The organism is Paraburkholderia sp. BR14320 (assembly GCF_040948665.1).
GTDB classification, from domain to species: domain Bacteria; phylum Pseudomonadota; class Gammaproteobacteria; order Burkholderiales; family Burkholderiaceae; genus Paraburkholderia; species Paraburkholderia youngii.
On record NZ_JBFPKG010000016.1, the window covers coordinates 1 to 55,640 of the forward strand.

A 55,640-nucleotide genomic window follows, 5' to 3' on the forward strand; every position below is an offset into this window, starting at 1 on the left:
AAGAATCCGCCGCCGCATTCCGCATCAAGCGCCCACACTTATCGGCTGTTAGTTTTTAAAGATCGATCCGCCCAACCCGCTGCGCCTGAACCACCACTACCCGGCACCGCTTCGTTTGCGTCGCTGCGTCTGCAGCAGAGAAACGAGATTATGGAGAACTTCCGCCAGATCGTCAACAGGTTTTTATCACTCGCTTAACCTGCCCACGCCGCTAAAGCCCTCGCCATAAAGGCTTCCCGCTTCCCCGCGCTCCGGTGTCCGGAGCACGAAAGAGCGGAATTCTAGTCGCCGCCATTGCGACTTGCAAGCGATATTTTGACAAGCGTATTAACGGTGCTTGAAAACCGGTTTGCGCTTCTCTACGAACGCGGCCATGCCCTCCTTCTGGTCTTCGGTAGCGAAGAGCGAATGGAACAGGCGGCGCTCGAAATGCACGCCCTCCGCGAGCGTCGTTTCATAGGCTCGATTGACCGACTCCTTGATCATCAGCACCGCTGGCAGCGGGAATTCCGCGATAGTGGCAGCCGCACCAACCGCTTCGTCAAGCAACGATGCCGCCGGGATCACGCGCGAAACCAGTCCGGCGCGCTCCGCTTCGGCGGCATCCATGAAACGGGCGGTCAAACAAAGGTCCATCGCCTTCGCTTTTGACACCGCCCGCGGCAAGCGTTGCGTGCCGCCCGCGCCCGGCATGATCCCGAGCTTGATTTCCGGCTGACCGAACTTCGCCGTGTCGGCGGCGAAAATGATGTCGCACATCATCGCGAGTTCGCAGCCGCCTCCGAGCGCGAAGCCCGCCACCGCGGCAATGATCGGCTTACGAATCGAGCGAACCGTTTCCCAGTTTCGCGTGATGTAGTCACCCTTGTAGACATCCATATAGGTGTAAGACGCCATCATGCCGATATCCGCGCCGGCCGCGAACGCTTTCTCGCCGCCCGTTACGACGATCGCGCCAATCGATTCGTCGCCGTCGAACTCGCGCAACGCGGCGCCCAGTTCGTCCATCAGCGCGTCGTTCAGTGCATTTAGAGCCTTCGGACGGTTGAGAGTAATCAGTCCGACCCGTCCCCGCGTCTCAACCAGAATGTTTTCGTAAGCCATGCCGCCTCCATAAGGGTTAATCGCACGCGAAAAACGCTTCGCGCATCGTTCGTAGTGATGCTACCATTCACCAACCAACCGGTCGGTCAATTATTTGACAGGTTTTCCCCCAACGTAGCCGAGCCCCTCTGCCATGACACATCCGCTATTCACCAAGCACGAAGACACGCTGCACAAAGCGCTCGCCGCGCTCGAAACGCGCGGCTACTGGAGCCCGTTCGCCGAGATGCCCAGTCCGAAAGTGTACGGGGAAACAGCCAACGCGGACGGCGAAGCCGCGTTCAAGGCGCATGTAGACAAGACGTTCGACCTCGACCAACCGTCGACTGGAGAAACCGTCGGCGCGGAAGTCTCGCCGTTCGGCTTCCCGCTCGGCGTGCGTTACCCGAAAGCCGATCCGGGCGCGCTTATCGCCGCATCCACGGCGGCGCAACGCGAGTGGCGCGCGGCCGGCCCGCAGGCATGGATCGGCGTGAGCCTCGAAATCCTCGCGCGTCTGAATCGCGCCAGCTTCGAACTCGGCTACAGCGTGATGCACACGACCGGCCAGGCGTTCATGATGGCCTTCCAGGCAGGCGGCCCGCACGCGCAGGATCGCGCGCTCGAAGCGGTCGCGTATGCCTGGGATCAACTGCGTCGCATTCCTGCCGACGCGCATTGGGAAAAACCGCAAGGCAAAAACCCGCCGCTCGCGATGCACAAGCGCTACACCGTCGTGCCGCGCGGCATCGGTCTCGTGCTCGGCTGCTGCACATTCCCGACGTGGAACGGCTATCCCGGCCTGTTCGCCGATCTAGCCACCGGCAACACGGTAATCGTCAAGCCGCATCCGGGCGCAATCCTGCCGCTCGCGTTGACCGTGCGCATCGCGCGCGACGTGTTGCGCGAAGCGGGCTTTGATCCGAACGTCGTCACGCTGCTGGCCACCGACCCGAACGACGGCGCCCTCGTCCAGCAACTGGCACAGCGCCCCGAGATCAAGCTGATCGACTTCACGGGCAGCACCCAGAACGGCACCTGGCTCGAGCGCAACGCGCACCAGGCGCAGGTCTATACCGAGAAAGCCGGCGTCAACCAGATCGTCATCGACTCGGTCGACGACATCAAGGCGGCCGTCCGCAACATCGCGTTCTCGCTGGCTCTGTACTCGGGCCAGATGTGCACGGCGCCGCAAAACATCTATGTGCCGCGCGGCGGCATTCGCACCGCAGAAGGCACGCTCAGCTTCGACGATGTCGCCCAGGCGCTTGCCGGCGCGGTGCAAAAGCTCGTCGCCGACCCGGCCCGCGCTGTCGAACTGCTCGGCGCGATCCAGAACGAAGGCGTCGTGCAGCGCATCGACGAAGCCGCCAAACTTGGCCGCGTTCTCGTCGCCAGCCAGACTCTCGAACATCCGGCCTTTGCCGGCGCTCGCGTGCGCACGCCGCTCGTACTGCAACTCGACGCCGCGACCGATCACGCCCAGTTCACGAAAGAATGGTTCGGGCCGATCTCGTTCGTCATTGCGACGGACTCGACCGCGCAGTCGCTCGAGCTCGCTGGCGACATCGCCGCCGAGCATGGCGCGTTGACGCTGGCGGTCTACAGCACGGACGACGCGGTGCTCGAAGCCGCGCACGAAGCGTCGATTCGCGGCGGTGTCGCGCTGTCGATCAACCTGACCGGCGGTGTGTTCGTCAACCAGTCCGCGGCTTTTTCCGACTTCCACGGCACCGGCGCCAACCCGGCCGCCAATGCCGCGCTGGCCGATGCCGCTTTCGTCGCGAACCGCTTCCGTGTCGTTCAAAGCCGCGTTCATGTTGAACCGAAAGCGGCGCCGGCGGTAGCTGGCTGAAAGGCGTAAGACACGGCTTCAACGCTACGCACGACTTCGTCCTATGCCGTTCGGCAGATGGACCGGGTCGTGCGCTCTGACTAACATCAAACATCCGGTCGGCATCACGCGCCGCCCCCAGCCGAGCCACCGCGTCCATCGGCCAAAGAGAGTTTGAGGAGACACCCCATGTCATATGAAGCGATCCGGCTGGACATCGACTCATCGAGCCACGTCGCCACCATCACGCTGAACCGCCCGGATAAGCTCAACAGCTTCACGCGCGCGATGCATCAGGAACTCCGCGCGGCGCTCGACCAGGTCGAAAAGTCCGGCGCCCGTGCGCTCGTGTTCACCGGCGCAGGCCGCGGCTTCTGCGCCGGCCAGGATCTCGCCGATCTCGATTTCACGCCCGGCGCCATGACCGACCTCGGCGCCGTGATCGATGAATACTTCAATCCGCTGATCCGCCGTCTGCAGGCGCTGCCGTTTCCGGTGATCGCGGCGGTCAACGGCACGGCTGCCGGTGCGGGCGCCAATCTGGCGTTCGCGTGCGACCTGGTGCTCGCGGCTCGCTCCGCGAGTTTCATCCAGGCGTTCGTGAAGATCGGCCTCGTGCCGGATTCGGGCGGCACGTGGTTTCTGCCGCAGCGCGTTGGCATGGCCCGCGCGCTCGGCCTCGCGATCACCGGCGACAAGCTCAGCGCCGAAAAAGCCGAAAGCTGGGGCTTGATCTGGCAAGTGCTCGACGACGCTGAACTAGCGCCGGCAGCGGCAAAACTCGCTGCCCAGCTCGCCCAGCAACCGACGCGCGCGATCGCTGCGATCAAGCGGGCGATGCGTGCCGGCACGACGCAAACGCTCGACCAGCAACTCGATCTCGAGCGCGATCTGCAGCGCGAACTAGGCGCCTCGCACGATTACGCGGAAGGCGTGCAGGCATTTATCGACAAACGCGCGCCGCGCTTCGAGGGACGTTGAGATGTCGACACAAACCACCCGCCCCGACCAGATGACGGCAGACGAACTCGCCCGCGCGACAGCCGCCGCAATGTACGAAAACGACGCCTGCAGTCGCGCGCTCGGGCTCGAGATTCTCGAAGTGCGCCCCGGCTATGCGCGGCTGCGCATGGCGGTGCGCGACGACTTCCTGAACGGCCATCAGATCTGCCACGGCGGCCTGATCTTCACACTCGCCGATTCGACCTTCGCGTTCGCCTGTAACACCTACAACATCAATACGGTCGCGGCCGGCTGCTCTATAGAGTATCTGCGGCCGGTCCACGGCGGCGACGTGCTGAGTGCCGAAGCGGTCGAACAGACATTGAGCGGGCGCACTGGAATCTACGATATTCGCGTCACGAATCGCGCCGGCGAGACCGTCGCAATGTTTCGCGGCAAGTCGGCGCAAATCAAGGGTAACCTGATTCCCACCGGCGACTAACAATTGACGGCGGCCAGCCAGAACCGCCCACTCGGACGATTGTCCGCGTGGCGCTCTGGCGCCAATGCGTCACATATCAGACTTAGATACTGAGGCAGCAAGGAGACATTCGATGAGCACCGCTCTTCCGCTCGATCCGATCGAGACCGCCAGCCGCGACGAGCTCGCCACGCTCCAACTTGAACGGCTCAAATGGTCGCTCACCCATGCGTATGAAAATTCGCCGGTGTATCGGCGCAAGTTCGACGAAGCCGGCGTCCATCCGGGCGATGTCAAGTCGCTCGCGGACCTCGCTCGGTTTCCGTTCACGACGAAAAAGGATTTGCGCGACAACTATCCGTTCGGGATGTTCGCCGTGCCGCAAGAGCAGATTTCGCGAATCCATGCGTCGTCCGGAACGACCGGCAAGCCGACTGTCGTCGGCTATACGGCGCGCGACATCGACACCTGGGCGAATCTCGTCGCCCGTTCGGTGCGCGCCGCCGGCGCGAAGCGCGGCGACAAGGTGCACGTGAGCTACGGCTACGGCCTCTTCACGGGCGGCCTCGGCGCGCATTACGGCGCCGAGCGCGCGGGGCTCACCGTGATTCCGTTCGGCGGTGGCCAGACCGAAAAGCAGGTCCAGCTGATCCAGGACTTCCGGCCCGACATCATCATGGTGACGCCGAGCTACATGCTGTCAATCGCCGACGAATTCGAACGCCAGGGTATCGACCCGGCCAGCTGCTCATTGCGCATCGGCATTTTCGGCGCTGAGCCGTGGACCAACGATATGCGCGAGGCGATCGAAAAACGGATGGGCATCGACGCGGTCGACATCTACGGTCTTTCCGAAGTGATGGGCCCGGGCGTCGCCTCGGAGTGCGTCGAAACCAAAGACGGCCCGACGATCTGGGAAGACCATTTCTACCCCGAGATCATCGACCCCGAAACGGGCGAGGTGCTGCCCGATGGCGAACTCGGCGAGCTCGTGTTCACGTCGCTGACGAAAGAAGCGCTGCCGATCATCCGCTACCGCACGCGCGATCTCACACGCCTGCTGCCGGGCACCGCCCGCACGATGCGGCGTATGGAAAAGATCACGGGCCGCTCGGACGACATGATGATCGTGCGCGGCGTCAATGTGTTCCCGACGCAGATCGAAGAACTGTTGCTCAAGCAGCGCGCGCTGGCGCCGCACTATCAGATCGTGCTGACGAAGGAGGGGCCGCTCGACGTGTTGACGCTGAACGTCGAACCGTGCCCCGAAAGCGCGCCGGATACCGCCGCGCTAACCGCCGCGAAAAGCGCGCTGGCTTACGACATCAAGGCGCTGATTGGCGTGAGCGCCGTGGTGAACGTGCTGCCGGTGAACGGAATCGAGCGCTCGGTGGGCAAGGCACGGCGCGTGGTGGACAATCGCAAGTCGGGCCTCTAACTCGGGCCACGCGCAACGCCGCGCAGCGTAAGATCCCAACGAAAAACGGCGTCACGCACGGATCCTGATCCACACGTGACGCCGATCTCAACGACATCTATTGACGGCTTCGCAGCAGCCTCAAACCCGCCTCGCGAAAACTGCTGCGATTCAAGCGGCAGTCACGCTTCGTCTCCACCCCACCGCCTCACGAATTCGGCAGCAGCAACCACATCCGGCCACCCTGCTTCATCTTGCCAGCCAGATCACCGGCATCGTCGCCGAGGCCCCAGAAATAGTCGGCGCGCACGCCACCTTTGATCGCGGTGCCAGTGTCCTGCGCGAACACGAGACGGTTCATCGGCGAATTCGTCAGCGGCCGCGTGGTCTGCAGGAACACCGGCGTGCCGAGCGGAATCGCGCTCGGATCGACCGCAATCGAGCGCTCCGGCGTCAACGGCACGCCGAGCGCGCCGATCGGACCGTCCGCGCCGCCGCTCGGCACACTTTCGGCCGACGGCATCTCGCGGAAAAACACGAAGCGCGGATTGGTGTCGAGCAGGCCATCGACGCGCGTCGGATTCGCGCGGGCCCATGCCTTGATGCCCTGCATCGTCGCCTGCGCCGGCGTGATCTCGCCATGATCGAGCAGCCAGCGGCCGATCGACTTGTACGGCTGATTGTTGGTGCCGCCAAAGCCGACGCGCATCACACTGCCGTCTTCCATCACGATGCGCCCGGACCCTTGCACCTGCAGGAAGAACGCTTCGATCGGATCGTCGACCCACACGAGTTCGTTGCCGCTGAGCGCGCCCGAGCGTTCGAGCTGGGCGCGCGCCGGCAACGGCGCCCCCGCGCGATAGCCGGCGGGCCAGCGGTATAGCGCGGTCTGATATACGCCGTGCCGCGTGCGCGAGCCCCTCAGCAGGGGCTCGTAGTAACCGGTGACCAGACCGTCGAGCGTGCCGTCGCTATTCGCGAGCTGGAACGGCGTGAAGTAGGCTTCGAAGAAGGCGCGCGCGCTGGTGACGTCGAGATCGTCGATTTGCACGGCCGCCGCGCAGGCACGCGACCAGTTCGGCTGACGCGCGAGCCTCGTGCAGTTTTGCCGCAACGCGGCGGTCGCGCCGATCAGCGAGTCGTCCTGCCAGCCCGGCACCTGTTGCCATGCAACCGCGGTCAGGCGCGCCGACGCGATCTGGCCAGGGATGATCGCCGCGCCGCTCGGCGGTGAAGGCCGGATCGCGCCGCCGCCCCCGCAGGAGGCAAGCAACACTGCAACCGACAATGCTCCGAGCCACGCGCCGGCCCTGCGGATAAAACGCATACAATGTTCGTTCTTGATGGAAACCGCCATGTCTGATCTGTCCGACGAATACCCGATGCTCATCTTCGCGCTGGAATCGCTGGTCGCGCTATTCCTGCTCGTCTTTATCGTTGTGTGGACGTCGTCCGGCAAGAAAAAAGCGGGACGTGCGAGGTCGGCGGACCGGTCCCAACAGCAAAAGCCGCATTGACCCTGGCCAGCGGGCTGCACGCAGTCCCGCGCAACCCCTCGTGCATCAAGTGCTCGCCCGAGCGCTCATCCAACCTGCTACTCAACTGCCCGCTGCGTCGCGCGCCCACACGAACTCATTAAAGACCGCGCAGCGCCGCGCCGGTTCAATGCAACGTTCGCGGCATGCGCAATACGAACTCCGGCACAGGCGCCTCGAAGCGCTCGCCATCCTCCGCCACGCAGAAGTAATCGCCGCGCATCGTGCCGACCGGCGTCGCGATCACCGCCCAACTCGTGTATTCGAAATGCTCACCCGGTTTGAGCAGCGGCTGATGACCGACCACGCCCAGGCCTTTGACTTCCTGCACGGTGTTTTCGCTGTCGGTGATGATCCAATGACGCGCGATCAACTGTGCAGGCACCTGGCCGGTGTTACGGATGGTCAGCGTGTAGGCAAAGGCGTACTGGCGACGCTCCGGGTCCGATTCTTCGGGCAGGTATTGCACCTGCGCCGACACGCTGAATTCGTACTGGCTCATCCTGATTCCGATCTGATCAAACGGGCTGTGAAAAATCGTGCGAGGCCCCGAACGCCAATGGTCTGCAGGTGCAGCGGCGATGCGGCGCTCATGGAGTGGCATTCTGCTTGATGCGCGGCATGGCCGCAACCTGACGCGCCTTTCGGCCAGGAGTGTCTAAGACGTTGAGACACGGCCGCTTGCCGCGCTGCCTTTCGATGCCATTATTGCGCCGCCGCTTTGCGACGTTTCATCGCGCGATTCCGCCACGCCAGGCGCTGCGCGCACGCCGGTCCGCACGCGCAAAACCGGTAAAATGGCGCTTTCCCGCTTGCATTCGCCCCCGTCATGACGCAATTTCGCATCGCCCCCAGCATTCTCTCCGCCGATTTCGCCCGTCTGGGTGAAGAGGTCCGCAACGTCGTCGCCGCTGGCGCCGACTGGATCCACTTCGACGTGATGGACAACCACTACGTACCGAACCTGACCATCGGCCCGCTCGTTTGCGAAGCGATCCGCCCGCACGTCGATGTGCCGATCGACGTGCACCTGATGGTGCGCCCCGTCGACCGCATCGTGCCGGACTTCGCGAAAGCCGGCGCGAACCTGATCAGCTTTCACCCGGAAGCGTCGGATCACATCGACCGCACGCTGTCGCTGATCCGCGATCACGGCTGCAAGGCCGGCCTAGTGTTCAATCCGGCGACGTCGCTGAACTATCTCGATCATGTGATGGACAAGGTCGACCTCGTGCTGATCATGTCGGTGAATCCGGGCTTCGGCGGCCAGTCGTTCATCCCCGAGGCGCTCAACAAGCTGCGCGAAGCGCGCAAGCGCATCGACGCGTACAACGAGCGCACCGGCCGCGAGATCCATCTCGAAGTGGACGGCGGCGTGAAGGTCGACAACATCGCGGAAATCGCGGCGGCCGGCGCGGACACGTTCGTGGCCGGCTCGGCAATCTTCGGCCAGCCCGATCACAAGGTCGTGATCGACAAGATGCGCGCCGCCCTCGCCACCGTCCAGCGCTGATCCGACGATGACCGCTCCGTACCCCGCCCCGTCCTTCACCGGCCCGCGCCTCGAAGCCGCGATCATCGACCTCGACGGCACGATGATCGACACCGCCGACGACTTCACCGCCGGCCTGAACGGCATGCTCGCTCAGCTCGACGCGGAAGAAACGACGCGCGAGGAAGTGGTCGGCTACGTCGGCAAGGGTTCGGAGCATTTGATCCGCAGCGTGCTCGCGCCGCGCTTCGAAACCGAACACGCGCAAGAGCGCTTCGACGAAGCGCTCGCGATCTATCAAGCCGAGTACGCGAAGATCAATGGCGTGCACACGCGGCTTTATCCAGACGTCGAAGCCGGTCTGCGCGCGCTGCGCGACGCGGGCCTGAAGCTCGCCTGCGTGACCAACAAGCCGCACCGCTTCGCGCTCGAATTGCTGCAGCAATATGGACTCGCGCAGTATTTCAGCGCCGTGCTCGGCGGTGACAGTCTCGCTAAAAAGAAACCCGACCCGCTGCCGATGCTGACCGCCGCCGCGCAACTCGGCGTCGAGCCGAGCGCCACGGTCGCGATCGGCGACTCGGAAAACGACGCGCTGGCGGGCCGCGCGGCCGGCATGGCGACGTTGACCGTGCCCTACGGCTACAACCACGGCCAAGCTATACAAACAATAAAATCCGATGGTATAGTTGCCTCGCTGCTCGACGCCGCCAAGGCGATCGCAGCGCACCAATCCACGACTTAACAGTCCTTCATCCTCATGTTTCTGAATAAAAAACGGAGTCTGATTAGCATCGACCGGGGAGCCTGGCCCTGGCGTCGCTGGTCGCGCTAACCTCGCCTGAGGTACGCTGAAGCTTGTCTTCGGCAACCGTTTTTTACTTCGCTGCGCTTACGCGCTTCTTCCATCGTCTTATATATGCGCTGCTGCATCGGCTGATTGGGCCTGCGCGTACCCGCAAGGTACCGTTGCTCACCGGCACCGCTCGCACGCGCCGATGGAAGACCCGCGCCGGTCGGTATTATCGTGTCGAGAACGTCGACCCATGCCCTGACCGGAGGCGCTCAGCCCCGCTTTGCCCGACGCTTGCTGCCGCCGGACCACCGTACAGGATCGGAACATGACCGAACTCGAATTCCAGTCCCTCGCCAACGAGGGTTTCAACCGCATCCCGCTGATCGCAGAAGCGCTCGCCGACCTCGAAACGCCGCTGTCGCTGTACCTGAAGCTCGCGCAGACCGAGCGCAACGGCGCGAACTCTTTCCTGCTGGAGTCGGTAGTCGGCGGTGAGCGCTTCGGGCGTTATTCGTTCATCGGGCTGCCGGCGCGCACTCTTGTGCGCACGCGCAACGGCGTGTCGGAAGTGGTGCGCGACGGCAAGGTCGTCGAAACGCACGACGGCGATCCGCTCGCCTTCATCCAGCAGTTCCAGGCGCGCTTCAAGGTCGCGCAACGCCCGGGGCTGCCGCGCTTCACGGGCGGTCTCGCCGGCTACTTCGGCTATGACGCGGTGCGCTACATCGAGAAGAAGCTCGCGCACAGCGCGCCGAAGGACGATCTGAACCTGCCCGACATCCAGCTGCTGCTGACCGAGGAAGTCGCCGTCATCGACAACCTCGCGGGCAAGCTCTATCTGGTGGTCTACGCGGACCCGACCCAGGCTGAGGCCTATACGAAAGCGAAGCACCGTCTGCGCGAACTGCGCCAGCGGCTGCGCGTCACGGTCGAACCGCCCGTCGTGTCGGCCAGCGTGCGCACCGAGATCTACCGCGAGTTCGCGAAAGACGATTACCTGGCCGCCGTGCGCAAGGCCAAGGAATACATCGCCGCCGGCGAACTGATGCAGGTGCAGGTCGGCCAGCGCCTGACCAAACCTTACCGCGACAATCCGCTGTCGCTGTATCGTGCGCTGCGCTCGCTGAATCCGTCGCCATATATGTACTACTACAACTTCGGCGACTTCCACGTGGTCGGCGCGTCGCCGGAAATTCTGGTGCGCCAGGAAAAGCGCGGCGAGGATCGTATCGTCACGATCCGCCCGCTCGCCGGCACGCGTCCGCGCGGCAACACGCCCGAGCGCGACGCCGCGCTTGCGACCGAACTGCTGAACGACCCGAAGGAAATCGCCGAACACGTGATGCTGATCGACCTGGCGCGCAACGACGTCGGCCGTATCGCGCAGATCGGCTCGGTCGTCGTGACCGACAAGATGGTGATCGAAAAGTACTCGCACGTGCAGCACATCGTCAGCTCGGTCGAAGGCAAGCTCAAGAACGACATGACCAATTTCGACGTGCTGCGCGCCACCTTCCCGGCCGGCACGCTGTCGGGCGCGCCGAAGGTCCGCGCGATGGAGCTGATCGACGAGCTCGAACCCATCAAGCGCGGCCTCTACGGCGGGGCGGTCGGTTATCTGTCGTTCACCGGCGAGATGGATCTGGCCATCACGATCCGCACCGGCGTGATCGCGAACGGCAATCTGTATGTGCAGGCGGCCGCGGGCGTGGTCGCCGATTCGGTGCCGGAATCCGAATGGCAAGAGACCGAAAACAAGGCGCGCGCTGTGCTGCGCGCCGCCGAGCAGGTCCAGGACGGCCTCGATAGCGACTTCTGACCGGAGACACACCATGCTGCTCATGATCGACAACTACGACTCGTTCACCTACAACCTGGTGCAGTACTTCGGCGAACTCGGCGAAGACGTACGCACCTACCGCAACGACGAAATCACACTCGATGAAATCGCCAGGCTGAACCCTGAGCGCATCTGCCTGTCGCCGGGTCCGAGCAATCCGCAACACGCGGGCATCACGCTCGACGTGCTGCGCGAATTCTCCGGCAAGACGCCGATTCTCGGCGTGTGCCTCGGCCATCAGGCGATCGGCGAAGCGTTCGGCGGCCGCGTCGTGCGCGCGCAAACCATCATGCACGGCAAGGTCAGCACGATCGAAACCGACTGCAAGGGCGTGTTCGCGGACCTGCCGAAGCACTTCACCGTGACGCGCTACCACTCGCTCGCGATCGAACGCGAATCGCTGCCCGACTGCCTCGAAGTATCGGCATGGACCGAAGACGGCGAAATCATGGGCGTGCGTCACAAGGAACTGGCCGTCGAGGGCGTGCAGTTCCACCCGGAATCGATCCTGTCCGAACACGGGCACGCGCTGCTCGAAAACTTCGTCAAGCAGTCGAAGCTGGCCGTCGGCGGCAGGGCTGCGCATCATCCGGCTTCCCGCAATGCCTGACCAGAAGAGAGACGAGATCATGTCCATTACGCCCCAGGAAGCCTTGCAGCGGACCATCGAGCACCGCGAGATTTTCCACGACGAAATGCTGCACCTGATGCGCCTGATCATGCGCGGCGAGCTGTCGCCGGTGATGTCGGCGGCGATCATCACCGGCCTGCGCGTCAAAAAAGAGACCATCGGCGAAATCACCGCGGCCGCCACGGTGATGCGTGAATTTGCCCGGCACGTCGACGTGCAGGACAACTCGAACTTCGTCGATATCGTCGGCACCGGCGGCGACGGTGCGCACACGTTCAACATTTCCACCGCGACGATGTTCGTATCGGCCGCGGCCGGCGCGAAGGTCGCGAAGCACGGCAATCGCGGCGTATCGAGCAAGTCGGGCAGCGCGGACGTACTCGAGGCGCTCGGCGTCAACATCGATCTGCAGCCGGAGCAGGTCGCGGCATCGATCGCTGAAACGGGCATGGGCTTCATGTTCGCGCCGAACCATCATCCGGCGATGAAAAACGTCGCGCCGGTACGCCGCGAGCTCGGCATCCGCACGATCTTCAACATCCTCGGGCCGCTCACCAATCCGGCCGGCGCGCCGAATCAGCTGATGGGCGTGTTCCACCCCGACCTCGTCGGCATTCAGGTACGCGTGATGCAGCGCCTCGGTGCGAGGCACGTGCTCGTCGTGTACGGGATGGACGGCATGGACGAAGTCTCGCTCGGCGGCGCCACGCTGGTCGGCGAGTTGCGCGACGGCGAGATCCGCGAGTACGAGATCCATCCGGAAGACTTCGGCATGCAGATGGTGTCGAACCGCACGCTGAAGGTGGCCGACGCGAACGAGTCGAAGGTCATGCTGCTCGATGCGCTCGACAACAAGCCCGGCGTCGCGCGCGAAATCGTCACGCTGAACGCCGGCACGGCGCTCTATTCGGCGAACGTCGCGGCCACGATCGCGGACGGCATCGTGCTCGCGCGCGAAGCGATCGCGAGCGGCAACGCGCGCGCGAAGGTCGACGAACTGGTGCGCTTCACCCAGCAATTCAAGCAGTAATCACGTAGCGAGACATTTATGAGCGACATTCTCGACCGCATCATCGCGGTCAAACGCGAAGAAATCCGGGCGGCCGAGCAGAGCGTACCGCTCGAAGAATTGCGGCTCGAAGCCTCCTCGCGCGATCTGCGCGACTTCGTCGGCGCAATTCGCGCGAAGCACGCGACGGGTCTAGCCGCGGTGATCTCCGAAGTGAAGAAGGCAAGCCCGTCGAAAGGCGTGCTGCGCGAGCACTTCGTGCCGGCCGACATCGCGCGTTCATACGAGAGGCACGGCGCGGCGTGTCTGTCCGTGCTGACCGACGTGCAGTTCTTCCAAGGCAGCGTCGCCTATCTGCAGCAAGCGCGCGCCGCGTGCCAGTTGCCGGTGATACGCAAGGACTTCATCGTCGATCCGTATCAGGTCGTCGAAGCACGCGCGATGGGCGCCGACGCGATCCTGCTGATCGCCGCCGCGCTCGAAACCGCCGAGATGCAGGACCTCGAAGCGCTCGCGCATTCGCTCGGTCTCGCGGTGCTCGTCGAAGTGCACGACAGCGCTGAACTCAAGGAAGCGCTGACGCTGAAGACGCCGCTGATCGGCATCAACAACCGCAATCTGCGCACCTTCGAGACCTCGCTCGACACGACGCTCGGCATGCTCGACGCGATTCCCGACGACCGCATCGTCGTGACCGAATCGGGCATCCTGTCGCGCGACGACGTCGAGCGCATGCGCGCGCGCAACGTGCATACGTTCCTCGTCGGCGAGGCGTTCATGCGCGCGGACGAGCCGGGCGTGGAGCTTGCGCGGATGTTTTTCTGAGCACGGCGCTCGCATAAGCAAGGACACGTACCATGAGCATGGAACGCGAAATCAAGCTGGCCCTGCCGGCATCGCAGGTGCAGGCGGCCACGCAGTGGTTCGCCGCGCGCGCCGGCAAGCAGGGACGCGCGATCAAGCTCGTGAACATTTACTTCGACACGCCGCAGCTGACGCTGGCGTCCTCGAAGAGCGCGCTGCGTCTGCGGCAGACGCCGGACGGCTGGCTGCAGACCTTCAAGACGGTCGGTACGGCGACGAACGGCTTGCATAGCCGGCACGAATGGGAAATGCCGGTCGCCGGCCCGAAGCTCGAAATCGATTCGTTGCTGAGCGCCTGCGACGAACCCGCCGCCGCAGACGCTCTGAAACAGGCCGCGCCTGCGCTGATCGAGCTGTTCCACACGACTTTCATCCGCACACTCTGGCTGCTCGACACCGACGGCGCTCAGATCGAGGCGGCGATCGACCAGGGCGACGTGCTCGCCGAAGTCGACGATCAAGCGCGCCGCGCGCCGATCTCGGAGATCGAGCTCGAACTGAAGTCGGGCGACGAAGCCGCGCTTCACACGCTGGCCGCCGAACTCGGCAAACGGATTGCCGGCCTCGCGCCGGATGACGTCAGCAAGGCGCAGCGCGGCTATCGGTTGCGCGCGGGATAAGCCCGAAATGGGCGCAGGTTGCCGAAACCCGCGGCACCTCATGCGCTCGCTCGCCGCAACTTGAGCTAGCCAGCGTTTGCTGCGACACTTCCCCGCCATGACCTCCGCTACCCGTACCCGCTCCAGTTCGCCGCAGGCATCGTTGTTCGACGACGCCGCGCCAGCTCCCGCCGCAGCCTCGGCCGACACCGACACCGCCACCGCCGCCCCGCCCACGCTCGAAGCCCAATTCGCCGCGCTGCCGGCGGCCTGGCGCGCGCATTTGAAACCCTTCATCGACAGCGACACCTACGCGCCGCTGTGCCGCTTCGTCGACGGCGAGCGTGCCGCCGGCAAAACCATCTATCCGGCCGACGTGTTTCGCGCGCTGCGCCTGACGAGCCCCGACGAAGTGAAAGTCGTGATCCTCGGCCAGGACCCGTACCACGGCGAAGACCGCGGCACGCCGCAGGCGCACGGTCTCGCGTTTTCGGTCGCGCCGCACGTGCGGCCGCCGCCGTCGTTGCGCAATATCTTCAAGGAAATCGGCGCGAGTCTCGGTCACGCAACGCCGCGGCACGGGTGCCTCGACAGCTGGGCCAGACAGGGCGTGCTGCTGCTGAATACGGTGCTGACCGTCGAGCGCGACAGCGCCGCGAGCCACGCGAAACGCGGCTGGGAGAAATGCACGGACACGCTGATCCACGAACTGGCTACGCGGCATCAGAACCTCGTATTCATGCTGTGGGGCGCGCATGCGCAGGCAAAGCGCGCGCTGCTCGGCGGCAAGTCGCACTATGTGCTGGAGGCGCCGCATCCGTCGCCGTTGTCCGCGCATCGCGGCTTTCTGGGTTGCGGCCATTTCGCGAAGGCGAACGAATATCTGCAGCAGCACGGCCGCGAGCCGATCGACTGGCGTCTGCCGGACGACGCGCAAATGCTTGCGTGACGGCGTCGCCGTCGGAAGATGGCGATACCAAGCGAAAACGCCACGGAGGGTGAACCCATCCGTGGCGTTTTTTATTTCACCGCTTGCGCCGCATCGAAGCGGCGCAATGTGGCACGACGAACCCGCTTAAACCGCGGCGATCGCTTCGCGTGCCGAGCCCAGCGCGGCGGTCGCGGCGTCCGGGCCCATGTTCAGGCCTTCGGCGTAGATGAAGTTCACGTCGGTCATGCCGAGGAAGCCGAGGAAGCTCTTCAGATACGGCGTCTGGCTATCGTTCGGCGTGCCCAGATACTTGCCGCCACGCGCCGACACGACGTAGACCTTCTTGCCCGTCACGAGGCCTTCCGGACCGTTCGCGGTGTAGCGGAACGTGATGCCCGCACGCGCGATGAAGTCGAAGTACGTCTTCAGTTGCGACGAGATGCCGAAGTTGTACATCGGCGCGCCGATCACGATGACGTCCGCGGCTTGCAGTTCGGCGATCAGCGCTTCGCTGCGCGCGGCGATCTCGGCCTGTTCCGGCGTGCGCTGCTCGGCCGGCGTGAAGAAAGCGCCGAGCACGGCGTCGTCGAGGTGCGGCAGCGGTTCGGCTTGCAGGTTACGGACGACGACTTGCGCGCCCGGATTCGACTGTTGCAGCTTTTCGGTCAGTTCGTTGACGAGGAGCGTCGAGTTCGCGCCTTGCGAACGGGCTGCCGAGTTGATTTGCAGGATCGTGGTCATGGTTGACTCCAGTAGGGGGCGCGCAGTGTTGCGCGAGTGGAGTCATTGTGTTTTTTTACCGGCCGGCGAAAAAGCCGTCCGGCGGCGACGGATTGTTGCATGGGTGGAACAATCCCCCGCCCTCCTCCGCCGATTGATGACGGGACAGGCGACGGTCGGTGGACCGCCGTCGGGTGCGGCCCACCAGCACGCCGATCACTTCGTCAGCCAGCGCTCGAGGGCTTTGCGCGCGGCAGGTCGGTGATCGCTGACCGCGAGCTTGTAGCGCGCCACTTCGGGACCGTCGAGCTTCACCTGCGTGACCCGCAGCTCGTCGCGGCGGAACGCGTGCACCTCGACCTTCGCGCCCGGCTGGTAGCGCGCCAGCAGAGCATCGATATTGCCGCCGGTCACGCGCAGGCCGTCGAGCGCGATCAGCACGTCGCCAGCGGAAAGGCCCGCCTTCTGCGCGGCGCTGCCTTCGTGCACCGTCGCGAGCGCGCAGTCAGCGCCGCCGCGCAGCCGCACGCCGAGCGACGGCTTGCCGTTCTTGTCGACGTCCGGCGCGAGCGTCACCCCGAACGGCGCGAGCAACGCGTCGAGCGGGAGATCGCGCGTGCCGCGCACGCCCTCGGCGAACAGTTCGGCGAGTTGCGCGCCGGTTGCTTCCGCAAAAATCGTCTCGATCTCGCTTTCGTCGACGCCCACTGGCTTGCCGCGATAAAAATCACGGCCAAAGCGCGTCCACAGCAGACGCATCACGTCGTCGAGCGATTTCTGGTTGCCGGTCTGCGCGCGGATCGTCAGGTCGAACGCGAGCGCGATCAGCGAGCCCTTCGTGTAATAGCTGACGATCGCGTTCGGCGCGTTCTCGTCCTGACGGTAGTACTTGACCCATGCGTCGAACGAGCTTTCGGCGACGCTCTGCTTCAGGCGTCCGCTGCCGCGCTGCACACCGCCAATCACCTTGCCGAGCAGGCCGAAATAGTCGTCCTGCGAGATCACGCCGCTGCGTACGAGGATCAGGTCGTCGTAATACGACGTGAAGCCCTCGAACAGCCACAGTAGCGACGTGTAGTTTTCGACGCCGAGGTCGTACGGCGCAAATACGGCCGGCTTGATCCGCTTCACGTTCCATGTGTGGAAATACTCGTGGCTGCACAGACCGAGATAGGTCCGGTAGCCCTCGCTCATCGCATCGCGGCCCTGCACCGGCAGATCGGTGCGATTGCAGATCAGCGCGGTCGACGCGCGATGCTCGAGCCCGCCGTAACCGTCGGTGACAGCCTGCGTCATGAACACGTAGCGCTCGACCGGCGCCTTCTTCGACTTCGGTTCGAACAGCGCGATCTGCGCCTCGCAGATGCGCTTCAGGTCGCGGCACAACCGCTCCATGTCGAGCCCGATCACGCGGCCGGCAATCACGACATCGTGCGGCACGCCGTGCGCCTTGAACGTCGCGAGCGCGAACTCGCCCAGCGTCACCGGATGGTCGACCAGCTCGTCGTAGTTCTGCGCGCGGTACTCGCCGAAGCCGTAGCGCCTGGTGCCGCGCGCTTCCGGCAGCGCGGTCGCGACGCGCCAGTCGCGATACGCGGCGCCCTGCGGCTTCTGAATATCGACCACGCACTGCGCGTCTTCATGGCCGAGCGGCGACAGGAACACGCTCGTGCCGTTGAAAAAGCCGATGGTGTCGTCCAGATGCGCGGCGCGCACCGACATGTCCCATGCGTACACCTCGTAGTGCAGCGTCAAAGCACCCTTGACCGGCGCCGCCTGCCACGTGTGCTTGTCGATCTTCTCGACGCGCACCTTGCGGCCCGCGTCGTTGACCGCACGCAGCGTCACGATGTTGCGCGCGAACTCGCGCACCATGTAGCTGCCCGGAATCCACACCGGCAGCATGAAACGCTGGCCGGCCGGATCGGGATCGGCGACGGTCACGGTGACTTCGAACAGATGGGCGGCGGGGTTACTCGGAACGATGGTGTAGCGGGTCGGCTTCATCGGCGGCGTTTGGGAGTGTCAGGAGAGTGAGGCGAAGAAGTTCGGGGCTCGATGCGAAAGGAGGCGCTACATGCGCCTCCTTTCGTTTGAACGTTGCATCTGTTGCGCGCCCGAGGCGTGCATGGCGCTGCGTGCAGCGCGCCGTTCAGTGCACCGCCGACAGTTCCTTGTCGAGCCGGTCGGCCGGCACGGCACCCGGCAGGCGGCGGCCGTCGGCGAGGAACACCGTCGGTGTGCCCTCGACGTTCATCGAACGGCCGAGCGCGAGGTTCTTGTCGATCGCGGCGGTGTCGCAGCTGGCGGCGGCGGTCGGCGCCTGACGGTCCTGCATCCACGATTCCCACGCCTTCGCGCGATCGGCCGAGCACCAGATCGACTTCGACTTGGCCGTCGAATCCGGCGACAGCACCGGGTACAGGAAGGTGTAGACCGTCACGTTGTCGATCGATTGCAGTGTTTTTTCGAGCTGCTTGCAGTACGGGCAGTTCGGATCGGAGAACACCGCGATCTTGCGCGCGCCGTTGCCACGCACGACTTTCACCGCGTTGCCGAACGGCAGGCTAGCGAAGTCGATGCGGTTGGTTTCCGACAGGCGCGCCTCGGTCAGATTCTTGCGCGACTTCGAGTCCACCATGTCGCCGAGCATCAGGTAGTCGCCGCTCGCATCGCTGTAAATGATCTGGGTGCCGAGGTTCACTTCGTACAGGCCAGCGATCGGCGTCTTCGACACGCCCTTGATCGTCACGTCGGACAGACGGTTTTGCAGGGTGGCTTTGAGCTTGTCGGTGGTCTGGTCGGCCTGCGCCGAGCAGCCGAGCGTGACGGCAGCGATCGCGAGCGCGGCGGCGGCGATGCGGAAAGTCTTTTTCATGCTGGAGTCCTGGGGGTCATTCGCGCATCTGCGCGTTCGTTACGTTCCGGCCGCGCGCTTTGGCCGCCTATCGGTCCGAGCAGGTCCGATCAGGCTCGATCAGGTTCGATCGGGGGCGGATAAGGACCGGATAGGGGGCGGATCGCAGCGCGTCGATCCGGTCATGATACCTGTCCCGGGCGCCCGTGACCGGCCAGCGGCTATCCGCACGACGCCTCGTTGCGGTTTACCCCAGCGCGGCCGACACGAGCCAGCGCTTGATGAATGGCTGCGCGCCGACGAACGCCATGCCGGTATTGCGCACGGCGCGCGCGAGCGGACCGGGCACCGAAAACAGTTTCTGCAGGCCGTCGGTGGCGATCATCAGCGCGCGGATGTCTTCGCGGCGCGCGCGTTCGTAGCGACGCAGCAGCACCATGTCGCCGAGATCGCGAAACGACTCCTTGCCGCCGATCGTGCTCGCGAGCGCGGCGACGTCGCGCAAGCCGAGGTTCATGCCCTGCCCCGCCAGCGGGTGGATCAGATGCGCGGCATCGCCGACCAGCGCGACACGCGGCGCGACCAGCCGGTCGACGGTTTGCAGCGCGAGCGGGAAGCCCTGCGCGGGCGTCACGCACTCGAGCGCGCCGAACTGTTCACCGCTCACCTGCTCGACTTCGGCGGCGAGCCGCTCGGGATCGAGCGCGAGCAACTGCTCGGCGTGTTCGGTGCGGGCCGACCAGACCAGCGACACGTGGCCGTCGGGCATCGGCAGCAAGGCGATGATCTCGCCGTCGCGAAACCACTGGTACGCGGTTTCGCCGTGCGGCTTCGCAGCCTTGAAATTGGCGACCACGCCGATCTGCCGGTAGTCGCGGCGCACCGTCTTAGAGCCGATCTGCGCGCGCACCCACGAGTGCGCGCCGTCCGCGCCGACTACCAGGTCCGCTTCGAGTACGTTGCCATTCGCAAGGCCGACGCTCGCGCTGTCGACGGAGAAATCGAGCGCCTGCGCGCGCGTGTCGATCCACGTGAGGTTCGGCTGGAAGCGCAGCGCGGCATCGAGCGCGCGCTCGATCACCGACGACTCGACGATCCACGCAAGCTGCGGCACCGATGCCTGAAACGCGGAGAAATGCAGTTCGGCATGCGCGTCGCCGTAGACGCGCATGTCGTAGACGGGACCGAGCCGTGAGTGATCGAGCGCCTGCCAGATCCGCAGCCGTTCGAGCAAGGCCTGCGAACTCGACGACAACGCATAGACGCGCGAGTCGAAGGCAGCACCGGCGGGCAGCGCCGCGCAAGGCTGCGCGAGCAGTGCGACGCGCAGTCCGGCTTGCGTGAGCGCGAGCGCCGCGGTCTTGCCGACGAGCCCGCCGCCGATCACGGCGGCATCAAAGGTCTGGTGGTGTGCGTTCATGCGCGCATTATAGCCGCGGGGGGTGCGGGGGACGGATCGACGGGCGCGGCATTCGGGCTCGGTGCGCGGGCCCCTGATGGGTCGTGCTAACGGGTCGAGGCGCTCGCCGCGAGCGCCGCGTTCGCCTCGCGCATGCGCATGAAATCGCGATCGGACGAGAGGTTGCGCCATGCGGCCGCCTCGAGTTCGGCCTTGCGATCGCGCTGATCGCTGCGCACCGCGCAGTCGGGGAACACGCGGTCGAACACGCTCCACAGCGAGTCGTAGTCGTTCTTGTCAGCGAACCGCGCGATGTCAGCGCGATCTTCGTGCGACAGGTGGGTCGACAAACAGTCGATCGTCTGACGGTCCGTGGGGGCCTGGGCTTCGTCGAAATCCGGCGCGACCCATACCGCGACCAGGCCAACTACGATCGCTGCGGCGACGCCAATTCCGACCCGTCTCATCATTCGCACGCTGGTCCCCCGGAAATGGAGCTCAACCGGCTTTGAACTGACGATTCTACAGTGGCTATGCGCAAATGCGCCGCCCGGTACGCGCGGGCGAACGGGTTACAATTGCGTTTTCCGTGAAAACTCGCACCCAATCGTCGAGCCAACGCCCCGATTCGGTGACTTGTCCGCTCCGCTGAGCCTGCCGCGCCCCACCCTACGCGAAGGCTTTCCGAATCCGCGCGCAGCGTCGAGCCCGTCACGCAACTTACTGATTCACTGAAGGATTTCCATGAGCCTCCAATGCGGCATCGTCGGCCTGCCTAACGTCGGCAAGTCCACCCTGTTTAACGCACTCACGAAGGCGGGCATCTCCGCCGAGAACTATCCGTTCTGCACGATCGAGCCGAACGTCGGCATCGTAGAAGTGCCGGACACCCGTCTGAAGGCGCTTGCCGAAATCGTCAAGCCGGAGCGCATCCTGCCGGCGGTAGTCGAGTTCGTCGATATCGCGGGTCTGGTGGCCGGCGCGAGCAAGGGCGAAGGCCTCGGCAACCAGTTCCTCGCGAACATCCGCGAAACCGATGCGATCACGCACGTCGTGCGCTGCTTCGAAGACGACAACGTGATTCACGTCGCGAACAAGGTCGATCCGCTGTCGGACATCGAGGTGATCAACACCGAACTCGCGCTTGCCGACCTCGGCACCGTCGAAAAGGCGCTCGCGCGCTATTCCAAGGCGGCCAAGTCTGGCAACGACAAGGAAGCCGTGAAGAACGTGGCGGTGCTGGAGAAGGTCCGCGCGCAACTCAACGAAGCGAAGCCAGTCCGTGCGCTCGATCTGAGCGATGAAGAAAAGGCCACGCTCAAGCCTTTCTGCCTGATCACCGCGAAGCCGACAATGTACGTCGCAAACGTGAAGGAAAACGGCTTCGAGAACAATCCGCACCTCGACGCGGTCACGAAGTTCGCGGCCGCGGAAGGCTCGCCGGTCGTGGCCGTGTGCGCGGCGGTCGAAGCGGACATCGCCGACCTCGACGAAGCCGACATGGAAGTCTTCCTCGCCGACATGGGCATGGAAGAGCCGGGCCTGAACCGCGTGATCCGCGCAGGCTACAAGCTGCTCGGCCTGCACACCTACTTCACGGCTGGCGTGAAGGAAGTGCGCGCGTGGACGATCCACATCGGCGATACGGCGCCGAAGGCGGCCGGCGCGATCCACACCGACTTCGAGCGCGGCTTCATCCGCGCGCAGACGATCAGCTTCGCCGACTACATCACCTACAAGGGTGAACAAGGCGCGAAGGAAGCCGGCAAGATGCGCGCGGAAGGCAAGGAGTACGTCGTGCACGATGGCGACGTGATGAACTTCCTGTTCAACGTGTAAGCGCGAAGCGGCGCACACTGCGCTGCGCGAGTAAGGCCCGCGAACCCTCAGCGGTTGCGGGCTTTTTTGTTTGCGCGCTACGACTTGCGCAACGCGTCAAATCTCAAACATGGTAATGGTCGCGCAACACACTATCCGGCACCTCGCCATGCTCTGCATGGCCCGCGATCTTCCCGAACCACCGCCCATTTATTTCCTTTCCGTGACAGCCAATGCTAAATTTCGGCTTCCGGCGCGCCGTCACCCTTGGACCGCGCCGCACGGCATCCGACGCCGGAATGTCATCGAACACAACTAGAATCGCGCGATTCGCGTCCGCGCCCTTACGAACAGGAGATAAATCGATGAATTACAAGCCGCTGTTCCGCTCACTTTCCGTCGCCGCGGTATTGAGCATCGGCGTCAGCCAGGCAGCTCACGCCGCGACCGAAATCCAGTTCTGGCATGCGATGGAAGCCGCGCTGGGCGAACGTCTGAACGACATTGCGAACGACTTCAACAAATCGCAGAGCGACTACAAGATCGTGCCCGTGTTCAAGGGCACCTACGACCAGACCCTCGCCGCCGGCATCGCCGCCTATCGCAGCGGCAACGCGCCGGCGATCCTGCAGGTCTACGAGGTCGGCACCGCAACGATGATGCAGGCGAAGAAAGCCATCGTCCCGGTCACGCAAGTCTTCAAGGACGCGGGCGTGCCGCTCGATCAGAAGGCCTTCGTGCCGACCATCGCCAGCTATTACAGCGACTCGAAGACCGGTGAGCTGATTTCGATGCCGTTCAACAGCTCGACGCCGGTGCTGTACTACAACAAGGATGCGTTCAAGAAGGCCGGCCTCGATCCGAACCAGCCGCCAAAGACCTGGGCCGAGTTGCACGCCGATGCGCAGAAGCTGAAGGCGTCGGGCATGTCGTGCGGCTACTCGTCGGGCTGGCAGAGCTGGATTCAGCTCGAGAACTACAGCGCGTGGCACGCGGCGCCGTTCGCGTCGCGTAACAACGGCTTCGACGGCATGGACGCGCAGCTCGAATTCAACAAGCCGCTGCAGGTCGCGCACATCCAGTTCCTGCAAAGCATGGCGAAGGACGGCACGTTCACCTATGTCGGCCGCAAGGACGAACCGGTGTCGAAGTTCTATAGCGGCGACTGCGGCATCATCACGAACTCGTCGGGCTCGCTCGCGACGATCAAGAAATACGCGAAATTCAACTTCGGCACCGGCATGATGCCGTACGACGACAGCGTGAAGGGCGCGCCGCAGAACGCGATCATCGGCGGGGCGAGCCTGTGGGTGCTGTCGGGCAAGGACCCGGCCGTCTACAAGGGTGTCGCGAAGTTCCTCGCGTATCTGGCCACGGCGCCGGTCGCCGCGAAGTGGCACCAGGACACCGGCTATCTGCCGATCACCACCGCCGCGTACGATCTGACGCGCCAGCAGGGCTTCTACGACAAGAACCCGGGCAGCGACACCGCGATCCGCCAGATGCTGAACAAGCCGCCTCTGCCGTTCACGAAGGGCCTGCGTCTGGGCAACATGCCGCAGATCCGCACCGTGATCGACGAAGAACTCGAGCAGGTGTGGGCGGAGAAGAAGACGCCCCAACAGGCGCTCGATTCGTCCGTCTCGCGCGGCGACGAACTGCTGCGCCGCTTCGAAAAGGCCGGTAGCTAAGCATCGCCTGCTGGCAGGGTTCCGGCGCCACCGCGCCGGAACCCGTTGTTGCACCACACTCTGGACATCCCGATGGATAAGCGCTCTTACTTCGGCACCAGCGCGCTGCCCTACCTGCTCGTCGCGCCGCAGCTGATCATCACGCTGGTGTTCTTCCTGTGGCCGGCCGGCGTCGCGCTCTGGCAATCGACGCAAACTCAGGACGCGTTCGGCACGTCGAGCGAGTTCGTCGGACTCGCGAACTTCAAGCAGCTGTTCGCCGATCCTTTATATCTCGCGTCGTTCAACACGACGATCGTGTTCTGCACGCTCGTCACCGTGTCGGGCCTCGTGATCTCCCTGTTGCTCGCGGTCTGCGCGGATCGTGTGACGCGCGGCGCGAAGGCCTATCAAACGCTGCTTATCTGGCCGTACGCGGTCGCGCCCGCGATCGCCGCGGTGCTGTGGTCGTTCCTGTTCAACCCGAGCATCGGTCTCGTCACGTATGCGCTCGCGAAATACGGCGTCGTGTGGAATCACGCGCTGAACCCCGGACAGGCGATGTTCCTGGTCGTGCTTGCATCGGTCTGGCAGCAGATCAGCTACAACTTCCTGTTCTTCTACGCGGGACTGCAGGCGATTCCGCGCTCGCTGATCGAAGCGGCCGCGATCGACGGCGCCGGTCCGGTGCGCCGCTTCTTCGGCATCGCGCTGCCGCTGCTGTCGCCGACCACGTTCTTTCTGCTGGTGATCAACATCACCTACGCGTTCTTCGATACCTTCCCCGTGATCGACGCGGCGACCGGCGGCGGACCAGGCCAGGCGACCCGCACATTGATCTACAAGATCTTCGCCGAAGGCTTCCAGGGGCTCGATATCGGCAGCTCGGGCGCGCAGTCGGTCGTGCTGATGATCATCGTCGTCGCGCTGACCGTCGTGCAATTCCGCTTCATCGAACGCAGGGTTCAATACTCATGATCGAGAACCGACGCGGTTTCGACCTGTTCTGTCACGTGGTGCTGATCATCGGCGTCGCGCTGGTGGTGTTTCCGGTGTACGTCGCGTTCTGCGCCGCGACGATGAGCGAACACGAGGTGTTCACGGTGCCGCTGTCGCTCGTGCCCAGCACGCACCTGTTCGAGAACATCGTCACCATCTGGACACAAGGCACCGGCAACGCGGCGGCGCCGTTCAACCGCATGCTGCTCAACAGCCTCGTGATGGCGCTCGTAATCGCGATCGGCAAGATCGCCGTGTCGATGATCTCCGCATATGCGATCGTCTACTTCCGCTTTCCGTTTCGCACCGCCGCGTTCTGGCTGATTTTCATCACGCTGATGCTGCCGGTCGAAGTGCGCATTTTTCCGACCGTGCAGGTGGTGTCGTCGATGCATCTGAGCAATACGTACACCGGTTTGACGCTGCCGCTGATCGCGTCGGCGACCGCGACGTTCCTGTTCCGCCAGTTCTTCAAGACGCTGCCCGACGAGCTGATGGAAGCCGCGCGCATCGACGGCGCAGGCGCGCTGCGCTTCTTCTGGGACGTCGTGCTGCCGCTGTCGCGGACCACGATGGCCGCCCTCTTCGTGATCACCTTCATCTACGGCTGGAACCAGTATCTGTGGCCGATCCTGATCACCAGCCAGCAGTCGCTGATCACCGCGGTGATCGGCATCAGAGGCATGATCGCCTCCGGCGATACCGCGACCGAATGGCATCTGGTGATGACGGCCACGCTGCTCGCGATGCTGCCGCCGCTCGTCGTCGTACTGACGATGCAGCGTTGGTTCGTGCGCGGCCTCGTGGATTCGGAAAAATGACGCGGTATCGCGGACCGCGACAAGCACTCAAAAATTAAGGCTAGAACGGCATGGCTGCACTGACTCTGCAAAGCGTTAAGAAAACCTACGACGGCAAACAGTTCGTGTTGCACGGCATCGACGTCGACGTCGCCGACGGCGAATTCGTCGTGATGGTCGGCCCGTCCGGTTGCGGCAAATCGACGCTGCTGCGGATGGTCGCCGGGCTCGAGCGCATCTCCGACGGCAGCATTTCGATCGCTGGCAAGGTCGTCAACGATCTGGAGCCGAAGGACCGCAACATCGCGATGGTGTTCCAGAACTACGCGCTATATCCGCATATGAGCGTGGCCGAGAACATGGGTTACGCGCTGAAGATCGCGGGCGTCGATCGCGCGCAGATCGCGAAACGCGTCGAAGCCGCCGCGCAGATTCTCGAACTCGGCGCGCTGCTGCAACGCAAGCCGCGCGAACTGTCGGGCGGGCAGCGGCAACGCGTCGCGATGGGACGCGCGATCGTGCGCGAGCCGGCGGTGTTTCTGTTCGACGAACCGCTGTCGAATCTCGACGCCCGTCTGCGCGTGCAGATGCGCCTCGAAATCCAGCGCCTGCATGCGCGCCTGAAGACCACGAGCCTGTACGTCACGCACGATCAGATCGAAGCGATGACGCTGGCGCAACGCGTGATCGTGATGAACAAGGGCCACGCCGAGCAGATCGGCGCGCCGACCGAAGTCTACGAGCGGCCGGCCACGGTGTTCGTCGCGAGCTTCATCGGCTCGCCGGGGATGAACCTGCTCGAAGGCCGCGTTTCGGACGACGGTTCGACCTTCGACGTCGCCGGCAACGGCCCGAAGCTGCCGCTCGCGGGTGTGCCGTCGATCGGCCGCGAGGTCGCGACGGGCCGCGAATGGACGCTCGGCATTCGCCCCGAGCATCTGAGCCCTGGCACGGCCGATGCCACACTCACCGTCGACTCCTGCGAGATTCTCGGCGCGGACAATCTCGCCCACGGCCGCTGGGGCAAGCACGACGTGACCGCGCGACTGCCGCACGCTCATCGTCCGGCGGCAGGCGAGGCGCTGCAGCTCGCGCTGCCCGCACGACATCTGCACTTCTTCGATCCGGTGACGGGACAGCGCGCGAACTGACACTGCGGCTGGACGCCGCCGCCTGCTCACCGCACGGCGGCGTCGCGCAATGGCTCCGAAGATCGGCGGCACAACGCGCGCAAACAGCGCACCACCCGGTGCGTGAAGCGGCCCGCCAGCGGTCCGGCCCCTGCCGCCTGCCCCCCGCCGCGAAGTACAATGCCACCTGAACCACATGCCGCGCGCGGCAGCGTCGTCGAATCCGACGCCGCGCCGGCCGGCGCCGGATGTTCCGCCCGGCCCTCACACCGATTACCCATTCAACCCCGACTGCCCGCCCGCACGCGGCCGGCATCGTCAACGTCTACTGCAAGCAAATGGCCCAATACGTTTTCACCATGAACCGGGTCGGCAAAATCGTGCCGCCCAAGCGCCAGATCCTCAAAGACATTTCGCTATCGTTCTTCCCCGGCGCGAAGATCGGCCTGCTCGGTCTGAACGGCTCGGGCAAGTCGACGCTGATCCGCATCATGGCGGGTGTGGACACGGAGATCGAAGGCGAAGCCACGCCGATGCCGAACCTGAACATCGGCTATCTGCCGCAGGAGCCGCAACTCGATCCGCAGAAGACCGTGCGTGAAGCGGTCGAAGAAGGTCTCGGCGACGTGTTCAATGCCCAGAAGAAGCTCGACGAAATCTACGCGGCCTACGCGGAGCCGGACGCCGACTTCGACGCGCTCGCCGCCGAGCAGGCGAAGTACGAAGCGATCCTCGCGACCACCGACGGCAGCGCCGAGCAGCAGATCGAAATCGCCGCCGACGCACTGCGCCTGCCGGCATGGGACGCGAAGATCGAGCATCTGTCGGGCGGCGAAAAGCGCCGCGTGGCGCTGTGCAAGCTGCTGCTGCAAAAGCCCGACATGCTGCTGCTCGACGAGCCGACCAACCACCTCGACGCAGAATCGGTCGAATGGCTCGAGCAGTTCCTGACGCGCTTCCCGGGCACCGTGGTCGCCGTCACGCACGATCGCTACTTCCTCGACAACGCCGCCGAGTGGATTCTCGAACTCGACCGCGGCCACGGCATTCCGTGGAAGGGCAACTACAGCAGCTGGCTCGATCAGAAGGAAGAGCGCCTGAAGCAGGAAGAAGCGTCGGAGTCGGCGCGCCAGAAGGCGATCAAGAAGGAACTCGAGTGGGTGCGCCAGAACCCGAAGGGCCGCCAGGCGAAGTCGAAGGCGCGTATCGCTCGCTTCGAGGAACTGAACAGCCAGGACTACCAGAAGCGCAACGAAACGCAGGAAATCTTCATTCCGGTCGGCGACCGCCTCGGCAATGAAGTGATCGAGTTCAAGAACGTCAGCAAGTCGTACGGCGATCGTCTGCTGCTCGATAACGTCAGCTTCAAGATTCCGGCCGGCGCGATTGTCGGCATCATCGGTCCGAACGGCGCCGGCAAGTCGACGCTGTTCCGTATGCTGACCGGCCGCGAACAACCGGATTCGGGCGAAATCGTGCAGGGCCCGACCGTCAAGCTCGCTTACGTGGACCAGAGCCGCGAAGCGCTCGCAGCCAACAAGACGGTGTTCGAGGAAATCTCAGGCGGCGCCGACGTGCTGACGGTCGGGAAGTACGAAACACCGTCGCGCGCGTATATCGGCCGCTTCAACTTCAAGGGCGGCGACCAGCAGAAGATCGTCGGCAATCTGTCCGGCGGCGAGCGCGGTCGTCTGCATCTGGCGAAGACGCTGATCGCGGGCGGCAACGTGCTGCTGCTAGACGAACCGTCGAACGACCTCGACGTCGAAACGCTGCGCGCGCTCGAAGACGCGCTGCTCGAATTCGCGGGTTCGGTGCTGGTGATCTCGCACGATCGCTGGTTTCTCGATCGTATCGCGACGCATATCCTCGCGTTCGAGGGCGACTCGCAAGTCACGTTCTTCGACGGCAACTACCAGGAATACGAAGCGGACAAGCGCGCTCGTCTCGGCGAGGAAGGCGCGCGGCCGAAGCGTCTGCGCTACAAGCCGATCTCGCGCTAATAAGCGGGGCACACCGGCCCCTCTGGCGCAATGCCGGACGGGCCACGGGGCATGCGCGTTGCTATTCGTCACTTGATGCAGGCGCGCGTGAAAGTCCCGCGCACACGACAGACGGTCAACACGGCGCTGCGCGACGCGCGGCGCCGTGACGAGGAGACACAGGCATGGCGATGTCGAAGGGCAGGCGCTGGATCGTCGTCGTGGGCGGAACGCTATTGGCGTTGATTCTGATCGCGGTCGGCGCGATGCAATTCGCGCAACAGGAAGTCAAGAATCGCGTCAGCGCGGCGCTCGGGCCGCTCGGCAGCGCCGACCGTATCGACGTCGGCCTCACCTCGGTACACCTGACCCACGTCGTGCTGAAGGCGCCGCCAGGCTGGCCGGCGGGCGAACCGCTACGCGCCGACGAAATCACGATCACCCCCGACGTGCGCGATCTGATCGCGCGGCGCATGCATATCCGCGAGGTCGTCGTGCGCGGCTTCGACATGTCCGTGCTACGCACCAAGGACGGCTCGCTCAATCTGCTGCCGAATCTGCGCGAATCGCTGAACCGCGGCGATCGTCCGGGCGGCGCTAACACAGCGCCGTCGATCCCACGGGAACAGCAGGTCGACCGTATCCGCTTCGAACACGGCAACTTCCACTTCTACGACATGAGCGTCGGGCCGCCGCCATTCAAGGTCACGGTCAGCAACGCAAACGCGAGCGTCGACAATCTGCATCTGCCGTCGCTTGCTGAGCCGACCAACGTCAGCGTTCGCGGCTCACTGAGGGGTCCGGCGCATACCGGCACCGTGACGTTCGACGGCTGGATCAGGATCGCCAGCCGCGATTCGCAGACCATGACCACGCTGCACGGTGTCGATGTCGCGATGCTCGATCCGTATCTGCTGAAGAAGGCCGGCACGCGCGCGCAGGTGACGGGCGGTACCGTCGATCTGTCGATCGAATCGACGGTGCGCAACTATCACCTGCACGCGCCCGGCACGGTGACGGTCCACAATCTGCAGCTCGCCGAAACCGACAATCCGCTCGAGACGTTCATGTCGATTCCGACCCGCGCCGCGGTCGCCGCGCTGAAGACGCGTGACGGCAACATCACACTGCATTTCGTGCTCGACGGCGATCTGCGCGATCCGAAGTTCTCGGTGCGCGAAGGGATCCTCAAGCGCATCGCCGAGGGTTTTGCGAAGGCGCTCGGGGTCAGCGTCGAAGGGGTCGCGAAGGGCGCGGGCGAGACCGTCAAAGGCCTCGGCAATGCGTTGAAAAATCTGCTGGGACAGTAACGGCAGCGCTCAGCTCAAACCGGCAAGCCCAACTCGCGCAGCTTCGCCTCCGTTTGCGCGGCGCTCGTGTGATGCACGCCGTGCCAGCCGAGCTCCGTCGCGGCTTCGGCGTTTTTCGCGTTGTCGTCGATGAAGACGAGCTCGGCCGGCTCGACGCCGGGCATCTGCAGCTCGATGCGCCGGCGCATCTCGGCGAAGATCGCCGGATCGGGCTTCACGAGCTTCACGCGCCCCGACACGACGATGTCGCGAAAGCGCCGCAGCACCGGATAATGCTCCCACGCATACGGGAAGGTCTCGGCCGACCAGTTGGTGAGCCCGAGGAGCGGTACATCGGCCGCTTCGAGCTTTTCCATCAGCGCGATGCCGTCGTCGAGCACCCCCGCCACCATTTGATGCCAGCGCTGGTAGAACGCGCGAATCAACGGTTCGTGATCGGGAAACTGCGCGATCAGCTCGTCGGTGGCTTCGACGATCGGCTGCCCCCGTCCTGGCGGATCACCCAGTCCATCGAGCAGACGTGCGTGAGGAACCAGCGGCGCTCCGATTCGTCGGGAATCAGCTCGCGGTACAGGTACTCGGGACTCCAGTCGATCAGCACGCCGCCGAAATCGAACACCACTGCCTTGATCGCCATGCACCACGCTCCGTTTGGAAGATCGCCGCTACGCTCAGATCGGTTGTGTGCGCAGTTCGAGCCACGCCTTCGCGTCACCCGACACATGCGGCGAGAGGCGCGCGCGCACCGTCTCGTGATACGCGTTGAGCCACGCGCGCTCGTCGTCGCGCAGCAGCGACAGCTCGATGCAGCGCGTGTCGATCGGGCACAGCGTCAGGGTTTCGAACTTCAGGAAGTCGCCGAATTCGGTTTTTTCGGCGGCCACGTTCAGCACGAGGTTTTCGATTCGCACGCCCCATTTGCCCGGCCGATACAGACCCGGCTCGTTCGAGGTGATCATGCCCTCTTCCATCGCGGTCCACGGTTCGGCCGGCGCGTAGTGCGAGATCACCTGCGGGCCTTCGTGCACGTTCAGGAAGTAGCCGACCCCGTGACCGGTGCCGTGACCATAGTCGGCGCCGGCCTGCCAGATCGGCGCGCGCGCAATCGCGTCGAGCATCGGCGAGCGGATGCCTCGCGGGAATTGCGCGCGTGACAGCGCGATCATGCCCTTCAGCACGACCGTGAAATCGCGGCGCTGTTCGTTGCTCGGCGTGCCGATCGGGACGACGCGCGTGATGTCGGTCGTGCCGCTCAGGTACTGGCCGCCCGAATCGATCAGCAGCAGGCCGTTGCCTTCGATCACCGCATGCGACTCTTCGGTCGCGCGATAGTGCGGCATCGCGCCGTTCGCGTTGAAGCCCGCGATCGTCGCGAAGCTCAGCGACACGAACCCGGGACGGCGCGCGCGGGCGGCCGTCAGACGCTCGTCGATCGTCAGCTCGGTGATGCGTTCGCGGCCCAGCGCGCTTTCGAACCAGGCGAAGAATTCGGCGAGGGCCGCGCCGTCCTGCTCCATCGTGTCGCGCACGTGCGCGGCATCGGCGGCGGTCTTGCACGACTTGAGGAACGTGGACGGATTGACCGCTTCGACCACCTTGACCCCCGACGGCACCGCCTGCAGCGAGCCGTACGTGATGCGGCGCGGGTCGACCAGCAGCGTGCTGCCGGCTGGGAGCGCGGCGAGCGCGTCGGCGGCTTTGGCGTACGGCTCGACGCTGATACCGTCACGCGCGAGCACGTCGGCGAGCGCCGGCGACACTTTGCCGTCAGCGATGAAAAGCGACACGCGATCCGCGCCGATCAGCGCGTGGGCGACGAACACCGGGTTGTAGCTGACGTCGGCGCCACGCAGGTTCAGCAGCCAGGCGAGGTCGTCGAGCGTCGAGATGAAGTGCCACTGCGCGCCTTTGTCGGCCATCGCGCGACGCACTTGCGCGAGCTTGTCCGCGCGCGCGACGCCCGCTTGCGGCGCGGAGTGCTCGAAGACGGCGTCGGCGGGCAGCGCCGGGCGCTGCGCCCAGATCGAGTCGAACAGGTCGACGTCGGTGCGCAGCTGCACGCCGCGTGCGTTCAGCGCTGCGCTCAGCGCACGCGCGGCCGCGACGCCGAGCACCGCGCCATCCACCCCGACCGTGCCGCCGCTCGCGACGTTCTGTGCGAGCCATTCGAAATGCGGCGTCGTGAGCTGGCCGCCAGTCATCTTCATCAGCTCGACACTGGTGCCGGCGAGTTGCGCGCTCGCTTGCTCCCAGTAGCGGCTATCGGTCCAGACGCCGGCGAAATCGGAGGTGACGATCAGCGTGCCGGCCGAGCCGGTGAAGCCCGACAGCCACTGGCGGCCTTGCCAGCGACCTGGCAGATACTCGGACAGATGCGGATCGGCCGACGGCACGAGATAAGCGGCGATGCCTTCGCGCGCCATCGCGGCGCGCAGGCTCGCGAGGCGCTCGGGAATGGAGGAGGTTTCGGGGAGTCGGGCGTTCATGGAGTTACCTGCAAGGATTCATCGACGGATTGACCGGCGCGAAAAGAGGCCGACCGTTACGGCGACGGCGATAAGCGCGACGGCGGTGCATACCGGCCACTCGAGCATGTCGCCGTCATGGAAAAGACCTGTCACGTTGCCGGCCATGCGCGCGATGCTCGTGCCGAGCACGCCGGCCAAGAGCGCGACCCACCAGCGCGCGCGGCTCACCCTGGGCAGCGGGTGCAACCACCAGCCCGTGAGGCCGATCACGACGCCGAGAACGAGAATGCCCGGCCAACCCATCAGGCGTGGGCTCCGGATTGGGTGCCGAAACAGGACAAGTTCAATTTCGGATTCGTCTCATAGGCCGACGGAGCCGCCAAGGCTAGCATTTTGGGCTCTTTAACTATAGAAGTTCAGCACGGCGCTTTCCGCATAGCGGTTGAGTTTAGGGGTCGGGGTGTGCTTAGGCAAGTTGCAAGCCTGACGAAAACACCTCCCGCTCCGCTCGTTGCCCGGCTGACGCCGTGCCATGCGCATCGCCCTTATCGAACCCGACCTGCAACACGCCAAACTGGTCGACCGGCTCATTTTCGCCGGCGGCCATGTGTGCCTTCACTTCACCACCAGCGCCACCTTCCTGCAGCACGCCACCGATGAATTTTTCGACCTGCTGATCACCGAAAGCTGGGCCGGCGACCATTGCGCCGAAGACGTTATCCCGCGCGCGCGCTCCATTCTGCCAGGTCTGCCCATCATGATGCTGATTTCGGCACCGCGCGAGTGTCAGATCGTAGCCGCGCTGCACGCCGGCGCCGACGACTGCCTCAGCAAACCAGTGCGCGGCCCCGAAATGCTCGCGCGCGTCGAGGCGCTGCAACGCCGCGCGGGCCTGCGCCGGCCGCCCAAACGCCGGCGCGACGTGATCGGCGGCTATACGTTCGACGCGGCGAATTGCGCCGTGACCTTCCGTGAGATGACCGTCATCCTCACGCCAAAGGAATTCCGCCTCGCGCTACTGCTGTTCAACAATCTGGCCCGACCGGTGTCGCGCGCGCATATTCTCGAAACCGTGTGGTCGCGCCGCCGCGACGTAAAGTCGCGCACCATCGACACTCACGCGTCGCGCGTGCGCGGCAAGCTGCAGCTGCGCCCGGAGCTTGGCTACGCGCTCACGCCGGTCTATGGTTACGGTTACCAGCTCGACGCGATTCCGCCGGAGCCCCAGACAGGCGAGAGCTGACACATGCGGGGTATACCGCGTGCAGGATGTGAGAATCGTGAAAACGCTATAATATAGGGCTGAACGATAGCTCCCCCAAATGCAGCTTCTAACGATCGGAATTAACCATCACACTGCGCCTGTCGCCTTGCGCGAACGCGTGGCGTTTCCGCTCGAACAGATCAAGCCCGCTCTGGATACGTTCAAAGGCATCTGGGTGGGCCGCATGGCCCCCAATGCGCCGGAAGCGGCAATTCTGTCCACCTGCAACCGCACCGAACTGTACTGCGCGACCGACGATCTCGCCGCGCGCGAAGCCTCGGTCCAGTGGCTGTCGAAGTACCACAACCTCCCCATCGATGAACTCGCGCCGCACGTCTACGCGCTGCCGCAGTCCGAAGCCGTGCGTCACGCGTTCCGCGTCGCATCGGGGCTCGATTCAATGGTGCTCGGCGAGACGCAGATCGTCGGACAAATGAAGGACGCGGTTCGCACCGCCTCCGAAGCCGGCGCTCTCGGCACCTACCTGAACCAGCTGTTCCAGCGCACCTTCGCCGTCGCAAAGGAAGTGCGCAGCACCACCGAAATCGGCGCGCAGTCGGTGTCGATGGCCGCCGCCGCGGTACGCCTCGCCCAACGCATTTTCGACAAGATCGCGAACCAGCGCGTGCTGTTCATCGGTGCTGGCGAAATGATCGAGCTCTGCGCGACGCATTTCGCCGCGCAACATCCGCGTGAACTCGTCGTCGCGAACCGCACCGCCGAGCGCGGTATGCGGCTCGCCGAGCGCTTCAACGGCCGCGCCATTCCACTCTCCGAGCTGCCCTCCCGGATGCACGAATTCGACATCATCGTGTCGTGCACGGCGTCCACGCTGCCGATCATCGGTCTCGGCGCGGTCGAGCGCGCGGTCAAGGCGCGCCGTCACCGGCCGATTTTCATGGTCGACCTCGCGGTGCCGCGCGATATCGAACCCGAAGCCGGCCAGCTCGAAGACGTGTTCCTGTACACCGTCGACGACCTCGGCGCGATCGTCCGCGAAGGCAATGCGTCGCGCCAGGCCGCAGTCGCGCAGGCCGAAGCGATCATCGAAACGCGCGTGCAGAACTTCATGCAATGGCTCGACGCGCGCAGCATCGTGCCGGTGATCCGCCACATGCACACGCAGGCCGACACGCTGCGCCGCGCGGAAGTCGAACGCGCGCAGAAAATGCTCGCGCGCGGCGACGATCCGGCCGCAGTGCTCGAAGCACTGTCGCAGTCGCTCACCAACAAGCTGATCCATGGTCCTACTCACGCGTTGAACCGCGCGAGCAGCGACAACCGTGACAAGCTGATCGAGCTGATGAGCGGCTTCTACAAACACTCCGGCTCTTCCGAGCGTTAGCGGCGCAGTGCTCGCCGCACCCCGCGCGCCACCGCCGTGGCTCGCGAAGTGCTTCCGCCCCGGGCATTCGCCCTTTTCCCTGGCCGCATCCTTTCCGGAGTCCGCTCCGCTACCCGCCCGATGAAAACGAGCATGCAACGCAAGCTCGACCAGCTGACCACCCGGCTGGCCGAACTGAACGACCTGTTGAGCCGCGAGGACATCACCGCCAACCTCGACCAATACCGCAAGCTCACGCGCGAACACGCGGAGCTCGGCCCGGTCGTCGAGCATTACGGGCTGTGGCGACAGGCGCAGAACGACGCAGCCACCGCGCAGGAACTGCTCGCCGACGCGTCGATGCGCGATTTCGCCGAAGAGGAAATCCGCGCGGCGCGCGATCGTATGGAGACGCTCGGCGTCGAACTGCAGAAAATGCTGCTGCCGAAAGACCCGAACGACGAGCGCAACATCTTCCTCGAAATCCGCGCGGGCACCGGCGGCGACGAATCCGCGCTGTTCGCGGGCGATTTGCTACGCATGTATCTGCGCTATGCCGAACGCAACCGCTGGCAGGTCGAGATGATGTCGGCGAGCGAATCGGATCTCGGCGGCTATCGCGAAGTCATCGTGCGAATTGCCGGCGATGCCGCATATTCGAAGCTGAAGTTCGAGTCCGGCGGGCATCGTGTGCAGCGCGTGCCGGCCACAGAAACGCAGGGCCGCATTCACACGTCGGCCTGCACGGTCGCGGTGATGCCGGAAGCGGACGAGATCGGCGAAGTCGAGATCAATCCGGCCGATCTGCGTATCGATACGTTCCGCGCGTCGGGCGCGGGCGGCCAGCACATCAACAAGACCGATTCCGCGGTGCGCGTCACGCACTTGCCGACGGGGATCGTCGTCGAATGTCAGGACGACCGCTCGCAGCACAAGAACAAGGACCGCGCGCTGAAGGTGCTCGCCGCGCGCATCAAGGACAAGCAGACGCACGAGCAGCAGACGAAGGAAGCGGCGACGCGCAAGAACCTGATCGGTTCGGGCGACCGCTCGGAGCGCATCCGGACGTACAACTTCCCGCAGGGGCGCCTCACCGATCACCGCATCAACCTGACGCTATATCGCCTCGACGCGATCATGGACGGCGATCTCGAAGAACTGATCGCGGCGCTCGTCAGCGAGCATCAGGCCGAGCTGCTGGCCTCGCTCGGCGACGCGGACTGACGCCCCGACAATGACCGACGCCTCCCCGGTCCCGCTCAACCCCGCCGTTCCGCCCGCGACGGCCGACGCGCTATTGCGCGCATCGCCATTGCCGCCGCTCGAAGCGCGGATTCTGCTCACGCATGTGCTCGGCTGGCGGCGCACGCAGTTGATCACGCGCGGAGAGGAGCCGCTCGAGCGCGCGAGCGCCGAGCGTTATCGCGCGCTGGAGGCGCGGCGCCTGGCCGGCGAGCCGGTCGCGCAACTCGTCGGTGCGCGCGAGTTCTTCGGGCTCGAATTCGAAGTCACTCCGCACGTGCTGATTCCGCGTCCCGAAACCGAGCTGCTGGTAGAGACCGCGCTCGCGGCGATCGAACGTCGGCCGCGTCCGCGTGTGCTCGATCTCGGTACCGGAACCGGCGCAATCGCGGTGGCGATCGCGTCGATGCGGCCCGACGCGCAGGTCTGGGCGCTCGACCGCTCGGCCGACGCGCTCGCCGTCGCCGCGCGCAACGGCGCGCGCCTGCTCGACGCGAAGCGTCCCGGCGGCGCCGTAACGTTCCTGCACAGCGACTGGTACGGCTCGCTCGACGCCGCGCTGCGCTTTGACGCGATCGTCAGCAATCCACCGTATATCGCGAGCGGCGACCCGCATCTGGCCGAAGGCGATCTGCGCTTCGAGCCGCGCGGCGCGCTCACCGACGAGGCCGACGGCCTCAGCGCGATCCGCGCGATCGTCGCCGGTGCGCCCGAGCGTCTCGTCGCCGACGGCGCGCTGTGGATCGAACACGGCTACGACCAGGCCGAAGCCGTGCGCGCGTTGCTGAGCACGGGCGGTTTTGCCGAGGTCCGCTCGGAGCGCGATCTCGCCGGCATCGAGCGAATCAGCGGGGGCGTGTTGCGCGCCGCCGCGGCCTAAGCGCGGCCGCCGAGGCTAAAACCCCAGGCGCGACGCGGCTGCGGTCGCCAGTAGCGAAATCCGCTATCATTTCAGCCTATTCCCATCCTTTATCGGAACCGCAAGGTCAGTCATGGATACGCAACAACGCATCAAGCAAATCGTCGACGGCAACAACGTCGTTCTCTTCATGAAGGGCACGGCCCAGTTCCCGATGTGCGGTTTTTCCGGCCGCGCCATCCAGATCCTGAAAGCGTGCGGCGTCGGTGAAATCAAGACCGTCAATGTGCTCGAAGACGACGAAATCCGTCAGGGCATCAAGGTGTTCTCGAACTGGCCGACCATTCCACAGCTGTATGTGAAGGGCGAGTTCATCGGCGGCTCGGACATCATGATGGAGATGTACGAATCGGGCGAACTGCAGCAGCTGTTCGCCGCGGCCTGAGCGTTCAACGCTTCGTTCGCTTTATCAGGCGCCGCAAGCCATGCAGCAAGCACGCACCGCGGCGCCCCGCCGGCTGATCGTCGCGATCACCGGCGCCACCGGCGCCATCTACGGCATCCGGCTGCTCGAGACGTTGCGGCGGCTGGGCGGCGTCGAGAGCCACCTGCTGATTTCGAGCGCGGGTTGGCTCAACATCCAGCATGAACTCCAGTTGGGCAAAGAAGACGTGCATCCGCTCGCGGATGTCGTCCATTCGGTGCGCGACGTCGGCGCAAGCATCGCGTCCGGCTCGTTCGCGACCGACGGGATGGTCGTCGCGCCCTGCTCGATGAAAACGCTCGCGAGCATCGCGCACGGTTTCGCCGACAACCTGATCACCCGCGCCGCCGACGTCACCCTGAAGGAGCGTCGCCGCCTCGTGCTGCTGGTGCGCGAAACGCCGTTCAACCTCGCGCATTTGCGCAATATGACGGCCGTCACCGAAATGGGCGGCGTGATCTTCCCGCCTCTGCCCGCGTTCTATAACCAGCCTGCTTCGATCGACGAGATGGTCGACCACACGGTCGCACGCGTGCTCGATCTGTTTGCGCTGGGACCGGCGTTGTCGCCGGCGTGGCAAGGACTGCGGGACGCGCAGAATTAGCTGCGGCAACGATAATTAACAACAATCACGACACAATCAATTCCCCGCGAGCCCATTTATCAAGCTGGCGTGCGGACTTATATTGGTAGTAACCCAATTTCTCCGTGCCGTGCTGTCACGGCCGCGTTGCTGTCATGAACCGCTTACCTTCGCTCTTTCTGTCCCACGGCTCGCCCACGTTGCCGATCGATCCGTCGATGCCGTCCGCCGAGTTCGGCGCGCTCGGCACGCAATTGCCCCGTCCCGAGGCAATCCTGATGCTGTCGGCGCACTGGGGCACCGCGCAGCCACTCGCCAGCATCGCGACGGCGCCTGAAACCATCCACGATTTTTATGGCTTTCCGCGCCAGCTGTACGAAATCCAATACCCGGCACCGGGCGCACCCGACGTCGCGCGCAGCGCCGCCGCGCTGCTCGGCGCGAGCGGCATCGTCGCGGACGTGCAGCCGCACGGACTCGACCACGGCGCATGGGTGCCGATGCTGCTGATGTTCCCGCAAGCGGACGTGCCGATCGCGCAACTGTCGATCCAGCCGCACAAGGACGCCGCGCATCATTTCCGCGTCGGCCGGGCGCTGCGCGCGCTGAAAGACCAAGGCGTGATGGTGGTCGGCTCCGGTCAGATCACCCATAACCTGCGCGCCGCCGATTTCTCCGCTCGCCCGGAAGACGCCGATCCGCGCGTGACCGAATTCACCGACTGGTTCGAAGACAAGCTCGTCGCGCGCGATATCGACGCGCTGCTCGACTATCGCCGCCAGGCGCCGCACGCGGTGCTGATGCATCCGACCGACGAGCATCTGTTGCCGGTGTTCGCCGCCCTCGGCGCCGCCGACGACGACTATTCGCTTGCGATCCAGTCGCTCGGCACCTACCAGCGCTCACTCGCGATGACGAACTACGTGTTCGGCACCGCCTGATCCGCCGCGGAACCAGCCAGCCGTAACGACCAACGAAAAAGCCCGCCTGATCTTCGATCAGGCGGGCTTTTTCTAACGCGAAGGCCCCGCTTCGAGCGGCCCCTTCGCCCGGACGAACGCTCAGTGCGCGCCGATACCTTCGAGCACTTCGTCGTGCACGAGCCGCTCGTCCAGATACTCCGAACGATAGCCGCTGTTCACGCCCCAGAAGTAGAACACCAACGAGAAGGCGATCACGACGAGCATGTCCCAGCCGTACGGCAGGACGCCGAAGCCGCCGAACTGCTTGCTGCCGATCAGCGACAGGATCGCCATGATCGGCAGATACGCGACCAGCCACCAGGCGGCCTTCAGATCGCGGTTCCAGCCCTCGAAGCCCTGCTTGGCCTGGAAGTAGAAGTACACCGGCAACGCGACGACCATCAGGAGAATGATTTCGCCGGTCAGCGGCCACTTCGCCCAGTACAGGATCAGCGACGCGCAGACGAACGCGAACGGCGCAATCACCTTCATGCCGGCGATATGCAGCGGGCGCTCGAGATCGGTTGCCGCGCGACGCAGCGCCATCAGGCTAATCGGGCCGGTCAAGTACGAGATCACGGTCGCAACCGAAATCACCGCCGCGAGCGAGCTCCAGCCGCGGAAGAAGAACAGGAAGATGAACGACACGAACAGGTTGAACCACATCGCCTGACGCGGCACGCCGTACAACGGATGCACCTGGCCGAAAATTTTTGGCATGGTGTTGTTGCGCTCCATCGCGTAGATCATCCGCGTCGTGGTCGCCATATAGGTCGTACCGGTGCCGCTCGGGCTGACGAACGCGTCGACGTACAGCAGGAACGCCAGCCAGTTCAGGTTCAGCGCGATCGCCAGCTCCGCGAACGGCGAAGCGAAGTTGAAGTGGCTCCAGCCCTTCATCACGTCGGCCGGATTCACGGCACCGATGTACGCGATCTGCAGCAACACATAGATCACGAGCGCGAGCAGGATCGAGCCGATCACCGCGAACGGCACGCTCCTCGCCGGATTGCGCGCTTCACCGGCCAGGTTGACCGGACTCTGGAAACCATTGAACGCGAACACGATCCCACTCGTCGCGACCGCGGTCAGCACCGCCGACCAGCCGTACGGCGCGAATGTGCTCGCCTGGCCGAAGTTCTCGGTGTGGACGCCGGTCATCATCAGACCGACGATCGTTGCGCCCGGGATCAGGAATTTGAAGATCGTGATCGCGGAATTCGCGCGCGCGAACAGCTTGACGCCCCAGTAGTTGAGCAGGAAGTAGATGATCACGAGGCCGGCGGACAACAACAGGCCGTTGGTAGTCAATGAACCGTCGACGAACAGCGCATGCGCCCACGGATAGGGCCACGTACTCATGTATTGAATCGATGCTTCGGCCTCGATTGGAATCACCGACACGATCGCGATCCAGTTGGCCCACGCGCTGATGAAACCGACTAGCGCGCCGTGCGAGTAGCGCGCATAGCGCACCATCCCGCCAGATTCCGGAAACATCGCGCCGAGTTCCGCGTAGGTCAGCGCAATCGCGAGAATCACGACCGCGCCGATGATCCATGCGCAAATTGCAGCGGGACCGGCAATCTTTGCAGCCTTCCACGCGCCGAACAGCCAGCCCGATCCGATGATCGAGCCCAGACCGGTCAGCATCAGCGCGAATGGCCCGATGTTCCGTTGTATAGAACTTTTCACGTCTTCTCCTAAATCAGAACCATGTCGGCACCGCGTGACATCGCTCGTGGCGGTGAGGACGTGGTGACGCGCATGAAAGCGCGTCCAGATGCGGAATAGGTGCAACCGACGCGCGGCGCGTAGTTTAACGGTTGCACCGCGTTGCTGCAGGGAAACCGACTAAGGGTTCTCCCTGGCAAAAGATCGTCCAGATATGTAAATTTTGTAAGAAACCATCGCGCCAGTCCGATAAGTTTCGTGCAGACTGTTGACCTTCGTCCGAATTCGCCGTATAACGTTCCAGCAGGATTTCAAGTGGCGAGTGAAGTGGTTCTTTCGTAGTTCGCCCATCAACGGTACTCCGGTTGGTCCCATTACCCCCTTCCTTGATTTTCATGCACCCCGGGCTTCGGCCTTATTCACCATTTTTAGGAAAAAGTAATATGGAAACCGGTACCGTCAAGTGGTTCAACGACGCTAAGGGCTTTGGCTTCATCACTCCGGACGGCGGCGGTGAAGATCTGTTCGCGCATTTCTCGGAAATTCGCGTCGACGGCTTCAAGACGCTGCAAGAAAACCAAAAGGTCACGTTTGAAGTGAAGACCGGCCCGAAGGGCAAGCAAGCAGCTAACATCAAGCCGGTGTAAGCTTCTAGCTTCCTTCTGGACGCAAAAAACCCCGCCTCGGCGGGGTTTTTTCTTTATCGGCGGCAAATCGAAATCAATGATTAAATTGCCGTATTCGCAATTCGCGGCGGATTATTTTCCGATTATTCGCGATTATCCGAACACGCGCCGGGCATGAATACCGAGGCCAGTCGCCACGCTCGCGAGACGATCGCCGAAGACCGCTTTCGCGTCCGGGAACGCCGCCGCCAGCGCGCCCGACAGAAACGCAAGGCCGGTCGAACCGCCAGTGAAATAAATCGCGTCGACGTCGCGAGGTGCGACACCCGCCGCCTGCACCGTATCGCGCGCGGCCTGCACGATGCGTCGCGTTTCGTCCTCGCCGGCTTTGACGAGTTGCGCTTCGTCGAAGGCGAGGCGCAGATCCTCTTCCACTTGCTCGAGATCGATCACGGTCTCGCCGCCCGCCGCCACGCCAATCTTCGCCTCTTCCGCGTGCGCCGCGAGCGCGTGCCCAAAACGCTGCTCGACCACGCGCATCAGCCGGTCGTGGTGCTTCGTTTCGGTGAAAAGGTGCCGCATCAGTCCGAGTTCGCTGACGCGCTTCGGGGTGTAGACGGTGTTGATCAGGTGCCAGGTCGCGAGATCGAAATAAATCCGGTTCGGGATTTCGCGCCCTTGCGGATCTAGCGATTGATAACCGAGTTCGCGCAGGATCGTCACGAGTTCGACGCGCCGGTCGAAGTCCGTACCCGCGACGTGCACACCGTGATGCGCGAGCACGTCGTCCTTGCGTTCGACGCGCTTCATCCGTTCCGGCCCCACTCGCACGAGCGAAAAGTCCGACGTACCACCGCCGATGTCCGCCACAAGCACGAGTCCTTCGGCGCTCAGATGCGATTCATAGTCGAACGCAGCCGCGATCGGTTCATACTGAAAGTGGATGTCGCGCAAGCCGACCGTGCGCGCGGCAGCTTCGAGCTGTTGCTGCGCCATCTGGTCGGCGCGCGGGTCGTCGTCGACGAAGAACACCGGGCGACCCAGCACGGCGCGGTCGATCGCGCCGCCGGCGCTCGCCTCGGCCGCGCGCTTCAGATGGGTCAGGAACGTCGCGATCACGTCGGTGTACTTGATCGCAGTGCCATCGCCGAGATCGGTCGTATTTTCGGCGAGCGGCGAGCCGAGAATGCTTTTCATCGAGCGCATCAGCCGGCCGTCGAAACCGTCGATGTAGGCAGCGAGCGCCGCGCGCCCGAATTCGGTGGTGTTTTCGTCGGTATTGAAGAAGACCGCGGTGGGCAGCGTCGTGTACGCGCCTTCGACCGGCGCCAGCTTTAGCTGCGGGCCGCTCGGAATCGCGACGGCCGAATTGGAAGTACCGAAGTCAATCGCGCAATAGTTCATGGCAGGAATGGCCGCTCACGGCTGGCGCGCACAGAAAGGGGAGCGGCTTTGTATCACGAAAACTCCGGCAGCATCAACTGAAGCTGACGGAACCGCGGCAAGATCGTCTGAAATCGTGGCGCGGAACAGATCTTGCTGGATCGGACCGGATACGCCGCCGCATTTCGCCATCGAGGAGACTTCGCGTATGAGCGTGCCGCCCACCGCCGCCGTCGATGCCCACCACGCAATGCTGATCGAAACCGACCTGCCGTCGCGGCTGGACCGCCTGCCGTGGGGCCGCTTTCACACCCTGATCGTAGTCGCGCTCGGCGTGACGTGGCTGCTCGACGGGCTCGAAGTGACGCTGGCGGGCGCGGTCGCGAGCGCGCTGAAAACCAGCCCGGCGCTGCGCTTTTCGAATGCCGACGTCGGCCTAGCGGGCAGCGCGTACATTGCCGGCGCGGTGCTCGGCGCACTCGGTTTCGGCTGGCTGACCGACCGGCTCGGCCGCCGCAAGCTCTTTTTCATCACGCTGACGCTTTATCTGGCCGCGACCGCGGCGACCGCGCTGTCGTGGAATCTGATGAGCTTCATGCTGTTCCGCTTCCTAACCGGCGCGGGTATCGGCGGCGAATACACGGCGATCAACTCGACGATCCAGGAATTCACGCCGGCACGCGTGCGCGGCTGGACCGACCTCGGCATCAACGGCACGTTCTGGGTTGGCGCGGGGCTCGGCGCCGCGGGCTCGCTGGTACTGCTCGACCCGCATCTGCTGCCTTCCGACTGGGGCTGGCGCGCGTGTTTTTTCATCGGCGCGGTGCTCGCGCTCGGGATTCTGCCGATGCGCATCTGGATACCCGAAAGCCCACGCTGGCTGCTCACGCATGGTGACGAGCGTGACGCACGGACGATCGTCGAGGGCATCGAAACGCGTTTTCGCGAGGACGGCCACACGCTCGCCGACGACGCCCTCACGCGGCTACGTCTGCGTGCGCGCGACCATACACCGTTACGCGAGGTGTTCCATACGCTGTTCAACGTGCACCGGCGCCGCTCGCTGGTCGGTCTCACGTTGATGACCGCACAGGCATTCTTCTACAACGCGATCTTTTTCACCTACGCGCTCGTCCTCACCGACTTCTATCACGTGCCGGGCGGCGACATCGGCTGGTATCTGCTGCCTTTCGCGCTCGGTAATTTCCTGGGGCCGCTCGTGCTCGGGCGGCTATTCGATGTGATCGGCCGACGCAAGATGATCGCCGCGACGTACGCGATGTCGGCGATCCTGCTGACGCTGTCGGGCTATCTGTTCGAGCAGCAACTGCTCACCGTCGTCACGCAGACGGTCGCCTGGATGGTGATTTTCTTCTTCGCGTCAGCGGCCGCGAGTTCCGCGTATCTGACCGTCAGCGAATCGTTTCCGCTCGAAATCCGCGCGCTCGCGATCGCGGTTTTCTATGCGTTCGGCACCGCGCTGGGCGGCATCATCGGGCCGGCGTTTTTCGGTCGGCTGATCGACACGCATCAGCGCAGCGAAGTGTTTTCGGGCTATCTGGTCGGCTCGGGCTTGATGCTCGCGGCGGCGCTCGTCGCAGCGATCTGGGGTGTCGACGCTGAGCGCAAGCCGCTCGAGCATGTGGCGGCACCGCTGTCGAGCGTGACGGATGAAGAGCTCGGCGCACACAGCGCCGATGAAAAACGCGCGGACCGTGCCGCACGTACCTGACTGCCTGGCGAAGTCACGCGGCAAGCGCCGCGAATCCGTTGCTCAAAACGCCTTCTTCCAGCCGCCGCCGTACGCGATTTCCGCGAGCGCCACGCGCTGACGCGGCGCCTTCTCGCGTTCGCGCAGGACGGGGTCCAGTTTGTCGACGTCGCCGTAATGGCCAAGCGAGATCATCGCGATCGGCTCGACGTCTTTCGGCAATTCGAAGGTGGTGCGGAACGCGTTCACGTCGAAGCCGCTCATCTGGTGCGCGGCGAGGCCGAGCGCGTGCGCCTGCAGCACCAGCGACATCGCCGCCGCGCCCGCGTCATAGAGCGCGCAGCGATTGACGTCGCCCTTGTTGGTCAGGGTGTGCGCGGTGACCGCGATCAGCACCGGCGCGGGCGCATTCCAGCCCTGGTTGAACGGCACGAGCGTGGCGAAAGCCTTCTTGAACGCGACTTCATCGACGCTGCGATCGAATACGACAAAACGCCAGGGCTGCGCGTTATACGAGGACGGCGCCCAGCGCGCCGCTTCGAGCACGGCGCGCAATTGATCGCGGCTGACCGGCTCGCTCGAATACGCGCGCGGGCTCCAGCGGCCTGCAATCAGCTCGTGAATGGCAACTTCGGTTGAGGCGGGTTTCTTGGCCATGCGCTTCTCTCGGTAGAAATTCATGATGGTCGGGCGGTTGCCCGAGGCCACATAGCATAACGGGCTTTCGGTGCGCGCTCCAACTTGCGGCGGGGGGCTATGCGCGCTGGATGAAAAAGCGCGCACGGCCCGTTATGGGCCGTGCGCCGTTGCTTTGCTAACGGTGAATCTGCGCGGTTCGCGAAGGCGATTCAGATTGCCTGCGGTGCCGGCACTTTGGCCGGGCGGTTGATGCGCAGCACGATCACCGCGGCGATCAGGCACAAGCCGCCGGAAATCATCGACGCGACCGTATAAGTGCCGAGGCTCGCGCGCAGCATGCCCGCGCCGAGCGCCGCGAACGCCGCGCCGAGCTGGTGGCCGGCGACCACCCAGCCGAACACGATCGGCGCCGATTCCTTGCCGTAGACGTCGGTGGCGAGACGCACGGTCGGCGGCACCGTGGCGATCCAGTCGAGACCGTAGAACACCGCGAACAGCGGCAACCCGAAAAAGTCGATGCCGAACGCGTGTGGCAGATACATCAGCGACAGGCCGCGCAGCCCGTAGTACCAGAACAGCAACACGCGGCTATTGAAGCGATCCGACAGCCAGCCCGACAGCGTCGTGCCGAACAGGTCGAACACGCCCATCGCCGCGAGCAGCGACGCGCCCTGCACTTCGGTCATCCCGTAGTCGCCGCACATCGCGATCAGATGGGTGCCGACGTAGCCATTGGTGCTCGCGCCGCAAATGAAGAAGCTGAAGAACAGCAGCCAGAAATCGCGCGTTTTGCTCGCCGACGCGAGCGTGCCGAACGCGATCGCGAGCGGGTTCTGCCTGGTGATGCTCGTGGTAATCGGCGCGTCGTGCGGTTCGCCGTATGGGCGCAACTGCATGTCGGCCGGATGCTCGGGCAGCAGGAACGCGACGAGCGGAATCACGATGCCCGCTGCGAGCGCGACGACCCAGACGACCTGGCGCCAGCCGTAATGCTCGGCGACGGCCGCCAGCAGCGGCAGGAACACCAGCTGGCCGGTCGCCGAGCTGGCGGTCAGGATACCCATCACGAGACCGCGGCGCGTCGTGAACCAGCGCGTCACGACGGTCGCCGACAGCGACAGCGCCGCGACCCCGGTCGATCCGCCGACCATCACACCCCAGATCAACACCATCTGCCACGGATGCGCCATCAGCGACGACAGCGCGACGCCCGCGGCCATCGTACCGAGCGCCGCCAGCAGCGTCGGACGTACACCGAAGCGCTGCATCGCGGCGGCCGCGAACGGCCCCATCAACCCGTACAGCGCGATGTTCACCGAGATCGCGAGCGAAATCGTCGCGCGGCTCCAGCCGAACTGGTGCTCGAGCGGCACCATCATCACGCTCGGCGTCGCGCGCGTACCCGCCGCCGCGAGCAATACGAGAAACACCACGGCGACGGTCAACCAGCCATAGTGGAAACGTCCGCCTATCAGTCGCGCAGCCCAGTTCATCGGTTCTCCAATCGACGCGGCCGGGGTGGCGGCATCGTTCGTATTGTTACTGTTACGACTTCGGTAAATGATTTGTGACAGATCAGTCACAATAGTGTTGCGATGTTAGTTACTGGTCGGTAACATGTCAAGGCGTCAATTCAATCGGGTGACTTGCCATGTCCGACAGCGAAACTCTCAAGCCCGCCGCTACTCGCTCACGGCGCGCGCGCGGCGCACAGACCGCCGGGCCGCAGGCGCAACAGCATCTGCTGCGCGCGGCTAGCGAGTTGTTCTATCGCGAGGGCGTGCGCACGGTAGGCGTCGATGCGGTGGTCGAGCGCGCGGGTGTGAACAAAATGAGCCTGTACCGGCAGTTTTCGTCGAAGGACGATCTGGTAATGGCGTATCTGGAACAGAAGGACGAGCAGTTCTTCGGCTACGTCGAGAAGAGTTTCGCGAAGCATCCGGGCGAGCCGGCGAAGCAGCTCCAGCAGTACTTCGACGACCTCGCAGTGCGCGCCTCGGTCGATCATTACCGCGGCTGCCCGTTCGTGAACGTGTCGGTGGAGTTTTCGGATACCGCGCATCCGGCGCGGCAGTTCGTATTCCGCAACAAGCAGCGCTTGATGGCGCGCCTCGTCGAACTGTCGACGGCGGCCGGCGCCGACGATCCGCAAGCGCTCGCCGATGGGCTCGGTCTGCTGATCGAGGGCGTGTACGCGGCGAGCCAGACTTACGGGCCGGGCTGCGGGCCGATCCTCGCCGCGCCGAAAGTCGCCGCGCAGTTGATTGCGGCCGCTCGCGGGGACAAGCAGGCTCGCTGAGTCAGTCCGTCAGTGGGTCCTTTAGAATTGCGCGTTTCCTCGTCGCATCCGTCCGCCATGCCGTTGCCCGCCGAATCCCACGATGCCGTTATCGCCACGACCCGTCACTGGCTGACGGAAGCCGTGATCGGCTTGAACCTGTGCCCGTTCGCGAAGGCCGTGCATGTGAAGGAGCAGATTCGCTATGCGGTGAGCGAAGCGGACACGCTCGAAGCGGTACTCTCCGACCTGGAAGCTGAACTGCAGACGCTCGTCGCCGCCGACCCCGCCGCCATCGACACGACGCTGCTGATCCTGCCGCGCGCGTTCGGCGACTTTCTCGACTTCAACGACTGCCTGTTCTTCGCCGACCGCCTGATCCAGCAACTGCGGCTCGAAGGCGTGATTCAGATCGCGAGCTTCCATCCGCGCTACCAGTTCGAAGGCAGCGAGCCCGACGACATCGAAAACTACACGAACCGGGCGCCCTATCCGATCCTGCATCTGCTGCGTGAAGACAGCATCGAGCGGGCGGTACAGGCCTTTCCCGACGCCGAAGAGATTTACGAGCGCAATCAGGAAACGCTGCGGCGCATTGGCCTCGCCGGCTGGGATGCGTTGATGAAGCGCTAGGTGAAGCGCCAGGCTGCGCCTCAGGCCGGCACGAAAAACCGCTCCTTCAGCGCATCGAGCCCGAGCGTGTCCAGCACTTCGCCGAGCCGCTCAGCCGGCCGGCGCCGTGGCAGATCCTTGTACTGCGCGATGATCAGCTCGTTTTTCATCGAGTGTTCCCAGCCGACCAGCTCGGTCACGCTGACCTGATAGCCATGCGCCTCGAGTTGCAGACAGCGCAGCACGTTCGTGATCTGACTGCCGAATTCGCGCGTGTGCAGCGGATGCCGCCAGATTTCCGTGAGCGCGTTCTTCAGCGCCTTGCCCTTGTTCTGCCGCAGCACGCCGGCCACCTCGGCCTGGCAGCACGGCACGACGACGATGTACTTCGCGTGCTTTTCGAGCGCGAAACGGATCGCGTCGTCGGTGGCGGTATTGCACGCGTGCAGCGCGGTCACGATGTCGATTTCGGCGGGCAGCCGCGTCGACGTGATCGACTCGGCCACCGACAGATTCAGAAACGACATCCCCTTGAAGCCGAGCCGCGCCGCCAGCTCTTCGGACTTCGTCACCAGCTCTTCGCGCGTTTCGATGCCATAAATGTGCGAAGCCCCACCAGCGGCGTCCTGAAACTCCTTGAAAAACAGGTCGTAGAGGATAAAACCGAGGTATGACTTGCCCGCGCCGTGATCGACGAGCGTCAGCGAGCCCTGCTGGTCCTTCAGGTCCTTGAGCAGCGGCTCGATGAACTGGAACAGGTGGTAGACCTGCTTCAGCTTGCGACGGCTGTCCTGATTCATCTTGCCGTCGCGCGTGAGGATGTGGAGCTCTTTGAGCAGTTCGACGGACTGGTTGGGACGGATTTCGTGGGTTTTGCCGGACATCGTGTGGGTCGCCATCAATCGCAGCGCGAACGTGCGACAGATGACGGAAAAAGAGAAAAGTTACTGCCAGTTTACCCAAACTGCGACATTCCCAGCGAGCACGCCGCGCGGACCACGCGACATCGGTGCTCTGCTGGGAACACTTCCTGCTCGACAGGCGCCGTGCGGAAGTGTCTCGATAATGGCTGAAAACAGCTTGCGCGCCGGCTGAGCCCGCGGGCGCAGGCCGTGTCGCCGAAAACAGGAGGCTGTCCGGCCGTGCGACCGGACACGCGAAGCGGATGCATGTGGGGAGAGCGGTCCCGCAACGCGGGCCGAACGTTACGTAACCAGCAGCGGCCGGCTTCGCAACCGGTCGCGCGCTCGGATGATCACAGAAGAGGCGGCAATGGATACGGTACCCAACGGAAATGTCGAACAGAAGTTTCAGGAAATGCTGGCGAAGCTGACCACCGCGCCGGCATGGTCGGAGAAACAGCAACTCGAACTGGAGATGGCTCGCGACATCTCCACGGAAATGCTGCGGCTCGCCGAGGTCATGCGCGACGGCAACGTCGACCTCGAAACTTGCCTGACGATGCTCAAGTACGCCAAGGTGCTCGACTTCGTGATGACGACGCTCGCGTCGCGACGCGACATCAAGCCGCAGACGTTGCGGGTGATCTTCAAGCTCGCCGGACTGAAGGTCGATGAGGCGTATCCGGGCTAGCGCGTCGGCATCTCGGTTAGGATGGCTTGGTATCGCGTTTCGCGTATCGCGTTCACCACAACACTGCTGCTACACGACCGCGCGCGGCGGCTAGATGCCGCTCGCGACGCGGGCTTCCACACTCCCCTTGCACGGGTATCTCAAGCGCGCGGCGCCTCGGCCGGCGGCGTTCCCTCATGAAATAGCGTCTTCAGCTGCGCGCGCAGCTCCGGCGAATCCGCGTGCTTGTGAACGCTGACGGCATGCTGGACCGCGGCTTCGAGCAGCTCGCTGTCGCTGTCGGCGGACATCGCGACGGTGCAGTTCATTTCGCTCGGAAATTCGCGGCAGTCGATGTATTTGCGGGTCATGACAATCTCCTTGAACCAGACGATCGACTCTTCCATCGATTCGACAGGCGATGGGCGTCGGCTGCCGGCGCGCGGCAGTGAGCGCGCCGCAGTGGCTGCGTCGCAAGTGATGTGATGGGGATTGACGCGGGGGAACGACGCGAACGACGTCCGATGGAAGATGTGTGAAAAGTATAGGTCGCGTGCGGCGCGAGCCAAGCGGTGAACGAAGTTCGACTGCGTTCGACGGCGTTTGCCGCGCGCCGCGCGCGGTGTGACAATAACGCCCTTCGCGCCGCCCGTCCGTTCGGTCGCTGGCGGCGCACCGCCTTTCCCCCCGCAGATTCGCCGAACCGCATGCCCTCCTCGCTCGATTCCACCCGCGTCGCCGTAATCGGCGGCGGCCCCGCCGGCCTGATGGCCGCCGAGACGCTTGCCCGGCGCGGCGTGCAAGTCCACGTATATGACGCGATGCCGTCGGTCGGCCGCAAATTCCTGATGGCGGGCAAAGGCGGCATGAACATCACGCATTCGGAAGCGCTCGAGCCGTTTCTCGACCGCTATGGCGAGCGCCGCGGGCGCATCGCGCCGCTGCTCGACGCATTCGGTCCCGACGCGCTGCGCGCCTGGTTGCGCGAGTTGGGCGTTGAGACGTTCGTCGGCAGTTCGGGGCGCGTGTTTCCGTCCGACATGAAGGCCGCACCGATGCTGCGCGCGTGGCTGCATCGGCTGCGCGAAGCGGGCGTGCAGTTCCACATGCGTCACAAGTGGAACGGCTGGGCGTCAGTGTCGGAAGACAACGCCGCGCACGCGCTGCGCTTCGCCACGCCCGACGGTGAACAGACGGTGCGCTACGACGCGGTCGTGTTCGCGCTCGGCGGCGGGAGTTGGCCGCGGCTCGGCTCCGACGCCGCGTGGGTGCCGCTGATGACGTCGCGCGAAGTGCCGGTGACGCCGCTGCGCCCCGCGAACTGCGGCTTCGACGCGGACTGGAGCCCGTATCTGCGCGAGCGTTTCGCCGGTCAGCCGATCAAGACGATCGCGATCTCCTTCACCGATGTAGACGGAAAAGTCCACAATCGACAAGGTGAAATACTTCTGACCGAAACCGGCCTCGAAGGGAGCCTGATTTACGCGCTGTCGGCGCCGATCCGCGAGCGGATTCTGGCCGACGGTGAGGTCACCATCTCGCTGGATCTCCTGCCGGGCCTGCCGCTCGAGCGAGTCATCGAGGAAGTGACGCGGCCGCGCGGCTCACGCTCGATCGCGAGTCATCTGCATGGGCGGATCGGCATCGGCGGCGTCAAGCTGGCGCTGTTGCACGAGATTCTGTCGAAAGAAGCATTCGCCGACGCGCGCGGCCTCGCCCAGGAGATCAAGGCGCTGCCGGTGCGACTGCTGCGCGCGCGACCGATCGACGAAGCGATCAGCACGGCGGGTGGCATCCCCTTCGAGGCGCTGGACGCGCATCTGATGATCGACCGGATGCCCGGCGCATTCTGCGCGGGCGAAATGCTCGACTGGGAAGCACCGACCGGCGGTTATCTGCTGACGGCCTGTTTTGCCAGCGGGCTGGTGGCCGGCCGGGGCGCATGCGCGTATCTGGACGCGCGCCGCGCATCGGCGTGACGCGCGCACTCGCCGTCACCGCACCTTGAGCCGCCACAACGACGTGATCTCGGCGGCTCGCGCAACATACAGCGGATCGTTCTGATCGCTGGCCTTCGGATGCCGTGGACGAATGTCCTCGCGTCCCACCACACTGAGCCCCGCCTGCTCGATCGCCGCCAACAGCCATTCGCGCGTGCGCAAGCCGAGGTGCTCGGCGAAATCCGAAATGATCAGCCAGCCCTCGCCGCCCGGCGTCAGATGATCGGCGAGCCCGTTCAGGAAGCCGAGCAGCATCCGGCTGTCCGGGTCATAGACCGCGTATTCGAGCGGCGACGCGGGCCGCGCCGGCACCCACGGCGGATTGCAGACGACGAGCGGTGCCCGGCCGTCCGGAAACAGATCGGCCTGTACGATCTCGACCTGCCCGGCGTACCCAAGACGGACGAGATTTTCACGCGCACACGCCAGCGCGCGCGCATCCTGGTCCGTCGCGACGATCTTGCGCACGCCGCGTTTAGCCAGCAACGCGGCCAGCACGCCGGTGCCGGTGCCGATATCGAATGCGAGGTCCAGCGACGGTAGCGCCGTGCGCGCGACCAGATCGACGTACTCGCCGCGCACCGGTGAGAACACGCCGTAATGCGGATGAATGCGCTCGCCGAGCGCCGCGATCTCGACACCCTTCTTGCGCCATTCGTGCGCGCCGATCAAACCGAGCAACTCGCGCAACGACACGACCGACGCCTCGCCGGTCGCCGGTCCGTACGCTTCGATGCAGGCCTGTCGCACGTCGGGCGCGCGGCGCAGGGAAATGCCGTAGTCCGCATCGAGCGGAATCAGGATCATGCCGAGCGTGCGCGCGCGCTGCGACTGCGCCTGCCGATGCAGGTTGAACGCGTCGAGCGGTGTCGCGCCTTGCTTGCGCGGCTTGCGTTCGAGCCGACGCGTGACCGCCTGCAACAGTTGGCGCGCGTTCTGGAAGTCGCCGTGCCACAACAGCGCGGTGCCTTCGCAGGCGAGGCGGTAGGCCGAATCGGCAGTGGTGCGGTCGTCGGCGACGACGACGCGCTTCGGCGGCGGCACGGCCGCTTCGGAGCGCCAGCGTGCGGTGCGCGGGCCGTCGGCTTCGGGCCAAGTGAGAGTTGCGGGGCTGGTCATGGTGCAATGGAGTCGATGTGACGTCGCCGGCGACGTTAACCGCGGCAGCGGACCGGAACGTCTGGCGGCTGCCCGCCATCCCGGGGCGACGCCCGAATAGTACCGTACCGCCGCCGTGCGGCTTCGCGGCGCGGCATAGATTGGGGACGATGATCAGGTAAGTTTAGACGCGCCGAATTTGGACACCCAAGTCCACAATGGACAAGGTGAAAGAGCTATTGTGATTTTTGAGCCGTTCGGCGGCGCACCTTAGCGCACGGGGTGGCATTTCGCGGCCATATTCAGACTTCATAGTCCATAATCGACAAGGTGAAAGAGATATCGTGAATTTACTGCCATTCAGTGGCTCACCTTTCGCTGCGATAGGAGCGAAGTTTGGCAAACGGATACTAAAACGTCCAAGATCGACAAGGTGAAGGAGATATCGTGATTTTTGAGCCATCAGACGTCGCACCTTAGGCCGCGCTGCATTTTGGCGCGCCGATTGCAGACTAAAACGTCTACTATCGACAAGGTGAAAGAGATTATCGGGATTTTTGAGCCATCCGGCGGCTCACCTCACGCCGCATTCACGTCTTTCCGGCATGGGCGAAAGACGAAAAAACCGCCCTCGGCAGATGAAAACAACTGTCGCGCACGCGGGTCGGGCGATTTTGATTCGAACGTGCCGGCGGCGCGCAATCGACCGAATCTCGACGAAACGACGTCCTAGCCCGAGCAGGCCGGCGTGAAAGCGCTCGGTGTCGATCTCGATCTCTGTCTGCCGTTGCTGGCATCTCGCGCTATGGCACAGCGGAGGAAATTGCGGAGCTGATGGCTTTCGTCATATCGCCAGCAGCACGCTAGATGACCGGATCGGCGCTGTGGATGAACGGCGGCGAGGTCAAGTCGTCTGGCTTGCCGACTCGACCGCCGAAAAAGAAAAACCCCGCCGAAGCGTGTGCTTCGACGGGGTTTTTAAGGATTTCCAGTTACTGCTGATAAAGCAATCTGGTGCCGGCTGCAGGACTCGAACCCGCCACCTCATGATTACAAGTCAAGCGCTCTACCTGATGAGCTAAGCCGGCATGAGGCCGTGATTCTACTTCATTTCACGATCTTAAGGCGAGCCCTTCCGCCACCTTTCGATCCATCATCGTCGGGTTGCGGTTTGTCGTCGGCGTCGCTGGCCGCGGCCGGGTCGGCCGGCGCGGTTTCGACGGCGCGCGGCGCCGCCGGCGTCTCGGCTTCGTCCGCGGCATCCGCGCCGGAATCCTGAGCCTCGCCGCCCGCCGATTCCACCGGGAACGCCATACCCTGGCCGTTCTCGCGCGCGTAGATCGCGAGAATATTGGCGACCGGCACTTCGATCTTGTGCGACTTGCCGGAGAAGCGCGCGTTAAACTCGATCCACTCGTTGCCCATCTGCAGCTGGCTGGTCGCCTCGAAGCTGATGTTCAACACGATCTCGTTGTCTCGCACGAACTGACGCGGCACGCGCGTCTGATTGTCGACGCGGACCGCGATGTGCGGTGTGTAGCCGTTATCCGTGCACCACTCATAAAGCGCGCGCAGCAGATAAGGCTTCGTGGAAATCTCTTGCATCAACAGTCCTCTTGCGGACGCGGGTGCGCATCGAAGCGATGCGGCGCCCGCGCACCAAAGCCAAACTCAACGACGCATCACCTTTTCCGACGGCGTCAGCGCTTCGATATATGCCGGGCGGCTAAAAATGCGCTCGGCGTACTTCATCAGCGGTGCGGCGTTCTTCGACAGCTCGATACCGTAGTGGTCGAGGCGCCACAGCAGCGGTGCGATCGCGACGTCGAGCATCGAGAACTCTTCGCCGAGCATGTACTTGTTTTTCAGGAAGATCGGCGCGAGCTGCGTCAGGCGATCGCGGATCGCGAGGCGCGCCTTCTCGTGATTCTTCTCCGCTGCCTTGCCCTTCTCGTTTTCGAGCGTGCCGACGTGGACGAACAGCTCTTTCTCGAAGTTGAGCAGGAACAGGCGTGCCCGCGCGCGCTGCACCGGATCGGCCGGCATCAGCTGCGGGTGCGGGAAGCGCTCGTCGATGTACTCGTTGATGATGTTCGATTCGTACAGAATCAGGTCCCGTTCGACGAGAATCGGCACCTGACCATACGGATTCATCACGGCGATGTCTTCCGGCTTGTTGAACAGGTCGACGTCGCGGATCTCGAAGTCCATGCCCTTTTCGAACAACACCAGCCGGCAACGCTGGGAGAACGGGCAAGTAGTGCCGGAATACAGAACCATCATGTTTACGTTTCCTCAAAAAGCTGAAGGGCCAGCGCACGGAAAAACCGTTCAGCAGGTCTTTCCTGGCGCCGGCCCCACGCCGTGTAGCGGCGTGATTATTTGATATGTTTCCAGTACGCGGCGTTCAGTCGCCAGGCGAAAAAGCTCAGGATACCGAGGAACAACAGCACCCACACGCCAAGTTGCTTGCGGGTTTGCTGCGTCGGTTCGGACATCCATGACAGGTACGACACGAGGTCGGCCACAGCAGAATCATAATCTACCGGCGACATCGTCCCCGGAGTGAGTTGCTGGAAACCGAGGAATTTGTGTACCTTTTCGCCGGTTTTTTCGTCGGTTTCATCACCGAATTTTGCCGCTCGCTGCCCCTGAAGCTGCCACAGCACGTGAGGCATGCTCACGTTCTCGTACACCAGATTGTTCCAGCCGGTCGGCCGCG

General features: G+C 64.3%; 54 protein-coding genes, 1 tRNA gene and 1 pseudogene (1 of these 56 running past the window's edge). 34 read left to right on the forward strand and 22 right to left on the reverse strand.

The window, feature by feature from the left end:
* Window positions 1–198: hypothetical protein (locus AB3X89_RS16805; protein ID WP_368584300.1), on the forward strand; the 198-nt coding region annotated here is incomplete at its 5' end.
* A gap of 129 nt (window positions 199–327) precedes the next feature.
* Here AB3X89_RS16805 and AB3X89_RS16810 read toward each other — a convergent pair.
* Window positions 328–1,104 carry an enoyl-CoA hydratase gene (locus AB3X89_RS16810; RefSeq protein ID WP_368584301.1) on the reverse strand — a complete coding sequence of 259 codons (777 nt, stop codon included), beginning with the start codon at window positions 1,102–1,104 and terminating at the stop codon, window positions 328–330.
* Window positions 1,105–1,237: 133 nt separating this feature from the next.
* Between AB3X89_RS16810 and paaN the strand changes: the two genes are divergently transcribed.
* The 4 genes from paaN (at window position 1,238) to paaK (ending at window position 5,778) form a co-directional block, all read left to right on the forward strand.
* Window positions 1,238–2,938, forward strand: a complete 1,701-nt coding sequence (paaN, locus tag AB3X89_RS16815) for a phenylacetic acid degradation protein PaaN (RefSeq protein ID WP_368584302.1) — start codon at window positions 1,238–1,240, stop codon at window positions 2,936–2,938.
* A 168-nt stretch (window positions 2,939–3,106) separates the two neighbouring features.
* A complete protein-coding gene (gene paaG, locus AB3X89_RS16820) occupies window positions 3,107–3,898 on the forward strand; it encodes a 2-(1,2-epoxy-1,2-dihydrophenyl)acetyl-CoA isomerase PaaG (RefSeq protein WP_368584303.1) in 792 nt (263 codons plus the stop codon).
* A 1-nt stretch (window position 3,899) separates the two neighbouring features.
* Complete coding sequence (gene paaI / locus AB3X89_RS16825) at window positions 3,900–4,361, forward strand: hydroxyphenylacetyl-CoA thioesterase PaaI (RefSeq protein ID WP_368584304.1); 462 nt, start codon at window positions 3,900–3,902, stop codon at window positions 4,359–4,361.
* A 112-nt stretch (window positions 4,362–4,473) separates the two neighbouring features.
* Window positions 4,474–5,778 (forward strand): phenylacetate--CoA ligase PaaK, encoded by a 1,305-nt coding sequence (gene paaK / locus AB3X89_RS16830; RefSeq protein WP_368584305.1) that lies wholly within the window; start codon window positions 4,474–4,476, stop codon window positions 5,776–5,778.
* Between the two features lie 187 nt (window positions 5,779–5,965).
* On the opposite strand, the gene AB3X89_RS16835 is transcribed toward paaK, so the two are convergent.
* Window positions 5,966–7,084, reverse strand: coding sequence for a murein transglycosylase A (locus tag AB3X89_RS16835; protein WP_368584306.1), 1,119 nt, complete (start codon window positions 7,082–7,084; stop codon window positions 5,966–5,968).
* A gap of 28 nt (window positions 7,085–7,112) precedes the next feature.
* Here AB3X89_RS16835 and AB3X89_RS16840 point away from each other — a divergent pair, with 28 nt between their 5' ends.
* Complete coding sequence (locus AB3X89_RS16840; protein ID WP_368584307.1) at window positions 7,113–7,274, forward strand: hypothetical protein; 162 nt, start codon at window positions 7,113–7,115, stop codon at window positions 7,272–7,274.
* Window positions 7,275–7,419: 145 nt separating this feature from the next.
* Here AB3X89_RS16840 and apaG read toward each other — a convergent pair whose 3' ends face one another.
* Window positions 7,420–7,794, reverse strand: coding sequence for a Co2+/Mg2+ efflux protein ApaG (gene apaG / locus AB3X89_RS16845; protein WP_176110233.1), 375 nt, complete (start codon window positions 7,792–7,794; stop codon window positions 7,420–7,422).
* A gap of 327 nt (window positions 7,795–8,121) precedes the next feature.
* On the opposite strand from apaG, the gene rpe reads away from it, so the two are divergent.
* The 8 genes from rpe to AB3X89_RS16885 all read left to right on the forward strand — a co-directional run bounded on the left by rpe (window position 8,122) and on the right by AB3X89_RS16885 (window position 15,472).
* Window positions 8,122–8,805, forward strand: coding sequence for a ribulose-phosphate 3-epimerase (rpe, locus tag AB3X89_RS16850; RefSeq protein ID WP_368584308.1), 684 nt, complete (start codon window positions 8,122–8,124; stop codon window positions 8,803–8,805).
* Window positions 8,806–8,812: 7 nt separating this feature from the next.
* Window positions 8,813–9,529: a phosphoglycolate phosphatase gene (locus AB3X89_RS16855; protein WP_368584309.1), complete on the forward strand. Its 717-nt coding sequence runs from the start codon at window positions 8,813–8,815 to the stop codon at window positions 9,527–9,529.
* Window positions 9,530–9,905: 376 nt separating this feature from the next.
* Window positions 9,906–11,399 (forward strand): anthranilate synthase component I, encoded by a 1,494-nt coding sequence (gene trpE / locus AB3X89_RS16860; protein WP_176367423.1) that lies wholly within the window; start codon window positions 9,906–9,908, stop codon window positions 11,397–11,399.
* A gap of 13 nt (window positions 11,400–11,412) precedes the next feature.
* Complete coding sequence (locus AB3X89_RS16865; protein ID WP_368584310.1) at window positions 11,413–12,030, forward strand: aminodeoxychorismate/anthranilate synthase component II; 618 nt, start codon at window positions 11,413–11,415, stop codon at window positions 12,028–12,030.
* 19 nt (window positions 12,031–12,049) lie between these two features.
* Window positions 12,050–13,081 carry an anthranilate phosphoribosyltransferase gene (gene trpD / locus AB3X89_RS16870; RefSeq protein ID WP_368584311.1) on the forward strand — a complete coding sequence of 344 codons (1,032 nt, stop codon included), beginning with the start codon at window positions 12,050–12,052 and terminating at the stop codon, window positions 13,079–13,081.
* An 18-nt stretch (window positions 13,082–13,099) separates the two neighbouring features.
* Window positions 13,100–13,885, forward strand: coding sequence for an indole-3-glycerol phosphate synthase TrpC (gene trpC, locus AB3X89_RS16875; protein WP_368584312.1), 786 nt, complete (start codon window positions 13,100–13,102; stop codon window positions 13,883–13,885).
* A 32-nt stretch (window positions 13,886–13,917) separates the two neighbouring features.
* Window positions 13,918–14,544 (forward strand): CYTH domain-containing protein, encoded by a 627-nt coding sequence (locus tag AB3X89_RS16880; RefSeq protein WP_368584313.1) that lies wholly within the window; start codon window positions 13,918–13,920, stop codon window positions 14,542–14,544.
* Between the two features lie 97 nt (window positions 14,545–14,641).
* On the forward strand, window positions 14,642–15,472 hold the full coding sequence (locus tag AB3X89_RS16885; protein WP_368584314.1) for a uracil-DNA glycosylase: 831 nt from the start codon (window positions 14,642–14,644) through the stop codon (window positions 15,470–15,472).
* Window positions 15,473–15,598: 126 nt separating this feature from the next.
* Here AB3X89_RS16885 and AB3X89_RS16890 read toward each other — a convergent pair whose 3' ends face one another.
* The 5 genes from AB3X89_RS16890 to AB3X89_RS16910 all read right to left on the reverse strand — a co-directional run bounded on the left by AB3X89_RS16890 (window position 15,599) and on the right by AB3X89_RS16910 (window position 20,900).
* Window positions 15,599–16,195 (reverse strand): FMN-dependent NADH-azoreductase, encoded by a 597-nt coding sequence (locus AB3X89_RS16890; protein ID WP_368584315.1) that lies wholly within the window; start codon window positions 16,193–16,195, stop codon window positions 15,599–15,601.
* Between the two features lie 195 nt (window positions 16,196–16,390).
* Window positions 16,391–18,181 carry a M61 family metallopeptidase gene (locus AB3X89_RS16895; RefSeq protein ID WP_368584316.1) on the reverse strand — a complete coding sequence of 597 codons (1,791 nt, stop codon included), beginning with the start codon at window positions 18,179–18,181 and terminating at the stop codon, window positions 16,391–16,393.
* 145 nt (window positions 18,182–18,326) lie between these two features.
* Window positions 18,327–19,052, reverse strand: a complete 726-nt coding sequence (locus AB3X89_RS16900) for a DsbC family protein (protein WP_368584317.1) — start codon at window positions 19,050–19,052, stop codon at window positions 18,327–18,329.
* 226 nt (window positions 19,053–19,278) lie between these two features.
* A complete protein-coding gene (locus AB3X89_RS16905; protein WP_368584318.1) occupies window positions 19,279–20,451 on the reverse strand; it encodes a UbiH/UbiF family hydroxylase in 1,173 nt (390 codons plus the stop codon).
* Window positions 20,452–20,537: 86 nt separating this feature from the next.
* Window positions 20,538–20,900 carry a hypothetical protein gene (locus AB3X89_RS16910; protein ID WP_368584319.1) on the reverse strand — a complete coding sequence of 121 codons (363 nt, stop codon included), beginning with the start codon at window positions 20,898–20,900 and terminating at the stop codon, window positions 20,538–20,540.
* A 274-nt stretch (window positions 20,901–21,174) separates the two neighbouring features.
* Here AB3X89_RS16910 and ychF point away from each other — a divergent pair, with 274 nt between their 5' ends.
* The 7 genes from ychF to AB3X89_RS16945 all read left to right on the forward strand — a co-directional run bounded on the left by ychF (window position 21,175) and on the right by AB3X89_RS16945 (window position 30,139).
* Entirely contained in the window at window positions 21,175–22,269 is a 1,095-nt protein-coding gene (gene ychF, locus AB3X89_RS16915) for a redox-regulated ATPase YchF (RefSeq protein ID WP_368584320.1), read from the forward strand.
* 344 nt (window positions 22,270–22,613) lie between these two features.
* Window positions 22,614–23,939, forward strand: a complete 1,326-nt coding sequence (ugpB, locus tag AB3X89_RS16920) for a sn-glycerol-3-phosphate ABC transporter substrate-binding protein UgpB (RefSeq protein ID WP_368584321.1) — start codon at window positions 22,614–22,616, stop codon at window positions 23,937–23,939.
* Between the two features lie 72 nt (window positions 23,940–24,011).
* On the forward strand, window positions 24,012–24,896 hold the full coding sequence (gene ugpA / locus AB3X89_RS16925) for a sn-glycerol-3-phosphate ABC transporter permease UgpA (RefSeq protein WP_018433769.1): 885 nt from the start codon (window positions 24,012–24,014) through the stop codon (window positions 24,894–24,896).
* On the forward strand, window positions 24,893–25,738 hold the full coding sequence (gene ugpE, locus AB3X89_RS16930) for a sn-glycerol-3-phosphate ABC transporter permease UgpE (RefSeq protein WP_368584322.1): 846 nt from the start codon (window positions 24,893–24,895) through the stop codon (window positions 25,736–25,738). Before ugpA ends, ugpE begins: the two co-directional genes overlap by 4 nt.
* 50 nt (window positions 25,739–25,788) lie before the next feature.
* Window positions 25,789–26,868 (forward strand): sn-glycerol-3-phosphate import ATP-binding protein UgpC, encoded by a 1,080-nt coding sequence (locus AB3X89_RS16935; RefSeq protein ID WP_368584323.1) that lies wholly within the window; start codon window positions 25,789–25,791, stop codon window positions 26,866–26,868.
* A gap of 317 nt (window positions 26,869–27,185) precedes the next feature.
* Window positions 27,186–28,850, forward strand: a complete 1,665-nt coding sequence (ettA, locus tag AB3X89_RS16940) for an energy-dependent translational throttle protein EttA (RefSeq protein ID WP_152853645.1) — start codon at window positions 27,186–27,188, stop codon at window positions 28,848–28,850.
* A 164-nt stretch (window positions 28,851–29,014) separates the two neighbouring features.
* Complete coding sequence (locus AB3X89_RS16945) at window positions 29,015–30,139, forward strand: DUF748 domain-containing protein (RefSeq protein WP_368584324.1); 1,125 nt, start codon at window positions 29,015–29,017, stop codon at window positions 30,137–30,139.
* A 14-nt stretch (window positions 30,140–30,153) separates the two neighbouring features.
* Here the strand turns inward: AB3X89_RS16945 and AB3X89_RS16950 are convergent.
* The 3 genes and pseudogenes from AB3X89_RS16950 to AB3X89_RS16960 form a co-directional block, all read right to left on the reverse strand.
* Window positions 30,154–30,776 (reverse strand): annotated as a pseudogene (locus tag AB3X89_RS16950) (HAD family hydrolase).
* A gap of 34 nt (window positions 30,777–30,810) precedes the next feature.
* On the reverse strand, window positions 30,811–32,625 hold the full coding sequence (locus tag AB3X89_RS16955) for an aminopeptidase P family protein (RefSeq protein WP_368584325.1): 1,815 nt from the start codon (window positions 32,623–32,625) through the stop codon (window positions 30,811–30,813).
* Window positions 32,626–32,643: 18 nt separating this feature from the next.
* Entirely contained in the window at window positions 32,644–32,910 is a 267-nt protein-coding gene (locus AB3X89_RS16960; RefSeq protein ID WP_368584326.1) for a hypothetical protein, read from the reverse strand.
* Between the two features lie 229 nt (window positions 32,911–33,139).
* Between AB3X89_RS16960 and AB3X89_RS16965 the strand changes: the two genes are divergently transcribed.
* From AB3X89_RS16965 to AB3X89_RS16995, 7 genes are all read left to right on the forward strand, one after another.
* Window positions 33,140–33,850 (forward strand): response regulator transcription factor, encoded by a 711-nt coding sequence (locus AB3X89_RS16965; protein WP_368584327.1) that lies wholly within the window; start codon window positions 33,140–33,142, stop codon window positions 33,848–33,850.
* Between the two features lie 79 nt (window positions 33,851–33,929).
* Window positions 33,930–35,216: a glutamyl-tRNA reductase gene (gene hemA / locus AB3X89_RS16970; protein ID WP_368584328.1), complete on the forward strand. Its 1,287-nt coding sequence runs from the start codon at window positions 33,930–33,932 to the stop codon at window positions 35,214–35,216.
* 120 nt (window positions 35,217–35,336) lie between these two features.
* A complete protein-coding gene (prfA, locus tag AB3X89_RS16975; protein ID WP_013090660.1) occupies window positions 35,337–36,419 on the forward strand; it encodes a peptide chain release factor 1 in 1,083 nt (360 codons plus the stop codon).
* Between the two features lie 10 nt (window positions 36,420–36,429).
* Window positions 36,430–37,317 carry a peptide chain release factor N(5)-glutamine methyltransferase gene (prmC, locus tag AB3X89_RS16980; RefSeq protein ID WP_368584329.1) on the forward strand — a complete coding sequence of 296 codons (888 nt, stop codon included), beginning with the start codon at window positions 36,430–36,432 and terminating at the stop codon, window positions 37,315–37,317.
* A 112-nt stretch (window positions 37,318–37,429) separates the two neighbouring features.
* The gene (grxD, locus tag AB3X89_RS16985) at window positions 37,430–37,741 is read left to right on the forward strand and encodes a Grx4 family monothiol glutaredoxin (RefSeq protein ID WP_008918687.1); all 312 of its coding nucleotides are present in this window, start codon (window positions 37,430–37,432) and stop codon (window positions 37,739–37,741) included.
* A 40-nt stretch (window positions 37,742–37,781) separates the two neighbouring features.
* Window positions 37,782–38,384: a UbiX family flavin prenyltransferase gene (locus AB3X89_RS16990; RefSeq protein WP_368584330.1), complete on the forward strand. Its 603-nt coding sequence runs from the start codon at window positions 37,782–37,784 to the stop codon at window positions 38,382–38,384.
* Window positions 38,385–38,518: 134 nt separating this feature from the next.
* The gene (locus AB3X89_RS16995) at window positions 38,519–39,304 is read left to right on the forward strand and encodes a class III extradiol ring-cleavage dioxygenase (protein WP_368584331.1); all 786 of its coding nucleotides are present in this window, start codon (window positions 38,519–38,521) and stop codon (window positions 39,302–39,304) included.
* A 120-nt stretch (window positions 39,305–39,424) separates the two neighbouring features.
* Here AB3X89_RS16995 and AB3X89_RS17000 read toward each other — a convergent pair whose 3' ends face one another.
* Window positions 39,425–41,020, reverse strand: coding sequence for an APC family permease (locus AB3X89_RS17000; RefSeq protein WP_368584332.1), 1,596 nt, complete (start codon window positions 41,018–41,020; stop codon window positions 39,425–39,427).
* A gap of 422 nt (window positions 41,021–41,442) precedes the next feature.
* Between AB3X89_RS17000 and AB3X89_RS17005 the strand changes: the two genes are divergently transcribed.
* Window positions 41,443–41,646, forward strand: a complete 204-nt coding sequence (locus AB3X89_RS17005) for a cold-shock protein (RefSeq protein WP_013090665.1) — start codon at window positions 41,443–41,445, stop codon at window positions 41,644–41,646.
* 132 nt (window positions 41,647–41,778) lie between these two features.
* Here the strand turns inward: AB3X89_RS17005 and AB3X89_RS17010 are convergent, their stop codons facing one another.
* Complete coding sequence (locus AB3X89_RS17010; protein WP_368584333.1) at window positions 41,779–43,029, reverse strand: Hsp70 family protein; 1,251 nt, start codon at window positions 43,027–43,029, stop codon at window positions 41,779–41,781.
* Window positions 43,030–43,216: 187 nt separating this feature from the next.
* On the opposite strand from AB3X89_RS17010, the gene AB3X89_RS17015 reads away from it, so the two are divergent.
* Complete coding sequence (locus AB3X89_RS17015) at window positions 43,217–44,740, forward strand: MFS transporter (protein ID WP_368584334.1); 1,524 nt, start codon at window positions 43,217–43,219, stop codon at window positions 44,738–44,740.
* A gap of 42 nt (window positions 44,741–44,782) precedes the next feature.
* Here AB3X89_RS17015 and AB3X89_RS17020 read toward each other — a convergent pair whose 3' ends face one another.
* Together AB3X89_RS17020 and AB3X89_RS17025 are read right to left on the reverse strand one after the other, a co-directional pair.
* Entirely contained in the window at window positions 44,783–45,376 is a 594-nt protein-coding gene (locus tag AB3X89_RS17020; protein WP_184141689.1) for a nitroreductase family protein, read from the reverse strand.
* 191 nt (window positions 45,377–45,567) lie between these two features.
* Window positions 45,568–46,851, reverse strand: coding sequence for an MFS transporter (locus AB3X89_RS17025; protein ID WP_176124296.1), 1,284 nt, complete (start codon window positions 46,849–46,851; stop codon window positions 45,568–45,570).
* Between the two features lie 158 nt (window positions 46,852–47,009).
* Here AB3X89_RS17025 and AB3X89_RS17030 point away from each other — a divergent pair, with 158 nt between their 5' ends.
* Both AB3X89_RS17030 and AB3X89_RS17035 read left to right on the forward strand, forming a co-directional pair.
* A complete protein-coding gene (locus AB3X89_RS17030; RefSeq protein ID WP_368584335.1) occupies window positions 47,010–47,657 on the forward strand; it encodes a TetR/AcrR family transcriptional regulator in 648 nt (215 codons plus the stop codon).
* A gap of 57 nt (window positions 47,658–47,714) precedes the next feature.
* Window positions 47,715–48,269: a DUF1415 domain-containing protein gene (locus tag AB3X89_RS17035; RefSeq protein ID WP_368584336.1), complete on the forward strand. Its 555-nt coding sequence runs from the start codon at window positions 47,715–47,717 to the stop codon at window positions 48,267–48,269.
* A 20-nt stretch (window positions 48,270–48,289) separates the two neighbouring features.
* Here the strand turns inward: AB3X89_RS17035 and AB3X89_RS17040 are convergent, their stop codons facing one another.
* Window positions 48,290–49,132: an SAM-dependent methyltransferase gene (locus tag AB3X89_RS17040; protein ID WP_176124293.1), complete on the reverse strand. Its 843-nt coding sequence runs from the start codon at window positions 49,130–49,132 to the stop codon at window positions 48,290–48,292.
* Between the two features lie 388 nt (window positions 49,133–49,520).
* On the opposite strand from AB3X89_RS17040, the gene AB3X89_RS17045 reads away from it, so the two are divergent.
* Window positions 49,521–49,841, forward strand: coding sequence for a hypothetical protein (locus AB3X89_RS17045; RefSeq protein WP_013090673.1), 321 nt, complete (start codon window positions 49,521–49,523; stop codon window positions 49,839–49,841).
* A gap of 140 nt (window positions 49,842–49,981) precedes the next feature.
* On the opposite strand, the gene AB3X89_RS17050 is transcribed toward AB3X89_RS17045, so the two are convergent.
* Window positions 49,982–50,191, reverse strand: a complete 210-nt coding sequence (locus tag AB3X89_RS17050; protein ID WP_176124292.1) for a DUF1059 domain-containing protein — start codon at window positions 50,189–50,191, stop codon at window positions 49,982–49,984.
* A gap of 336 nt (window positions 50,192–50,527) precedes the next feature.
* Here AB3X89_RS17050 and AB3X89_RS17055 point away from each other — a divergent pair, with 336 nt between their 5' ends.
* Window positions 50,528–51,799, forward strand: coding sequence for a TIGR03862 family flavoprotein (locus tag AB3X89_RS17055; protein WP_368584337.1), 1,272 nt, complete (start codon window positions 50,528–50,530; stop codon window positions 51,797–51,799).
* Window positions 51,800–51,814: 15 nt separating this feature from the next.
* Here the strand turns inward: AB3X89_RS17055 and AB3X89_RS17060 are convergent, their stop codons facing one another.
* The 5 genes from AB3X89_RS17060 to AB3X89_RS17080 all read right to left on the reverse strand — a co-directional run.
* The gene (locus AB3X89_RS17060) at window positions 51,815–52,939 is read right to left on the reverse strand and encodes a methyltransferase (protein WP_368584338.1); all 1,125 of its coding nucleotides are present in this window, start codon (window positions 52,937–52,939) and stop codon (window positions 51,815–51,817) included.
* Between the two features lie 991 nt (window positions 52,940–53,930).
* Window positions 53,931–54,006 (reverse strand) — tRNA-Thr (locus AB3X89_RS17065).
* Between the two features lie 19 nt (window positions 54,007–54,025).
* Window positions 54,026–54,523: a ClpXP protease specificity-enhancing factor gene (locus AB3X89_RS17070; protein ID WP_368584339.1), complete on the reverse strand. Its 498-nt coding sequence runs from the start codon at window positions 54,521–54,523 to the stop codon at window positions 54,026–54,028.
* A gap of 66 nt (window positions 54,524–54,589) precedes the next feature.
* Window positions 54,590–55,201 (reverse strand): glutathione S-transferase N-terminal domain-containing protein, encoded by a 612-nt coding sequence (locus AB3X89_RS17075; RefSeq protein WP_006052302.1) that lies wholly within the window; start codon window positions 55,199–55,201, stop codon window positions 54,590–54,592.
* 95 nt (window positions 55,202–55,296) lie between these two features.
* On the reverse strand, window positions 55,297–55,640 hold the final stretch of the coding sequence (locus AB3X89_RS17080) for a cytochrome c1 (RefSeq protein WP_368584340.1). Its footprint extends 412 nt past the window's final position; 344 of the gene's 756 nt are visible here — the last part of the coding sequence; the start codon falls outside the window, past its right edge; the stop codon is at window positions 55,297–55,299.

What these genes read in the sequence shown, in the direction of transcription:
- AB3X89_RS16810 (WP_368584301.1), bottom strand. Translation starts at nt 1,104, where the DNA reads ATGGCTTACGAAAACATTCTGGTTGAGACGCGGGGACGGGTCGGACTG.
- paaN (WP_368584302.1), top strand. Translation starts at nt 1,238, where the DNA reads ATGACACATCCGCTATTCACCAAGCACGAAGACACGCTGCACAAAGCG.
- paaG (WP_368584303.1), top strand. Translation starts at nt 3,107, where the DNA reads ATGTCATATGAAGCGATCCGGCTGGACATCGACTCATCGAGCCACGTC.
- paaI (WP_368584304.1), top strand. Translation starts at nt 3,900, where the DNA reads ATGTCGACACAAACCACCCGCCCCGACCAGATGACGGCAGACGAACTC.
- paaK (WP_368584305.1), top strand. Translation starts at nt 4,474, where the DNA reads ATGAGCACCGCTCTTCCGCTCGATCCGATCGAGACCGCCAGCCGCGAC.
- AB3X89_RS16835 (WP_368584306.1), bottom strand. Translation starts at nt 7,084, where the DNA reads ATGCGTTTTATCCGCAGGGCCGGCGCGTGGCTCGGAGCATTGTCGGTT.
- AB3X89_RS16840 (WP_368584307.1), top strand. Translation starts at nt 7,113, where the DNA reads ATGTCTGATCTGTCCGACGAATACCCGATGCTCATCTTCGCGCTGGAA.
- apaG (WP_176110233.1), bottom strand. Translation starts at nt 7,794, where the DNA reads ATGAGCCAGTACGAATTCAGCGTGTCGGCGCAGGTGCAATACCTGCCC.
- rpe (WP_368584308.1), top strand. Translation starts at nt 8,122, where the DNA reads ATGACGCAATTTCGCATCGCCCCCAGCATTCTCTCCGCCGATTTCGCC.
- AB3X89_RS16855 (WP_368584309.1), top strand. Translation starts at nt 8,813, where the DNA reads ATGACCGCTCCGTACCCCGCCCCGTCCTTCACCGGCCCGCGCCTCGAA.
- trpE (WP_176367423.1), top strand. Translation starts at nt 9,906, where the DNA reads ATGACCGAACTCGAATTCCAGTCCCTCGCCAACGAGGGTTTCAACCGC.
- AB3X89_RS16865 (WP_368584310.1), top strand. Translation starts at nt 11,413, where the DNA reads ATGCTGCTCATGATCGACAACTACGACTCGTTCACCTACAACCTGGTG.
- trpD (WP_368584311.1), top strand. Translation starts at nt 12,050, where the DNA reads ATGTCCATTACGCCCCAGGAAGCCTTGCAGCGGACCATCGAGCACCGC.
- trpC (WP_368584312.1), top strand. Translation starts at nt 13,100, where the DNA reads ATGAGCGACATTCTCGACCGCATCATCGCGGTCAAACGCGAAGAAATC.
- AB3X89_RS16880 (WP_368584313.1), top strand. Translation starts at nt 13,918, where the DNA reads ATGAGCATGGAACGCGAAATCAAGCTGGCCCTGCCGGCATCGCAGGTG.
- AB3X89_RS16885 (WP_368584314.1), top strand. Translation starts at nt 14,642, where the DNA reads ATGACCTCCGCTACCCGTACCCGCTCCAGTTCGCCGCAGGCATCGTTG.
- AB3X89_RS16890 (WP_368584315.1), bottom strand. Translation starts at nt 16,195, where the DNA reads ATGACCACGATCCTGCAAATCAACTCGGCAGCCCGTTCGCAAGGCGCG.
- AB3X89_RS16895 (WP_368584316.1), bottom strand. Translation starts at nt 18,181, where the DNA reads ATGAAGCCGACCCGCTACACCATCGTTCCGAGTAACCCCGCCGCCCAT.
- AB3X89_RS16900 (WP_368584317.1), bottom strand. Translation starts at nt 19,052, where the DNA reads ATGAAAAAGACTTTCCGCATCGCCGCCGCCGCGCTCGCGATCGCTGCC.
- AB3X89_RS16905 (WP_368584318.1), bottom strand. Translation starts at nt 20,451, where the DNA reads ATGAACGCACACCACCAGACCTTTGATGCCGCCGTGATCGGCGGCGGG.
- AB3X89_RS16910 (WP_368584319.1), bottom strand. Translation starts at nt 20,900, where the DNA reads ATGATGAGACGGGTCGGAATTGGCGTCGCCGCAGCGATCGTAGTTGGC.
- ychF (WP_368584320.1), top strand. Translation starts at nt 21,175, where the DNA reads ATGAGCCTCCAATGCGGCATCGTCGGCCTGCCTAACGTCGGCAAGTCC.
- ugpB (WP_368584321.1), top strand. Translation starts at nt 22,614, where the DNA reads ATGAATTACAAGCCGCTGTTCCGCTCACTTTCCGTCGCCGCGGTATTG.
- ugpA (WP_018433769.1), top strand. Translation starts at nt 24,012, where the DNA reads ATGGATAAGCGCTCTTACTTCGGCACCAGCGCGCTGCCCTACCTGCTC.
- ugpE (WP_368584322.1), top strand. Translation starts at nt 24,893, where the DNA reads ATGATCGAGAACCGACGCGGTTTCGACCTGTTCTGTCACGTGGTGCTG.
- AB3X89_RS16935 (WP_368584323.1), top strand. Translation starts at nt 25,789, where the DNA reads ATGGCTGCACTGACTCTGCAAAGCGTTAAGAAAACCTACGACGGCAAA.
- ettA (WP_152853645.1), top strand. Translation starts at nt 27,186, where the DNA reads ATGGCCCAATACGTTTTCACCATGAACCGGGTCGGCAAAATCGTGCCG.
- AB3X89_RS16945 (WP_368584324.1), top strand. Translation starts at nt 29,015, where the DNA reads ATGGCGATGTCGAAGGGCAGGCGCTGGATCGTCGTCGTGGGCGGAACG.
- AB3X89_RS16955 (WP_368584325.1), bottom strand. Translation starts at nt 32,625, where the DNA reads ATGAACGCCCGACTCCCCGAAACCTCCTCCATTCCCGAGCGCCTCGCG.
- AB3X89_RS16960 (WP_368584326.1), bottom strand. Translation starts at nt 32,910, where the DNA reads ATGGGTTGGCCGGGCATTCTCGTTCTCGGCGTCGTGATCGGCCTCACG.
- AB3X89_RS16965 (WP_368584327.1), top strand. Translation starts at nt 33,140, where the DNA reads ATGCGCATCGCCCTTATCGAACCCGACCTGCAACACGCCAAACTGGTC.
- hemA (WP_368584328.1), top strand. Translation starts at nt 33,930, where the DNA reads ATGCAGCTTCTAACGATCGGAATTAACCATCACACTGCGCCTGTCGCC.
- prfA (WP_013090660.1), top strand. Translation starts at nt 35,337, where the DNA reads ATGAAAACGAGCATGCAACGCAAGCTCGACCAGCTGACCACCCGGCTG.
- prmC (WP_368584329.1), top strand. Translation starts at nt 36,430, where the DNA reads ATGACCGACGCCTCCCCGGTCCCGCTCAACCCCGCCGTTCCGCCCGCG.
- grxD (WP_008918687.1), top strand. Translation starts at nt 37,430, where the DNA reads ATGGATACGCAACAACGCATCAAGCAAATCGTCGACGGCAACAACGTC.
- AB3X89_RS16990 (WP_368584330.1), top strand. Translation starts at nt 37,782, where the DNA reads ATGCAGCAAGCACGCACCGCGGCGCCCCGCCGGCTGATCGTCGCGATC.
- AB3X89_RS16995 (WP_368584331.1), top strand. Translation starts at nt 38,519, where the DNA reads ATGAACCGCTTACCTTCGCTCTTTCTGTCCCACGGCTCGCCCACGTTG.
- AB3X89_RS17005 (WP_013090665.1), top strand. Translation starts at nt 41,443, where the DNA reads ATGGAAACCGGTACCGTCAAGTGGTTCAACGACGCTAAGGGCTTTGGC.
- AB3X89_RS17010 (WP_368584333.1), bottom strand. Translation starts at nt 43,029, where the DNA reads ATGAACTATTGCGCGATTGACTTCGGTACTTCCAATTCGGCCGTCGCG.
- AB3X89_RS17015 (WP_368584334.1), top strand. Translation starts at nt 43,217, where the DNA reads ATGAGCGTGCCGCCCACCGCCGCCGTCGATGCCCACCACGCAATGCTG.
- AB3X89_RS17020 (WP_184141689.1), bottom strand. Translation starts at nt 45,376, where the DNA reads ATGGCCAAGAAACCCGCCTCAACCGAAGTTGCCATTCACGAGCTGATT.
- AB3X89_RS17025 (WP_176124296.1), bottom strand. Translation starts at nt 46,851, where the DNA reads ATGAACTGGGCTGCGCGACTGATAGGCGGACGTTTCCACTATGGCTGG.
- AB3X89_RS17030 (WP_368584335.1), top strand. Translation starts at nt 47,010, where the DNA reads ATGTCCGACAGCGAAACTCTCAAGCCCGCCGCTACTCGCTCACGGCGC.
- AB3X89_RS17035 (WP_368584336.1), top strand. Translation starts at nt 47,715, where the DNA reads ATGCCGTTGCCCGCCGAATCCCACGATGCCGTTATCGCCACGACCCGT.
- AB3X89_RS17040 (WP_176124293.1), bottom strand. Translation starts at nt 49,132, where the DNA reads ATGTCCGGCAAAACCCACGAAATCCGTCCCAACCAGTCCGTCGAACTG.
- AB3X89_RS17045 (WP_013090673.1), top strand. Translation starts at nt 49,521, where the DNA reads ATGGATACGGTACCCAACGGAAATGTCGAACAGAAGTTTCAGGAAATG.
- AB3X89_RS17050 (WP_176124292.1), bottom strand. Translation starts at nt 50,191, where the DNA reads ATGACCCGCAAATACATCGACTGCCGCGAATTTCCGAGCGAAATGAAC.
- AB3X89_RS17055 (WP_368584337.1), top strand. Translation starts at nt 50,528, where the DNA reads ATGCCCTCCTCGCTCGATTCCACCCGCGTCGCCGTAATCGGCGGCGGC.
- AB3X89_RS17060 (WP_368584338.1), bottom strand. Translation starts at nt 52,939, where the DNA reads ATGACCAGCCCCGCAACTCTCACTTGGCCCGAAGCCGACGGCCCGCGC.
- AB3X89_RS17070 (WP_368584339.1), bottom strand. Translation starts at nt 54,523, where the DNA reads ATGCAAGAGATTTCCACGAAGCCTTATCTGCTGCGCGCGCTTTATGAG.
- AB3X89_RS17075 (WP_006052302.1), bottom strand. Translation starts at nt 55,201, where the DNA reads ATGATGGTTCTGTATTCCGGCACTACTTGCCCGTTCTCCCAGCGTTGC.